This is a genomic window from Streptomyces sp. NPDC057307 (assembly GCF_042667665.1).
Lineage (GTDB): Bacteria > Actinomycetota > Actinomycetes > Streptomycetales > Streptomycetaceae > Streptomyces.
In genome coordinates, this window is sequence record NZ_JBHUZM010000004.1 from 1 (window position 1) to 56,962 (window position 56,962).

Consider the following 56,962-nt stretch of genomic DNA (forward strand, 5'->3'; position numbering starts at 1 on the left):
AGGCCGTCCCGCGGTGTTCGCGGGGCGGCCTGGCTGTCGCCGTTCACGTACCCGCGCGCTGAGGCCCCGGCCGGCCCGCCGGGCCGTCGATAGGGTGCCGGTATGACCGAGACGGAGAACCCCCGAGGCCCACTGAGACCGCTCGCCGAACTGCCGGACGTGTACGCCTTCTTGGAGGAGGTCCGACTGCGTCCGGACATGTGGGTGCGGGGTGGCTCACTGGCCCACCTGGACTCGATGCTGTCCGGGTACCGAGTGGCACTGACCATCCACGGCGTCGAAGAACCCCTCGACTTCTGGGGCCCCAGGGGCCAGGCACCCTTCGCCGACTGGCTGTTGACCCGCCCGGGTATGCCGGACGAAAGCTCCCTGACCTGGTCGGCGGAGATCGAACGGGCGGCGGAGCGGGTCGGCAGGCCCCCCATCGAGATGTTCTTCGACCTGCTGGACGACTTCCGCGCCAGGGGTGACGCCGACGGGGCGCGGTGAGTGGCGCCGACGGCGGGAACCGGTCGTCAGGGGGCCGTGAATCGGACGAATGCCGGGGATGACGGGGTACGGGACGCTCTTCGCCTTCCGTGACCGGTGCGGCCCGGGGACGATTGACGCTCGGCGTACTGCCCGCGATTCCGGGAGGACGTATGGGCAAGCAGGTCAAGTGCGGATCGACCCAGACCGTCAGCGGCAAGCCGTGCCAGAGGCCGGCGATGATCGGCTACCCACGCTGTCAGACACATCGGGGCGGATGGACGCCGCGGCAGAAGCGGAAGACCAAGAAGCGCTGACGTCCAACGCACTTGTGGTGGACGGTGATTGACGGGGCGTCAGTTCGTCACTTCCCGTACGTGTCCTTCCAGCGCCTGCGGTGCGCGCGGTCGCCCTGGCCGGTGCCGTTCAGTGGGAGCAGTTCCTGGAGCGGCGTGCCGGTGTTCCACTGGCCCAGCAGGTCGCGGTGGACGGCGAGGATGCCGTGGCGGACGGCGAGGGCGAGGGCGGCCCTGCTGAACGGGCAGGTCGCCGCGAACACCGCCACATCCGCCTCGTGGTGGAGCCACGCCGTGCCGACGAACTTCTGCATGTCGCCGCTCGGTACGGAGCGGTGCGGGGCGTAGTGCTTGCACTGGACGACCAGCCGGCGGCCGTCGGGCAGCCTCCCGATCACGTCCGCGCCCAGATCGCCGGAGCGGCCGCTGACCTCGACGTCCGTACAGCCGTCGCGCCGGCAGAGTTCGGCGACGTACCGCTCGAACTCCTGCCAGCTCATCGCGTCCACCTCCGCCAGCGACCGCCGGCCGGCCCTGATCGCGTCCTGCTCCCGCCACCGCCGGTCCCGGCCGCGCACCAGCCGGTCCGTGCGGCGCAGCCACCAGGCCACGCCGCCGGCTCCACCGAGGACGGCGGCGCCGACGACGTACGGCCAGATGTCCGACCAGAACGTCACGAGTACGAGGAGTCCCACGCCTCCGGCCCCCAACAGGCCGTTCCGCCGGGCCTCGTAGCGCCTCCGTGCGGCCGACAGGCGCTTGCGCTTGCGCATGTGCTTGCTCCGGCGTTTCCTCGCCATACGTCCCCCGGTCTCCGCCCGTGTCCGCCCGCCCGTGTCCCCCGAGGAAGTCTGGGCGGGGCGTACGCGGAGCGAAAGAGGCCCCTCTCGGCCACAGCGGGCGGGCGTCGTCAGCGCGGGGACCGGAGCGACTCGATCGCCCGGGAGAGGCTCGCCGCCCCGTGACCCTCGGCGATCTGCCGCTCGAAGAGGGCCTGGAGGGGGGTCAGCAGGTCCACCCCGACGCCCTGGGCCTTGGTGGCCGTCAGCATGTTGGCCAGGCCCACCGCGTTGATGTCGAGGTTGGACGTCGCCGTCGTGTAGTCGCCGGAGTCGATCTCGGCCGCGAAACCGGGCAGCGCCGCGGCGGCCGCGTTCAGCCAGGGGACCAGGAGGCCGGTGATGTCCGTGGCCTTGATCTGGGCCGAGTCGGCGATCGCGACCGACTGGAAGAAGCCCGCGAACATCCCGTACATGCCGCTGAGCAGCGCGATGTCGTAGAGCGACGCCTGGCCCGGGTCGGTGCCGACGAAGGTGGGGGCGCCCAGGAGGTTCAGTTGCTCGCGGTACGTCTCGAAGACGGCCGACGAGCCGCTGTAGAGGACGAACGCGTCTGACGTGCCGATCGTCTGCGGTACCGCGTAGACCGCCCCGTCCAGATACTCGGCGCCCTGCCCCGTCACCCATGCCGCCAACTCGCGGGCCGGCTCCGGGGTTCCGGAGGTGAGGTTGATCAGGGTCCGGCCCCGGAGCGCGTCGGCGGCGGGCGTCAGGACCTGTCGGACGTTGTCGTAGTCCAGCACGCAGACGATGACGAGTTCCCCCGCCGCGATGGCCTCGGCGGCCGTCGCCGCCCGGTTCGCGCCTCTGGCGACCAGGTCGTCGGCCTTGGCCGGGGAGCGGTTCCAGACCGTGGTGCGGTAGCCCTGTTCGAGGAAGGCCGCGGCCAGCGCGCGGCCCAGGTTACCGAGGCCGATGACGGAGACGGTGGGCTGTGTGGGCTCGGTGGGCTCGGTGGTCATGGGGTCCTCCTGTGGTGTTCCGCCGCGATGGGTGCGATGGGTGCGGTCGGTGCGATGGGAGGAACTCTGTCGAGTCGCGCTGTCGATCGACTGCCGGTCCGCTGTCGGCCGGTCGCCCGTAGGGTGGCCCGTATGCGATTCGGGGTGCTCGGTCCGCTGGCCGTGTGGACGGCGGACGGCGACTCCGTTCAGATCCCCGGCGCGAAAGTCCGCGCGCTGCTCGCCCACCTGCTGGTCGATCCGGGGCGTGCCGTGTCCGTCGGCCGGCTGGTGGACGGGCTGTGGGGGTCCGCGTTGCCGGACGACCCCGCCAACACGTTGCAGGGAAAGGTCTCGCAGCTGCGCCGCGCGCTGGAGCGGGCCGAGCCGGGCGGGCGGGGTCTGGTGATCTCCGGGGCCGGGGCTTCGGGTTATCTCCTGCGGACCGGCCCCGACGCCGTCGACGCGGGCAGGTTCACCGCCCTGCTGGACCGGGCGCGGGCCGAGGCCGTACCTCGTACGAAGGCGGAGCTGCTGTCCGAGGCGCTGGGGCTCTGGCGGGGAGAGGCGTACGCGGACTTCGCGGGTGAGCCGTTCGCCCTCGCGGAGATCAACCGGCTGACGGAAGCGCGGCTGACGGCGCTGGAGGAACAGGCCGAAGTGGGGCTGGAGTTGGGCCGGCACGCCGAACTGGCCGGTGAACTCGGCGGCCTGGTCGCCGCGCATCCGCTGCGCGAACGGCTGCGCGCCGCATACGTGCGCGCGCTGTACGGCGCGGGGCGCCAGACCGAGGCGCTGGAGAGTTTCGAGGACCTCCGGCGGCGGCTCTCCGACGAGCTGGGCCTGGAGCCCGGCCGCGAACTGTTCTCCCTCCAACAGGCCGTGCTGCGACAGGACTTGGCCATACCCGATGCTCGCCCTTCCCGCGCCGGTGTCTCCGTTCGCTCCGTCCGTACGAACCTGCCCACCCCCCTCACCGAGATCGTCGGCCGGGACGAGGCCGCCGCCGGCGTGCGCGACCTGCTCGGCGCCTCCCGGCTGGTCACCCTCACCGGCCCCGGCGGGGTCGGCAAGACCCGGCTGGCCGTGGAGGTCGCCCGGCGGGCCTCCGACGGCGCGTACGCCGACGGTGCTTACCCCGACGACGCGTACCCCCACGGTGTGTGGCTCGTGGAACTGGCCGCGTTCGCGCCGTCGCCGGGTCCCGCGGCCGATCCCGACGTGGTGAACGCGGTGGCCGAGGCCGTCATGAGGGTCCTGGACATCCAGGAGGGAGACGGAGCGGGCGGGGCGCTGTCGCCGGCCCGTCGGCTGGCCGGTGCGCTGCGCGACCGGCGGTTGCTGCTCGTCCTGGACAACTGCGAGCACATCGTGGATCCGGTCGCCGAGCTGACCGCCACCCTGCTCCCGGACGCGCCCGGCCTGACCGTCCTGACGACCAGTCAGGAACCGCTCTCCATCAGCGGCGAACAGGTATGGCCGGTACCGCCGCTCCCTCTCCCGAGCGCGGTCGCGCTGTTCACCGCCCGCGCCGGGACCAGGGCCGGGGCGAAGAGCGAGGACGACACGCGCGCCGTCGCCGAGCTGTGCCGCCGCCTCGACGGCATCCCGCTGGCACTGGAACTCGCCGCGTCGCGCGTACGCACCATAGGCGTGCACGGTCTTGTCGCCCGGCTGGACGACCGGTTCGAACTCCTGGCGGTCGGGCCACGCGACGCGCCCGACCGGCAGCGGACCCTGCGCGCGGTGATCGACTGGAGTTGGGGTCTGCTGACGGCGGCCGAGCGCGTCGTGCTGCGCAGACTGGCGGTCCACAGCGGGAGTTGCGCCCTGGCGGCGGCCGAGGCGGTCTGCGCGGGGGATGACGTGCGGTCCACCGACGTCTTCGAACTGCTCGCCCGCCTGGTGGAACGGTCCCTGGTCGTGCTGTCCGACCAGCCGGAAGGCTCCCGCTACCGGCTGCTGGAGTCGGTCAAGGAGTACTGCGTCGAACAGCTCCGGGCGGCGGGCGAGTTCGACGCTGTACGGGAGCGGCACAGCCGTTACTACGCCGAACTGGCCTGCCACGCGGGGCCGTTGCTTCGGGGGCCGGAGCAACGGCGCTGGCTGGAGCGGCTGGACGCGGAGGCGGCCAACCTGCGGGGCGCGCTCGATTTCGCCGTACGGCACGGGGCGGGCGAACGGGCGTTGCGTACGGTCAACGCGCTGGCCTGGTACTGGGTGCTGCGCGGCCGGCCGGCGGAGGCCAGGCGGTTCCTGGACGCGGCGCTCGCGGCCGTACCCGCACCCACACCCGTACCCACACCCGTACTCACAGCTGATCGCGCCCTGGCGACGGCATGGCGGGCGGGCATCGGCCTGCTGCAGGGCGATGCCAACGGCCCCGGAGGCGTCACGGACAGCGCGGACAGCACGGACGGCGCGGAGGGGATCAACGGGATCGGTGGGATCGACGACCCGCTCGACCGGGCAATCGCCCTGTGGTTCCTCGGCTTCGCGCAGATGGGATCCGGTGACGTGACCACCGGGGAGAGCCTGGTGAACCGGTCCCTGGACGCGTTCCACGCCATCGGCGACACCTGGGGGACGGCGGCGGCCCTGAGCGTACGGGCCCGGCACGCGATGGCCCGTGGCGATCTCGACGCCGTCCGGCGCGACGGCGAACGGAGCGCACGCCTCTTCGAGGAGACCGGTGACCGCTGGGGGCGGCTCCAGACCGTGTTCCCGCTGGCGGCGCTGAGCCAGATCACCGGCGACTACGAGCATGCCGCCCGCCTCCAGCGCGACGGGCTGGCCATCGCCGAACAGCTCGGCCTGTGGACCGAGGCCGCCAAGCGGCTGTGCGGTCTGGGCAGGATCCATCTCCTCACGGGCGATCACGCGCGGGCCCGCGCGTTCCACGAGCGCGCCCTCAAGCTGGCGCGTGAGCAGAACTCCCGGTCCGGAGAGGTCGACGCCGAACTGGGGCTCGGACTCGGCGCCCGCCAGGAGGGCGACTACGACCGGGCGGAGCGCCATATGCGCGGGCTGCTCGTCTGGTTCCGCGAAGTGGGTTACGGCCCCGGCAGCACGCTGGCGCTGGCGGAACTCGGCTTCGTCGCCGAACTGCGCGGCGACGCGAAGACCGCCCTGGCCCTGCACCTGGAGGGCTTCGACGCCGCGTACGAACTCGGCGACCCCCGCGCCATGGCCCTGGCGGTGGAGGGCCTGGCCGGCGCGCGGGCAGCGGCCGGCCGGTACGGGGACGCCGCGAGGCTGCTGGGCGCGGCGGCGGCCGCCCGCGACTCCGTCGGCGCCCCGCTGCCGCCCGCCGAACGCCGGGACGTGGACCGCGTCACGGCCGTGGCGCGCGAGGCGCTGGGGGCGGCGGGCCTCGACGCGGAGTTCGAGCACGGCACGCTGCTGGACCTGGCCGCCGCCCGGGCTCTGGCGACGACGTGACAGAGACCATGGACAAGGCCGAGACCGAGTCGTGGGCGTTCACGGACGGCTCCGGAGGGCGGCCGGTAACGCCCCACGCGGCGGTCGATCTGCTCCGGCGCAGGATCGCGAGCGGGGTTCTTGAGTCGTGGCTGGCCGCTTCGGACGGCCGGTTGCTCGCCGTCGTCAGCAACACCGAGCGCGCGATGGTCAGGCTCCTCGACGGCGAGGGGGATCCGGGCGGGCACGCCACGGATCCGGGCGCCGGGACGGAGAGCGACGGGTTCGTCCTGGCGAACGGGCAGAGCGACACGTACCCCGACGAGGACACCGTGCCCCTCGGTGAGGCGCTTCGGATCGTCCGCCATGTCATCGCCACGGGCGGGCCGCCGACCGACGCGACGTGGACGATCGACCGCTGACCGAACTGGTCCGGTCTGGTCCGGTCTGGTCCGGTCTGGTCCGCGCTCAAGGGAGCAACCGCTGCTCCTTCGCCAGCGCCACCGCCCCCGACCGCGTGTCGACCCCCAACTTGCCGTAGATACGGCCCAGATGGGTCTTCACCGTCGCCTCGCTGATGAACAGCGCGCGGGCGATGTCGCGGTTGCCCAGGCCACGCGCCAACTGCTGGAGTATGTCCAGTTCCCGTTCGGACAAGGTGGGTCGCGGGCTGCGCAGTTGGGCCAGGACGCGATCCGCGATCGGGGCCGAGAGCGCGGTGCGGCCGGCTGCCGCGCCGCGGATGGCGGCGAAGAGTTCGTCCGGCTGCTCCGCCTTGAGCAGGTATCCCGTGGCGCCCGCCTCGACGGCGCGGGTGATGTCGGCGTCCGTGTCGAACATCGTGAGCACCAGCACACGCGGCCGACCCCCGGCCGGGGGCCCGTACGCCTCGTCCGCGAGCAGTCGTCTGGTGGCCGCCACACCGTCCATGCCGTCGCCGAGCTGGAGGTCCATCAGCACGACGTCGGGCCGTACGCGCGCCGCCACCGCCAGTGCCTCCTCGCCGCTGCCCGCCTCGCCGACCACCTCGATGCCGTCGGTGCTGGACAACAGCGCCCGCAGGCCGGCACGTACGACCGCGTGGTCGTCACAGAGCAGGAGCCGTACGGGAGTTGTCATGACGCGCCCTTTCCCGATGTGCCGAGTGCGAGAGGTACGGCCGCCGACACCACCGTGCCCTCGCCGGGCTCGGACTCCACGGTGAGCGTGCCGCCCAACTGCCGTGCCCGCACACGCATGGCGGGCAGCCCGTGCCCGCGCCCCGGCAGGGCCGCCACGGGAGCGGAAGCGGTCGTGGACGTGGACGTGGGCGTGGACGTGGGCGTGAAGCCGCGGCCGTCGTCGGCGACGTCCAACGAGATCTGGTCGTCCAGACAGGTCAGGGTCAGCGCGGCCCGCGTCGCCCCGGCGTGCTCTCGTACGTTGGCCAACGCGCCCTGCGCGATACGCAGCAGCGCCGCCTCCACCCGCTCCGGCAGCGGCCCCGGAGTGCCGTCCAGCCGGAAGACCACGGTCAGTTCCGCGCCGCTCTCGCGCTCGGCGAGCGCGCCCAGCGCCGGGGCGAGCGTGCGCTCGGCGAGGTCGGCCGGGCCCAGGTCGTGCACGAACCGGCGCGCCTCGGCGAGGCTGCGGGACGCGATCTCCCCCGCGTCGCGCACATGTCCACGCGCCGCGTCCGGGTCGGCGTGCCAGACCCGTTCGGCGGCCTGGAGGAGCATCTGCTGACTGGACAGGCCCTGTGCGAGGGTGTCGTGGATCTCCGTGGAGAGCCGCTGCCGCTCCGCCAGGATCCCGGCCCGGCGCTCGGTGGCGGCGAGATCGCGGCGCGTACGGACCAGGTCGTCGATCAGCGTGCGCTGCCGGGCGGCCTGGCGTTTGAGGTGGATCAGTACGGCGGTCCCGACCGCCGCGACGGCCGGCGGGGCGAGCACCGCGTTGGGGTCGAACTCCCCTTGGGTGAAACGCAGTTTGGACGCCACGACCAGCAGGGTCAGTACGGAGGCGAGCGACACCGCGGTCCGTGTCGACAGGGTGTGCAGACCGGTGAAGAAGAGCGGCATCGCGCACCACGCGGCGCTGGGCGCGAGCGCGAGCAGCACCGCCCAGACCGCCAGCACGGCCCCCACCCAGGTCACATAGCGCGCGCCGGGCCGCGTACCGGAGAGCGGCGCGGGCGCCAGGAACCGTCCGAGGAGATAGAGCCCCCCGAACACCACGAACAGCCCGACGACCCAGCCGACGTGCGTCTCGCCCTCGTGCCGGATCAGATAGCGGGCCAGCGAGGCGCCCAGGAGCAGCACGAACGCGGCGTCCATGACGGCCGTGAGCCACCGCCGGTCGGGATCCGCACTCGTCGTCGTCACTGTCACTCGCTCCCCCACACGGTCCCGTCACACGGCTCCGTCACCGGTCCCGGTCACCCCTCTCCGTCCCCCGCCTCCGTCCCCCGCCTCCGTCGCCCGCCTCCGTTCGCGGTCACCACCACCAGTCCTAACGTGCCCGCCACCGTCCCGCATCAGCCGATCGGTTGACACGGCTGTCGCCCGTACCGCTCGCGAACCGGGGCCGGTTCGCCGTACCCCGGCGCCCCGCCCGCCCCGAGGCTGATGAGAACACCCCGACCCGCCAGCCGCCACCGCCACCTCCACGTCCACCTCCGTACAAGGGACCCGAGCCATGCCCGCCAAGAACCTCACCGTCAACCGCGCCGCCCTCGGCCACCGCGTCGCCTACGCGCTCCGCCACCCCGACCGGGCGCCCCGCTATCTGGCCCGCGCGGCCCGCGACACCTGGCTGCGCCACCGCTGGCCGGACCACATCGCGTACTACCGCGCGGTGATGCGATCCGACACCCGCGCCGACCCGGACGCGGCGGTCGGCAGCCGCAGCCACGAACGGTGGCTGGCCCTCGGATCGATGCAGTTCGACTACCTCGTCGGCCACGGCCTGCGCCCCGGCCACCGGATGCTGGAGATCGGCTGCGGCAACCTCCGCGCGGGCTGGCGGTTCATCGGCCATCTGGAGCCGGGCCACTACTACGGCATCGACATCTCCCCCGACATACTCGCCGCCGCCCAGGACACCCTGGTCCGCCACGGACTCCAGGCCCGCCTCCCCACCCTCACCCCGGTCCGCGACCTGAAGCTGAGCTTCCTCCCCGACGCCCACTTCGACGTGATCCACGCGCACAGCGTCTTCTCCCACTCACCGCTCCCGGTGATCGACGAGTGCCTGGCGCATGTCGGCCGGGTGCTGGCGCCGGGCGGCTGGTTCGACTTCACCTTCGACCGCACGGAGGGCAAGGAACACCAGGTACTGCGGGAGGACTTCTACTACCGCACGGAGACGCTGATCTCACTCGCGGAACAACACGGCCTGACGGCCCGCTTCATGGCCGACTGGGAGGACCTGCCCCACGGCCAGTCGAAGATCCGCGTCACCCACGGCCGCCATGAAAGCCCGGAGAGCCCGGAGAGCACGGCAGGACCGGAGCCGGGCGACGACCGCTGACAGCCCCGCGTACCCCTTGACCTCGGTTGTCAGCGGCTGTCAGCGCCCCGTCCGTCTCCTGTCAGCGCCTCTCGGCATCGTCGTGTTCATCGAGAACGAGCACGGCGAACAACCAAGAGGAACCGAGGAGACGCAGATGTCGTACGCCATCCGGGCCGAAGGGCTCATCAAGCGGTACGGGGACATGGTCGCCCTGGACGGGGTCGACCTCGAAGTGCCCGCCGGGAAGGTCATCGGGGTGCTCGGGCCCAACGGGGCCGGGAAGACCACCACCGTACGGATCCTGGCCACGCTCCTGCGGCCGGACGGCGGGCATGCCAGTGTCGGTGGGTACGACGTGGTGAAGGACCAGGTGCGGGTGCGGGGGCTGATCGGGCTCACCGGGCAGTACGCCTCCGTGGACGAGGACCTGTCCGGTGCCGAGAATCTGGTGCTCCTCGGGCGGCTGCTGGATCTGTCCAGGCGTGAAGCCAGGGCGCGGGCCCGTGAGTTGCTGGAGCGGTTCGAGCTGACGGAGGCCGCCGAGCGGCCGATCAGCACCTTCTCCGGGGGCATGCGCCGCAGGCTGGATCTGGCCGCGAGTCTCGTCGGCCGGCCGCAGGTGCTGTATCTGGACGAGCCGACCACCGGGCTCGATCCGCACGCCCGGCAGGAGGTCTGGGAGGTGGTGCGGCGGCTGGTGGCGGACGGGGTCACCGTGCTGCTCACCACGCAGTATCTGGAGGAGGCCGATCAACTGGCCCACGGCATCACCGTGTTCGACCACGGGCGGGTCGTCGCCGAGGGCCGGCCCGACGAGTTGAAGCGGCGGGTCGGCGGTCAGACGCTCCAGGTACGGCCGACCGTCCTCACCGACGGGGACGAAGTGGCCGGGATTCTGGCCGAGTTGACCGGAGTCACCCCCTCGCACAACCGCGACACCGGTCTGCTCACGGCGCCGACCGACGACCCGCTGCTGATCTCCGCACTGGTCAGGCGGTTGGACGGGGCGGGTATCACCGCCGCCGAACTGGGCATGCGCCTGCCCAGCCTGGACGAGGTCTTCCTGGCGCTCACCGGCCGGTCGGCGGATTCAGCAGTCACCGAGGAGTCCCTGTCGGGCACCCTCGCCGAGAGGAGCATGGCATGAGCACGGCTACGCCTACGAGCGCCACGACGACCCTTGCCCCGCTGCGTATCGGGCCCGCCAAGGCCACCCGGCACGGGCTCTCCCTCGCCTGGCGTGGCATCGTCAAGATCCGCAAGTCGCCCGCCCAACTCGTGGATGTCATCCTCACGCCGATCGTCTTCCTGCTGATGTTCGTCTACCTCTTCGGCGGCGCCATCGGCGGCGGTGACGTCGACGGATACCTGCGGACGATCACCCCCGGCATCATGGTCATGACCATCTTCCAGGCCAGCATCGTCGTCGGTGTCGCCCTCAACGCCGACGCGAGCACGGGCGTCTTCGACCGGTTCCGCAGCATGCCGATCGCCCGGTCCGCGCCGCTGGTCGGAGCCGTACTCGCCGACGTCGTCCGCTACGTGGTCTGCCTCACCGTGCTGCTCGTCGTCGCGACCGTCATGGGCTACCGGATCGGGACCAACCCGCTCGCCGCGCTGGCCGCCGTCGCGCTGCTGATCGCCTTCGGGCTGAGCTTCTGCTGGATGTCCGTCTACGTCGGCATGCTGGTCAAGACACCCGGTTCGGTGCAGGGCCTGATGACGGTCCTGGTCATCCCGCTCACCTTCGCCAGCAACGTGTTCGTCCCCTCGGGCACGATGCCGGGCTGGCTGCGGGCCTGGTCGGACATCAACCCCGTGAGCCTGATGGCCGACACCCTGCGCGGGCTGCTGAACGGCGGCGAGGTCGCCGGGCCGCTGCTCGGCAGCCTCGCCTGGATGGCCGGGGTGATCGCGGTGTTCTTCCCGCTCGCGATGCTCGCCTACCGCAAGCGGGCCGCGTAGCGGACCGGATGAACCACGTACGACGCTATGACGCCACCGGCTGACCGGACTCCTCGGTCAGCCGGTTCAGCGCGTCCTCCCTCGGCAGCCCCGCACCCCTGCCGTACGCCTCCTCGTACGCCGCCCCGCCCAATCGCTCGCGCAACTCACCCACGAGCGAGCGAAGTTGGCCGTCGCCCTCGTCGAACAGTCCGCGAATCACCTGGCTCATGCCGAGAGCTGTGGCCGCCTCGCTCGGGGCGTCCTCCAACAGCCGCAGCCACGCCAGCAGTTCGGCGGCCCGCGCGATGTCGGCGATCTCGTCGCGGGCGAACGCGCCGCTCACCACGCGCGGCAGCAGGGCCCGTGCCTCCGCCGCCTCTCCCGCCACGAGCCGGTGGGCCATCCGGGCGCCCGCGATCCGGTCCCGCGCCATGTCCTCGGGAAGGGACAGCCGGTGTACGAGAGCTGTCCCCAGCCGGTCGAGGATCCGGTCGGCCTCGGCCAAGTCGCCCGAGCGCAGGCGCAGTTCGGCGAGGCTGAACTCGATCTCGGCCTCCATACGCCGGTAGCCCCGCTCCTTGGCCTGCCGCTGTGCGGCCCGGATGTCCCGCAGGGCGCCGGCCAGGTCGCCGCCACGCATCCGCTCCGTCGCGAGCCTGCCCCGGCTCACGAACATGTCGTCCTCCGCGCCGAGTTCGGAGCTGATCACGACCGCCCGCTCGAAGGCGGCGACCGCCTCGGCGTGCTCCCCGCGCAGGGAGTGGTCCCGGCCGGCGGAGAGCAGGGCCATGCCCATGCCCCAACGGTCGCCCAACGCCTCGAAGCCGCGCAGCGCCTCGCGCCGCGAGTCCGCGCCGGCCCGCTGCTCGCCGCGCCGGGCGAGGACGAAGTCCCGCGCCGTGTGCGCGGCGGCCCGCTCCCACGCGTCCGGGCGCTCCAACGACCGGCGGAGTTCGCGTTCCCCGAGGCCGGCGTCGCCCGTGGAGAACGCCAGCATCGGTATCCACAGCGACAGCGACGGATGGAACTCCACCGCGCCGGCCGCCTCGCACTCCTCGATCAGCGAACGCACGCGTACGGGCTCGGCGGGCGAGCTGCCCGCCATCAGCTGTACGACCTGGAAGGCGGCGCGCAGGCGGGCGGGCAGGGCGTCGCCGAAGCGGAGCACGTCGGCGAGGTACGTCTCGAACTGGGTGCTCATGCCCCTGATTCCCCAGTACCAGAACATCGCGCCGACGAAGCGGGACGCCAGGACGGCGCGCTCCTCGACCGCGTCGTCGCCACCGTCGCGGTCGTCGCGTCCGTCCACGATCTTCCGCAGCGCGGCGACCAGGTTGTCGTGCTCGGTGTCGAAGAGCGCGACGGCCCGGAGCTGTTCGCCGGTACGCAGCAGGGGCTCGTACTCCTCGGCCAGCGCCAGGTAGTACGCCGCGAAGCGCGCCCGCGCCCGGTCCGGGGCGTCCGCGCCTTCCGCCCTGCCCGATTCCCTGCGCGATTCCCTGTCCGATTCCGCGCCCGATTCCGCGCCCGATTCCGCGCCCGCCTCCGCGAACTTCGACGCCGCGTACGCGCGGACCGTCTCCAGCATCCGGTACCGCGGTTCGCCGCCCGTGCCCGCCGAGTCCTCCGTACCCACCAGGGACTTCTCGACCAGGGACCCGAGCACGTACAGCACATCGTCCGCCGGAAGCGACGACGACGCGTCGTCCGGGCAGACCGCCTCCAGTGCGGCGAGGGTCGCGCCGCCGGGGAACATCGACAGCAGCCGGGCCAGCACGCGTTCCGGTTCGTCCAGCAGATCCCAGCTCCACTCCACCACCGCGAGCAGCGTGCGCTGGCGCGGCAGCGCGGTCCGGCTCCCCGACGTCAACAGCCTGAACCGGTCGTCCAGTCGGCGCGCGATCTGGTCGACGCTCATCGAGCGCAGCTTGGCCGCCGCCAGTTCCAGGGCGAGCGGCAGCCCGTCCAGGCGTCGGCAGATCTCGACCACCGCGTGGAGCGTGGACGCGTCGAGCACGAAGCCCGGCCGGACCCCGGCGGCCCGGTCGACGAAGAGCCGTACGGCCGGCGAACCGGCCGCGTCGGCGAGGTCCGGCGTGCCCGTCGGTACGTCGAGCGGGCCGAGGTGGCAGAGCGACTCGCCGGTGATCGCGAGGGCTTCGCGGCTGGTGGCGAGGATCCTCAAGTGCGGCAGCCGGTCGAGGAGTTCGTACGCCAGCTCCGCCGCGGCCTCGACCAGATGCTCGCAGTTGTCCAGCACCAGTACGGCTTCGCCGACGTCCAGCGCCTCGGTCACGCGGTCGACCGGCGTGGCCGCCCCACGGGTGCGTGGCGCCTCCCCCAGATCCCGGGAGCTGAGCGCGCCGTGCACGGCGTCGGCGAGCTGGTCCGGCGTCACCACCCCGGCCAAGGACACGAACCACACCCGGCCACGCTCGTACGCCCGATGGCGGCTCGCGGCCTCCAGGGACAGCCGGGTCTTGCCCGCGCCTCCGGGACCCACCAGCGTGACGAGCCGGGAGACCTCCATCAGCCCGGAGAGCCGCTCCAGCTCGCCGTCGCGGCCGACGAAGCTGGTCAGCCGCGCGGGAAGCCTGCTCGGCGTGGGCCGCCGACCGGGCTCCGCACCTTCCGCCGACGCGTCGCGGGCGCCCAACTCCCCCCGCAGCAGCGCGAGATGGATCTCCCGCAGCTCGGCCGACGGATCGACGCCCAGCTCCTCGTCCAGCCTGCCGCGCGTCTCCGCGTACACCGCGAGCGCGTCGGACTGGCGCCCGGCGGCCGACAGCGCGCGGATCCGCAGCCCGGCGAGCCGCTCGCTCAGGGGGCGTTCGGCGCCCGCCGACTCCAGGTCGGCCAGCACCTCGGTGTGCCGGCCGAGCCGCAGCTCGGCGTCGAAGCGGTCCTCGGCCGCCGTGTCACGTATCTCCTCCAGCCTCGCGGCGGACGTACGGGCGAACGGGGCGTCCCGTACGTCGGCGAGCGCCGCGCCGCCCCGGCCCGGCCACAGGCCCAGCGCCGTACCGAGCACGGTCGACGCCTCTTCGAGCCGGCCAGCCGCCAGGTCGCGCCTGCCCCGGCCGGCCAGCTCCTCGAACCGGTACGCGTCCACGTCCTCGGCCCGCACCGACAGCCGGTAACCGCCCGCGACGGAATCGAGCAGGGCGGCACTGCCTGAACCGCCCGAACCGCCCGCGCTGCCCGAACCGCCCGCGCCCCGCAAGGCCTTGCGCAGCCGCGACACCAGCGCCTGGAGCGCGTTGGCGGCCTCCGCCGGCGGGTCCTCGCCCCACAGCCCGTCCACGAGCGCGTCGACCGACACCGGACGGCCCGCCTCCAGCGCGAGCCTGGCCAGCAGCATGCGCAGCCGGACGCCGCCCACATCGATCGGCGTCGCGTCGTCCGCGCGGGCCCGCACCGGCCCCAGCAGAAAGATCCTCACAGCACCTCAGCCTCCCCCAGGACCTGTTCCCACCCCCCTCGGTGAGATCCACGGGACACCTCACCACACCGATCACCGCACCGGCTCGGCCAGCACCTCCCGCAGCACCTCGCGCAGGAGCCGGCCGAAGTCGTCCGGCCACTTCGCGTAACCGACGTGGCCGCCGGGGAACATCACCAGCTTCTTGCCGAGGCGCTCCGCGAGCGCGACGGCCGGGCGGTGCACGTCGTACGTACGCGAGACCTCGCCGCCGGCCACGACGACGCGCCCGGTCAGCGGGGCGAGCGCGGCGAAGTCGGGTACGAAACGCGTGAACGGCCGCATCACGTGGGCGAGGAAGAACTCGGTGTTGTCGTTCGCCTCGGGCAGCACCGGCGCGGGGCTGCCGCCGAAGACCGCGCTGAACTGCTCCATCGCCGCCGGAACCCCCGCACGGCGGTACGTGGCGTGGACGGCGTCGATGAAGGCCAGCCGCTCCACGGCGTCCGGCAACAGCCCGAAGGCGGGCGGCTCGTGCACGACCAGCGCGGCGATCCGGTCCGGTCGCCGGTCGGCGAGGCGCAGCGCGAGCTGGAGGGCGATAAGCCCGCCCGAGCAGCTGCCGAAGACCTGGACCGGCTCGTCGGGGGCGGCCACCAGGTCGAGCAGGCGTTCCGCGTCTTCGGCGTGGATCTCGACGCGCTGGTCGACCGGGGGGCCGTCGAGCGGGCTGCGGGAGTTGCCGCGCGGGTCGAGGGTGAGGACGCGGTGGTCGACGGCGAGGTGGGCGGCGAGGCGGTCGAAGACGGCGGCGTCGGAGGCACCGCCGCACAGGAGCAGCAGGAGCGGTCCGCTGCCGCGTACCTCGTAGCGCAGAACGGCGCCGGGCACGTCCAGCGTGCCGACCACGGTCTCAGCGGTCGCGGTTTCGGTCGCGGTCTCGGTGTTCACGGTGTCCATCGCGCTCCAGACCAGAAGCGGCTCAACGCCGCAGTGTCATCGATTTTTCACCCAGAGTAGCCAGGTCCAGTATCGTGCGCCGGGAGCGACAACCGCGCTGATCGCACCGATCCGTTCCCCAGGGAGTGGCCGACATGGCAGACGACACCGGCGGCGCGGCCAGGCCGCGCCTCCTGCTGAACGCCCAGCCCTTCGGCTTCGGGCCACCGGCCGCGACGGCGATCCTCGCCCGCGAACTGGCCCCGTTCTGCGAGGAGTTGGCGTACTTCGGCGGCGGGCACACGCTCGACCTCCAGCACCGGCCGCCGTATCACGCGGTGTACGGGACCACCGGCCTGTCCAACGACGAACGGCTGGCGTCGCTGCGCCGGCTGGCGCCCCGCTACGACCTGTTCGTCACGGCCATGGACTTCGCCGAGGCCGAACTGGCCCGCCGCGCCGGGCTGGAGGTGGCGGTGTACGACGCGCTCACCTGGTTCTGGCCCGAGATCCCGGCGGTCGCCGGGGACGCCGCGCTGTACATCGCGCAGGACTTCTTCGGGGTCCGGGAGCGGATCGCGGCGGACGCGGCGCTCCGGCGGAACGCCGTGATCGTGCCGCCGATCATCCCGCTCCTGCCGTCCCGGCGGATCTGGCGGCCCGAGCGGCCGGGGACCGGCCGGGGCCGGCACGTCCTGCTCAACCTGGGCGGGCTGCAGAACCCGTACTGGCAGCCGTCCGACGCCGCCGCGTACGCGCGGCTGATGCTGGACGCCGTACGGTCCGCGCAGCCCGCCGGCCGGCCGGTCGTCGTCACGACGAGCCGCGGCGTCGCCGAGGCCCTCGGCGACCCCGACGTCCGCACCGCCGACCGCGACACGGTGCTCGACCTGATGAGCGGCGCCGCGTACGCGTGCATGACGCCGGGCCTCGGCAACATCTACGACGCGGCGGCGACCGGCGTACCGACGCTGTGGCTGCCGTCCGCCAACGAGACCCACCACCTCCAGGCCCGCCTCCTCACCGAACACGGCTGCTGCGACGCCCGGCTGGACTGGCCGGACGTGGGCGGCCCCGCCGACTACGACACACCGCGGCCGGCCACCCCGGAGGCGCTGACGAAGGCGATCGTGGACGTCGTCCGCCACCTCTCGTCGGCCGGTTCCCTGCCGGCCCTGCGGGACCGGCTGGCGGACCAGGTGGCCAAGTCCGCGGCCGGCCTCGGCCTCGTCCCCGGCAGCGCCCGATCCCTGACGGAGCGCTTCGGCCACGGCGGCACGGAGGCGACGGCGAGGGCGCTGGTGCGGTGGGCGGGGGAGAACTCCGTACGCCCGGGACGCTGACCCGTATCGGAACCGCCCCCGGTGGGTGAGGATGGCCGGGACCGGCACGCGCGGCCGGTCCCGGGAGCCGGAGGGAGCGGGTCGTCGTGCTGCTGCGACAGCTGGAGTACCTGGTCGCGCTCGCCCGCGAACGGCACTTCGCGCGGGCCGCCGACGCCTGCTTCGTGTCGCAGCCCTCGCTCTCCGCCGCGATACGCAAGCTGGAGCACGAACTGGGCGTGCCCATCGTGCGCCGCGGCCGGCGCTTCGAGGGGCTGACCCCCGAGGGCGAGCGGGTACTCCTCTGGGCGCACCGGATCCTCGCCGAACGCGACGCGCTGCACCACGAGTTGTCCGTCATGCGCGGCGGCCTCACCGGCACGCTGCGCCTCGGCGCCATCCCCACCGCCCTGACCGCCGCGTCCCTCCTGACCACGCCCTTCTGCGAGCAACACCCGCTCGTCCGCGTCTCGCTGGAGACACTGTCGTCGCGCGACATCACACGGCGGCTGACCTCGTTCGAGCTGGACATCGCGCTCACGTATCTCGACGACGAGAGCCTGCGCCACGTACGCAGAACGCCGCTGTACGAGGAGCGGTACCTGCTCCTCACGCCCCACGACAGCCCGCTCGCCCAGCAGCGGTCGGTGCGCTGGGCCGAGGTCGCCGGACTGGCCCTGTGCCTGTTGTCGCCGCAGATGCGCAACCGCCGGATCATGGACGAGTACTTCGCCGCCGAGGGCGCGAGCGTCACCCCGGCCATCGAGACCGACACCGTCGCGGGTCTCTACACGCACATGGCGGCGGGCCGGTGGTCGAGCGTGATCTCGCACGCCTGGCTGCATATGTTCGGCGTCCCCGACGCGATGCGGGTGGTCCCGCTGGTGCATCCGACGCACGGCCCGCGCGTGGGCCTGGTCATCGCCGACCGCAGCCCCGAACCGGTCCTCGCGAAGGCGCTGTTGGAGACCGCGCGGCGGGTGAGCGTACGGGAGGTGCTGAACGGCCTCCTCGACGCGCACCTCGCGCCGACAGCCAGAACGGCGAAGCCGCGGCGATAGCGCCTGAGCGACAGAGCCCCAGCGATGGAACCGGAGCGATGGAACCGGAGCGATAGAACCGGAGCGATGAAGCCCGAGCGATAGCCGGTGCCTATCCCGGCATAGAGAAGTTCGCTTTGCCAGGGCCGATGCCAGGACCCACCGTAAGAGGCACCTTCCGAAGCACTCCCGCAGCAACGGACGAGGAGCCGCAAGTCATGGCAAAGATCCTGTGTGTGCTGTACGACGACCCGACCGACGGCCAGCCCACCACGTACGCCCGTGACGACCTCCCGGTCATCGACCACTACCCCGGCGGCCAGACCACCCCCACCCCCGAGGGCACCGACTTCACCCCCGGCCATCTGCTGGGCAGCGTCTCCGGTGAACTCGGTCTGCGTTCCTTCCTGGAGAGCCGCGGCCACACCCTCGTCGTCACGTCCGACAAGGAAGGCGCGGGATCGGTCTTCGACCGCGAGCTGGTCGACGCGGACATCGTCATCTCCCAGCCGTTCTGGCCGGCCTATCTGACGGCGGAGCGCATCGCCACCGCCAAGAACCTGAAGCTCGCCGTCACCGCCGGCATCGGCTCCGACCATGTCGACCTGGACGCCGCCATCTCGCACGGCGTCACCGTCGCCGAGGTGACGTACTGCAACAGCATCAGCGTCGCCGAGCACGTGGTGATGACCATCCTCGGCCTCGTACGCAACTTCATCCCCTCGCACCAGATCGTGCTCGACGGCGGCTGGAACATCGCGGACGCCGTCAAGCGCTCGTACGACCTGGAGGGCATGCAGGTCGGCACCGTCGCGGCGGGCCGCATCGGGCTCGGCGTGCTGCGCCGGCTCGCCCCCTTCGACGTGGGGCTGCACTACACCGACCGCCACCGCCTGCCGGAGTCCGTCGAGCAGGAGCTGAACCTCACCTGGCACGAGTCGACCGCCGCCATGGTGCCGCACGTCGACGTCGTCACCATCAACGCGCCCCTGCACCCGGAGACCGAGGGCCTGTTCGACGACAAGCTCATCGGCACCATGAAGCGGGGCGCGTACCTCATCAACACCGCGCGCGCGAAGATCGTCGACCGCGACGCCGTGGACCGCGCGCTGCGCAGCGGACAGCTCGCCGGTTACGGCGGCGACGTCTGGTACCCGCAGCCGGCGCCGGCCGACCACCCGTGGCGCACCATGCCGCACCACGCGATGACGCCGCACATCTCGGGCTCGTCGCTCTCGGCGCAGGCGCGGTACGCGGCGGGCACTCGGGAGATCCTGGAGTCGTACTTCGCCGGGAACCCGATCCGGGACGAGTACCTGATCGTGGAGGGCGGGGCGCTGGCCGGCACGGGCGCGCACTCGTACTCCACGAAGGAGAGCTGAGAACCTCGTCCGACCCGTCTGACCCGTGTGAGCCCGTCTGACCTCGGCGCCGGAGGCGCTTCCGGCGCCGGTCAGGCGGTCAGGCGATCAGGCGGTGCCGAAGGAGGACGACTTCACCCCGCGCGCCCGCAACTCGGCCACCACCTCAGGGCCGTCGGGAACATGCCTGGCCTCGTGGCCGCTGAGAACGAGATGCGTGAGCCCGCCGATCTCCAACAGTGGTGCCAGCGTGGGGATTTGGAGGGTGTACGTGCCCCGGAAGTCCAGCTTGCTCAGGGCGGGAAGCTTCGCGAGCGCGGAGACGTCGCACAGCCCGAGCGAGTAACCCTTGATCGACTCCACCGACATGCTGCCGATCAGGAAGTCGTAGTCCGGCCACGGCTGATACCTGAACTCCAGTGCGCGAAGCGCCGTCATCCCTCCCAGCGGCGGCGCCTTCAGCCGGTCGCAGGACTCGATCCTGAGCTTGCGCAGGGTGGGCGAGTCGACGAGGGCGCCCAGCGACTCCAGTTGGCCGAGGTGCTCCAGCCGCAGTTCGGTCAGCGGAGCCCGGCCGGCCAGACCGGCCAGGTCGTGCAGGACCTCGCACCCGTAGATCTGCACCTGCCGCAGCTCCGGCAGCTCCCCGACCCGGCCGAGACCGGCCAGTGCGGGACAGTTGCGTACGTCGAGAAAGCGCAGGTCAGGCAGGTCGGGCGCGCCGTCGAGGGTAAGCAGGGCCGGGATCCGGTCGAGCAACAGCATCCGCACACCTGGCAGTTCGGGCAGGAATCCGAGGTCGGATCCGCCGGCGACATTCGTCAGGAAGAGGCGGCGCGGTGCGGGTGCGCCGGCCAGCGACGTGAAGTCGGACAGCGCCATGCAGTCGCGCACCCTGAGCAGGTCGAGTCGGGTCAGTGCCTCGACCCCGGCGACGGAGGTGAGCCGTTCGCAGCGGGCGAGTTCGAGGGTGCCCAGTCCGGGCAGGCCCGCTATCGCCCGCAGGTCGGTGAGTTCGTCGCATTCGGTGAGGATCAGTTCGGTGACGTCCGGGTGGTGGCCGAGGCCGTCGAGTGACCTGAGGCGGCGGACCTTGTCCATGCGCAGCACGCGCAGGCGGGGCATCGCGTCGATGCCCTTGAGGGTGGTGAGGTGGGTGCAACTGGTGAGGTCCAGCTCGGTGACCGCGCCGACGTCCGTCAGTGCGGACAGATCCTTGATACCGGTCCAGCCCAGGTCGAGCGCGGCGAGCCGGCGCAGCCCGCCGAGCGGGCGGATGTCGCGCAGTCCCCGGCATCCCTGAAGGCTGAGGGATTCCAGGTCGGGCAGCGCGGCGCCGAGTCCGGAGACGGACGCGACGCCCGTCATGCTGAGGTCGAGCCGGCGCAGCGCGCGCAGCTTCAGCAGCGGGCCGATGTCCTTGACCTTGCGGCAGCGGTGCAGGCGCAGACTCTCCAGCGCGGTGAGGGCGGTGAGCGGCGTGAGATCGTCGACGCCCGAACAGCCGCCCAGATCAAGGCTGTTGAGCTGCGTGTACTCGGCGAGCGGCGTCAGGTCGGTGAGCCCGGTGCAACGGTCCAGCTGGAGCGCGCGCAGGACGGGGGCGAGATGCCGCAGCCCCGCCGGGAGGATCTTGCTCACCTTGAGATCGGTGCGGTTCTCGCGCGCGTAGGCGGGGACGAGGAGTTGTTCGGCGAAGCCGTCGGGGTCGGCGACCTTGGGCCACATCTTCAGGAGCACGTCGGTGCTCGGCTCCCCGACGGCGGCGAACCGCGCGGCGAGCGCGAGAGCCTGGGCGGGGTCGACGTCCGGGGCACCGGCGCCCCGGACGAGCAGTTCGCGTACGGCCTTACGGGCGCGCGGGGCCTTCGCGGTGGCCAGCAGCCCACGCAGGGAGTCGAGTTCAGTCATGCGACCGCACGATAGGCGCAGGGTCCGACAGTGCCGCCGGGAAGGGGTGGCCGAAGGGCCGGCCGGCCGAGGGGACCACTACGTCACCTCGCCCATACGGCCGAGGAAATGTGCCGCGCCATTCTCCACCCGGTGCAGGAAGAGACCGTTGGCGAGGACGAACGCACGCGCCGCGTCATCGAATTCGATGGTCCTGGACAGGCCCTTGAAGGTGAGGTCGCGCAGCCTGGTCACCATCGCGCCCCGCTCCGCGCCGGTGGCGAGCAGTTCCCGCATCCCCTGGGCGACGAAGTTCAGCGCGTCGTACGCCTCCACGGCGAACGGCTCGACCGCGAACAGCCTTTCCGCACGCGCCTGTTCACCGCCGCGCGGACCGTAGCGCTTCTCGTACGACGCCACGAACCCTTTCGCGGCGGGCAGTTCGGCCGGGTCGACGTATGTCGTGACGAACACCCAGCCGTCGGCCGCCGCGCCCGCCACGGCGGTGAACTCGGCCCGGAGCGCCGACTCCCGTGCCATCCGTACGCCCCGGAAGCCCGCGTCCGCCAGCGCGCGGGCGAAGAGGGCCGCCCGCCGTGGCGACGTCCCGCCGTACGCCACCGAGTCGGCACCGAAATCGCTCACGGCGGCGGCCACCGGGCCGAAGTCGTCGCTGTCGGCGGGCACGGTGCGGGTGGTGGTCGTGCCGCGACCGTTCTCCAGCAAGTCGGTCAGTTCCAGGGCCAGTCGCTCGCTGACCGAGCCCGCCGCCCGGTCGTCGACGAGCACGGTCCTGCGGACGTCCCGGGCGCGGACGAGGTAGTCGACGAATCCCACACTCAGGGAGTTCCGGTCCGGTCTGAGTTCGAAGAACGCCCGCTCGCTCGCCGAGCTGAACGCGTCGGAGTCGCAGGAGACCGTGACCAGGGAGAGCAGGGCCTGCTGGTAACGGGCGACGACCGCCTCGACTCCCGCGGTCCCGGTCGGGCCGATCACCGCGCGCACGTCACGGTCGGCGGCGAAGGTACCCGCCACCTGCACGGCCCGCTTCGCCTCCCCGCCGTCGTCCAGCACCCGCAGCGCCAGGTCGAAGGGGCGGTCCGCACGGGAGTTGTGGTCGGCGACGGCCAGCCGCGCGCCGCGCTCCTGCGCGCGGCCCGCCGCCTTGTCCCGGCCGGAGAGATCGGCCTGGAGCCCGACGGTGTAGCGCGGCAGGGAGCCGTTGCCCGCAGATCCGGCGGAGTCCGAGGGGTCCGAGGAGTCGTCCGGTGGGCGGGACGCCGCCCAGGCCGCCAGACCGCCGCCGACGGCGACGACCCCGGCCGCCGAGCCGAGGGTGAGCAGCCGGCGGCGCGAGAGCCGCCCGGACGGGGGAGGCTCTTGAGGGGTGGGGGCGGCTGTGACCGTCCGCGCTTTCGGGTCCGCGCCGGCGTCCGCGACCAGGGTGGGCGTCGCGTCCGCAGCCGGGTCGGGCAGGGCCAGTACGGCGGCGGAGCGTTCGGCGACCAGCCGGGTCAGCGCGGCCGGCAGCCAGCCGTTCGCCGCCCCCGCCAGGTCCCCCAGCGCCTCCCGTACCTCCTCCGAACTCGGCCTGTCCCGGGGGTCCTTGGCGAGGCAGGCCGTGAGCGGTCCGAGCAGTTCGCGCGGTACGCCGTCGAGGTCCGGGTCCTCGTGGACCGTACGGAACAGGACCGCCGGCGACGAACCCGTACCGAACGGTCTGCGGCCCGTCGCCGCGTACGCCAGCACGCATCCCAGCGAGAACACGTCGCTCGGCGGGCCGAGTTCACCGGCGCGCGCCTGCGCCTGCTCGGGCGACAGATAGCCGGGCGAGCCGATCACCACATCGCTCGCGGTGAGGGCGGTGGCACCGGTGGCCCGTGCGATCCCGAAGTCGATGAGCCGGGGGCCGTCCAGGGCCAGCAGGACATTGCCCGGCTTGACGTCACGGTGCACCAGCCCCGCCGCGTGCACCTCGGTGAGCGCCTCGGCCAGCCGGGCGCCGAGGACACCTACGGTCTCCGCCGCCAGCGGCCCGTGCGACGTGACGGCCTCCGCCAGTGCGGGTCCGGGCACGAAGGCCGTGGCCAGCCACGGTTCGCGTGCCTCGGCGGCCGACGCGACGACCGGCACCACCCAGCGCCCGGTGAGCCGCCCCGCCGCCTCCGCCTCGCGCCGGAAGCGGACGCGGAAGCCGTGGTCGGCGGCGTACTCGGCGCGGATCACCTTCAGCGCGACCAGCGCGCCACCCGGCGAACGCGCCAGATACACCACGCCCATGCCGCCCGCGCCGAGCCTGCCGAGCAGCCGGTAGCCGCCGACGGCGGGCGGGTCGGCCGTCTTCAGTGGCCGGAACGGCCCGTTCCCGGGCATGCGTTACGCGCCGGTGGGGGCAGGGCCGAGGAAGCGGAACGCCCCGTCCTTGACCTCGTAGAGGAACACGCCCCGACCGGCGAAGGTGCCCTCCTTCGGATCGAACGCGAACGTCTTCGTGATCCCCTCGTACGTGCTCTCGCGCAGCAGACCCACCAACTCGGCCCGCTTCGGCGGAGTCCGCACGCCCCGCACGCTTTTCGCGCCCTTCACCAGTTCCCGGACGACGAGGTTGACGGCGTCGTACGCCTCGGCCGCGTAGTACGGCGGGGCGGTGCCGAAGCGCGCGCGGAAGGCGGCGCTGAAGTCCGCCGCCTTCGGGGTGTCGGCGGCGGAGACGAAGGAGGAGGTCAGCAGCCAGCCCTCGGCCGCGTCGCCCGCCAGCTCCAGGAACTCGGGAGTGAGCACGGCCTGCGGCGCGAGTCTGGGCCCGTCGAAGCCGGCCGCCGTCAATTCCCGCGCCACCTTCGCCGCGCCCGGCGCGTACCCGGCGTAGACGAAGGAGCCCGTACCGGCCTTCAGGATGTCGGTGACGACGGGCTTCAGGTCCTCGACGTTCGCCGGGATCACGCGCGGGTAGGCCGGCGTGCCGGAGTCGCGCAACAGGAGGGAGGTGATGGTGGCGGACTCCCAGGCGTACGTCTGCGCCGTACGGTCCTGAAGCAGTCCGGGCCGCCCCATCTCCTTGTCCTTCGCGGCCAGTTGGGCGAGGTGGACGGCGATCGGGATGGACAGCGCGGCGTCGCCCGGCCGGCAGTGCACGAGCGACCGGGGCTTCCCTGACGTCATCATCATGCCGCCGGCCGAGAGGGTCAGCAGCGGCAGCAGGCTCTCGTCGTACGCGCCGACGACCTGCTCCGCCGTCACGTCGGTGGTGGGGCCGAGCACGGCCAGTACGTCGGGGTCCTCGATCAGCTTCTTGGCTGCGGCGGGGGCCCGTTGGGCGCTGCCGCCGTCGTCGGCGGTCTTCAGCGCGAGCGCGAAGGGTCTGCCCTGGCCGGGATCGCTGTCCTTGCCGGGCTTTCGGGCGTTGTACTGCTCGATCGCCAGCCGCGCGCCCTGCTCCTGCGCCCGGCCGGCCGCCTTGCCCGCGCCCGAGAGGTCCGCCTGGATGCCGATGGTCCAGCGCGGGCCGGAGTCCTCGTCCGTACGGGAGTCGTCGTCCCGCAGGACGGCCCAGGCCCCGCCGCCGCCCGCGACGGCGACGAGCGCGGCGCCGGAGAGCACCAACAGGCGTCGGCGGGAGGGTGGTTGACGCTCCTCACGGCCGGCCGTCTCCGGCTCTTGGTCCGGCTCCTGGTCCCGCTCCTGGCCCGGCTCGCCGGTGTCCGGGGTCGTCCCGTCCGCGACCGTCGGCTCGATGTCGGGCAGCGCCAGCATCTCCGCCGCGCGGTCGGCGATGCCCCGTACGACGTCCTCGGGCAGCCAGTCGGCCGGATCGCCGGCCAGGGCGCCGACGGGCCCCGCGCCCTCGACAAGCCGCGCGCCGATCCGCTCGGCGGTGGGCCGGTCCGCCGGGTCCTTCGCCAGGCAGGAGAGCAGGAGTTGGCGCAGCCCGGGGTCGCCGTCCCCCCACGCTCCCCCGATGTCCGGCTCGTCGTGCACCGTGCGGTAGAGCAGCACGTCCGCCGTACCGCCGCCGAACGGGGGCCGACCCGTCAGCGCGTACGCCAGCAGACAGCCCAGCGAGAACACGTCGCTCGCGGGCCCCACCTCCGCGCCCCGCGCCTCGGCCTGCTCGGGCGCGAGGAAGCCGGGCGTGCCGACGACCAGGCCGGGTGAGGTGAGCGCGGTCTCGTCGGTGGCGCGCGCGATGCCGAAGTCGATCAGGCGCGGACCGTCCACGGCGAGCAGGACATTGCCCGGCTTGACGTCACGGTGCACCAGTCCCGCGCCGTGGACCGCGCCCAGTGCCCCGGCGAGCATCCTGGCGAGGGCCCGCACACTGCGCACGGGAAGCGGTCCGTGCGCGGTGACCGCCTCGCCCAGCGACGGGCCGGGCACGAACGCGGTGGCCAGCCAGGGCTCCGCCGCGGCCGTCGCCGCGCCGGTGACCGGCACCGCCCACGGGCTGGACACCCGGCGGGCCAGGTCGACCTCGCGGCGGAAGCGGGCGCGGAAGCCGGGGTCGTCCGCGTACTCGGCCTGGATGACCTTGACGGCGGCCAGCGCCCCCGTCTCCGTACGGCCCAGATAGACCACACCCATGCCACCGGCGCCGAGGCGGGCCAGCAACCGGTGGCCGCCGATCGACGCGGGGTCGGTGGGCAGCAGGGGCTCGCTCATTCCGAAGCCTCCAGTTCGGCCTGGACGTCGACGAGCATGGCGCCCGTTCCCTCGAAGACGGCGGTGTCGATCTCGTCCCGCGTCCGGCCCTCGGAGCCCTTGCCGACCACCGAGACCGTGATCCGGCTGAGGCGGTTCTGGCCCCATACGTAGTAGTGCGGGCCGCCGAGTTCGTCGCTGCGGTACTCGCCGTGCTCGGAGATCACGTCGTCGCTGGAGAGATTCCCGGCACCGAGCGGCAGACCCGCCGACAGCAGTCCGGTGATCCGCTCGTCGTTGCTGAGCCGCTGCTCGGGGCAGCGCAGCGCCTCTTCGAGCGTGCGGGCCATCTCCCACTCCGCGTCGGCGGCTTCGCGGTGCACGACGACGGTGGCGGCCATCCGGATCGGGCCCTTGCCGCCCTTCGCGGGCAGTTCGCTGTAGCGGGTGAAGCTGGTCAGTACGGAGGGCGGCAGCGGCTCGCGCTGCCAGACACAGTCCCCGTCGAGGACGGCCAGGGAGTCGGGGTCGCTCTCGTACGGGCTCCGCTTGACGTAACCGCTCCCCCAACGGCCGGGCTCGGCTGCGACCTCGCGGGCCAGCCGCAGGGCCTGGGCGCGGGTCCGGGGCAGCCGGTTCTCGTCGGGGACCCAGCCCAGCCCGCTGCCGGCCGACGGAGTCTGCGCCGGTCCCCCGTCGCCCCTGGCCTCCGCGCCCGGCCCGGTCGACCCGGCCTTGCTCGACCCGGCCTTGCTCGGCCCGGCCTTGCTCGGCCCGGGCTTCGTCGCGCCGGGCTTCGTCGGGCCGGCTTTCGTCGGGTCCGGGTCGGCGGCGTCACCGCTCCCCGAGCACCCCGCCAGCAGCGCCCCCACCGCGAGAGCGGCGACACCGCCCCGTAACCGCCTGACTCCGTCACTCAACGTGAATTCCCCCGTCCATTTGCGAGCGTATCGAGTGGGACGCACGGGAGCCACGGCCCAGTTCTCGTCAGGAGAGATCTCTCAAGCCCCGACCGCGTGGCCGCTCGGGCCCCGACTCCCCGGCCGCTCAGGCCCCGACCTCGAACGAACGCAGCCACAGCTCCAACGTGAGGACCAGCCACAACTTGCCTCCCTGGCGCGGCAGCAGCGTCCCCTCCCTCCGTAGCCACGACCGGATCGTGTCCTCACGGAACAGGCCACGGGCCCGCGCCGAACTGCCGAGCAGCAGGTCGTGGCCCAGCTCGCGCAGCGGCCCGTCCAGCCACTGCTGGACCGGTACCCGCATTCCGCTCTTGGGCCGGTCCACGATCGTCGGCGGCAGCAGGTCCCGTACCGCCTCCTTGAGGATCCACTTCTCGCTCGTCCCGGCGAGCTTCAGCCGGGGCGGCACCCGGAACGCGTGGTCCACGACCGCGCGGTCGAACAGCGGGGCGCGGCCCTCCAGCCCCTGGGACGCGGTGATGCGCTCCACCTTGGTGAGGATGTGGTGGGCGCCCTTGGTGCGCAGATTGGTGTGGAGCAACTGGTTGAGCAGGCTCGTCATCCGCCCCTGACTCAGATACGGCGCCAGCAGCTCCGTCACGGGCGGCGCGTCCGCCAGTTCTGCCAGCACACCGGGCGTCAGCAGCACCGGCAGGTCGCCGTGGCACTTGCGGTACGAGTCGACGTAGGCCCGCGCCCGCGAGTCCACACCCGCCTCGTCGCGGTGCAGTTCGTGGATGAGCATCGGCAGGTTCTTGGGGCCGCCGAAGACCGGGTCGCCGCCCTCCCCGTTGAGCACCACGCTCATGCCGTCCGCCGCGACCGCCTCGGCGAGCATCAGGTTGGGCACGGTGAGCGGATCGCCGACCGGGCTGTCCAGCAGCGCGACGGTCTCCGGCAGCCGGGCCGCGACCGCCTCGCCGGGCACGGTGAGGACCTGGTGCTCGGTGTGGCAGTGGGCGGCGACCAGCCCGGAGTAGGCGAGTTCGTTCGGGGCGTCGCCGCCGAAGCTGATCGAGTACGACCGGACGGCCTGGTCGTGCAGCTTGGCGGCGAGCGCGGTGACCAGGCTGCTGTCCACACCGCCGGAGAGCAGGACGCCGACCGGTTCGGCCGTCGGCAGCCGCCGCGCCGTGGCGGACTCCAGCAACTCGCGCAGTTCCCGGGCGTGTTCGGCCGCCGGGCGCTCGTCGGTGACCTCGGCCGGCTCCCAGTACGTCTCCTCCACCGACGAGCCGTCCGGCTTCAGCCGTACGCACCGCCCCGGCCGCACCTCGTGGATGCCGCGCAACAGGGTCTCCCTGCCGGGCAGATACGCGAAGGTGAGGAACGACCGGACCGCCGGCAGATGCAGCCCGGTGGCCAGCGCGGGCCAGCGCTGGAGCGCCCGCAGCGAGGTCGAGGCGGCCCACGCGGCCCGGTCGCCCGTACCGGCGCGGGCGTGGAAGAGGGTGCGGGCGCCCATGTGGTCCCGTACGAGGACGAGTTCGTCCCGTTCGGCGATGGCGAGGGCGAACATGCCGTCGGCGGCGGCCAGCCCGGCGGTGCCGAACCTGACGTACGCGCGCAGGAGCAGTTCACCGTCGGAGCAGTCGGCCGGGGCGCCGCCCGTGCCGTCCGCGCCGAGCCGGGAGCGGAGTTCCGGCGCGTTGTGGAGCGTGACCTCGCCGATCGCGTACACGTCGCCCACCCGGTACGGCCCCGACGCCGCGCCGGGCCCGTCGAGCAGGCCGAGCGCATGACGGCCGTCCCGCGTCCGCACGGGACGGCCGCCCATGGCCGCCACCTGCCCGGCCGGGTCGTCGGCGGTCAGACACGCACACCAGCGGGACATCGCATCCCCCTTCTTCTCTTCTTTCTCTTCTTCTCTCTGCTTCTCAACTCCTGCGGCCTGTAGGCCCGTCGGCCCCGAGGGGCCGGCACACCCCCGGCTCAGCCGAAGTCGTCGTCGGTGTCACCGGAGCCGGAACCGTCGCCCCAGTCCCCGTAGCCGCCGTCGCCCCCTCCTCCGCCGCCACCGTCGCCGCCCGACGCGCTCGCCTCGGCCTGCCGGCGCAGTTCCTCCTCCTCTTCCGGGGAGAGGAAGGGGGGCGGCATGGTCAGCGCCGCGCCGACGACGGCGCCGGCGGTCACCGCTCCCAGGACGGTGCCCAGCCGGCCGCCGAACGACGTCCGGTTCACCGTCAGCACCCCGTCGCTCCACAGCGTCCGGCCGTAGCCGGCCTCCCTGCCGTAGAGGGGCCGGCGCCCGTCGGCGTACACGCGTTTGACGATGCGCCGTCCCAGCAGCTCGTCGGTGCCCGAGCCACCGCGCTCGTCCCGCCACCGCACGACGCGGCCGCCCCGAGCACCGTCCACCGCGCTGCGCCACTCCTGGCCGCCGTCCGAGTAGCGCCGGTGGACCGTGTGGTCGGCGAGCAGTTCGTCGGTGTAGGTGATCTCCCGCCTCTGCGGCTGCGGCACTGCGGTTCCTCTCATGCGGTGGGCCAGCTCAGGAAACCTGACCGACGTACCTGACGAAGCTCGGTCAACTGCGAACGCGGCGTGCGTACTTCCCGTACGAGACGGTGCACCGTACGGAGCAGTGACGCCGGGTTCACGGCGGCGACCTCCACGAATCTGCCGCGCCGCAGCCAGTCGCGCTCCCAACGACCGAGCTGGAACGCGAGCCCCTGATCGAGAACGGAACCTGCGCCCGGACCCTGACCGAGCCCCTGCCGGAGCACCTGACCGGGACCGGGATCGAGCCCCTGACCGGGACCGGTGACGGGAAAGGCCGTCGGAACGGCCGCGTACGCCGGGCCACGCCCGTGCACCAGATGCAGCGCCCCCGCCTGCCGGGGCCGCAGCCCCAGCGGGACGACCCGGACCCCGTCCGGTACCTCGACGGACCGGGCGAACCGCGCGGGAAAGGTGAGTCCCCGCGCGCTCGCGTCGTGCAGGAGATAGACGGTCGCCCGCTCCGCCAGCGCCAGCATCCTCAACACCCCCTGATCGAGGGGCAGTTCGGATGATCCGTACACCGGGCACGCCGACTCCATCGGCACCCCGTTGGCCCGCAGCATGGCCGCGATGTCGTCGGACTCGCACACCAGCACTCTCGGCAGCCCGTAGTCGAACAGGTCGGGCTCCGGGGTGTGCCGTCCGGCCGTCTGCCGGGGACTCGGCACTATGGGCGGCAGCAGGCCGTCCACCGGGCCGGGACCGTGGCGCCGCAGCGCGGTCAGGTACGCGTCGTACGTCAGCGCGGGGGCGGAGGTGAAGTGCGCCCGCCGGGGCGCCCGGTGCCACGGCATCAACACCCGGCACACCTCGTAGTACAACTGCCGCTCGGTGAAGCGGAGTCGACCGGGCGCGGCGGCGTTCTCCGCCGCCGTCCGGAGCACGCGGTCGAGGATCGCGTCCTTCATGACGCCGTCGGCCAGGTGAGGAATCCGACCTGCTGCGCCCGGCCCCGGTCCGGGTCGGCCAGCCCCTCCGCCCGGTCCACCGCCCGCGCGACCACGGCCAGCAGCTTCGCAGGCGGTACGGCCGCGAGCGGGGACCACCAGCCACGGGTCAGCCAGTCGGCCTCCTCGGCGGTCAGCGCCGAGGACGACGTACGTATCGCTTCCAGGTCCCCGGGATCCAGCGGCTTCCGCAGCCGTATGGCGTTCTTCTTGTCCATCACCGTGCGCGGCAGCATCCCGGCGACCACCACCCGGCCACCGAGCGCGGCCCTGGCCCTGGACGCGAAGGCGAGCCCCGCCGGGCTGGCGTCATGCAGCACGATCCCCACAACTCCCGCTTCACCGGGCCGGGTCGGGCCGGTGGATATGGTCCGGAGCTGGTCGACCGACTCCATCAGCGCGAGCGAGTGCGTCTTGTGTGCCCGGTTCAGCGTGAGGCAGGCGAGCACGGTGCGGTCGGGGCAGAGGAGGGCCAGCCTCGGTCCCTGCCCGCCGGCACCGGGGATCACCGGGTACTGGGCGTGTCCCTTGTCCGTCAGCCCGGTCGGCGGCCCGCCGTAGACGGCGACCCAGCGGTCGATGACCGTGGACCGGAAGACCTCGGTCGACATCGGCACCTCTACCGTGCCGGTCCGCTTCGCGCGACGGGAACCGCGAGCCGCCAGCAGGAGACCCAGCGTCAGGAACACCACGCCCACCACGACGACGGGGCGCACCACGTCCGGATCGAACCCGGAGCTGCCGCTGATCACCACCATGAGGAAAGCCGTCAGGACGACGAGGAAGGTGGCGATGCATCCGTACGCCACGACCTGGGTGGGTGTGTGGTTGCGCGCGGCGGCGTACCAGAGCTGGGTGGGTGTGTAGCGCAGGCCCTCGCCGTTGCCGAGTTTCTCGATGAGCTTGCGCATCCGGACGTCGTGCAGGCGGAACGTGTTGTCCTTCGGTTCGAGCGCGAAGGTGCGCTTGCAGACCGAGCAGGTCCTGCCCCCTCGCTCCCGGTGGCGAAGGCTCTTCTCACAGTGCGGGCAGATCACAGCGGCCCCCTCCAACTGCCCCGACAAGCGCGTGGTTTCGTTATGTCGACCGGACAGATCCTAGACGACGGAGCTTGATTCACATGTCCAATTCCCATACAAGAATGAAACACGAGGCGAACGCGGAGAACGAGGTCCACGACGTCGCCGAATTCACGGATGCGGCAAGGAATGTCGTCACGCCTGTCCTGCAACTCCCCGAAGACATCGCCCTGGCCGTGGTGAACGCCTTCACGAAGGTGGTGAGAGACGCGAAGAGAAGCGAATCAGCCACTACCCAGAACCAGGATGGGATAACCCGTTTCCAGACTTTCGAGGAGGGTGACGTCTATATGCTCGAAGCGCCCTTCGACGATTTCTTCGCCGATCGCTATCTGATGGATTTCTACAATGTGGAGGAGCGCGGCGTCTGCTCCCGTATGCATCTGCACACCGGTCTGCGATTCGTGCGGATGATGACGGGCCCGGACACGCGGATCCGGGTGAGCAGCCTCTCCCCGTTCGAGATCACCGGCGTCGCCGGGGTGACTCCCTTCTCCTTGCGGTCCTTCGAGGACGAACTGCCCGACACCCCGCCGGGTGTGGAGCGGACCCGCTACAACCTGGTGGTGCCGCCGTGCTCCTTCGTGGACATGCAGATCCCGCGCGGGGTGAGCCACCAGTTCAACGCCGTCGGCGAGCACGCGGTGATCGATTCCGTGCACCCCGAGGAGTCCGTCGAGACATTCCGCGAAAAGATGTCCGGATTCAGGATGATGGCCCAGACGGTATTCCTCGCGGACGAACTCCCCGCGTCGGACACCTGCGCGGATCTCCCCACCTGACAGCGGCTACGCGTCGTCCTCGGACGCCGTGGAGGTGTGGGATGCCGTAGACGTCGTGGACGTCGTGGAGAGCCGACGCAGCCATTCCGTCATCAGGGCCACTTCGGCCGTGCTGAGCCCCGACTCCGCGGACCGCCCCAGCAGGACGTTCAACTGGGCCGCCGCCGCGGGCAGTTGTGTCCTGGTCGCGGCCCGCGTGCCCGTACCGTCCTCCGCCGCCACGTCCGGGGTGAAGACGGTGGCATGCACGGCGTCGCGAACCCGCCGGGAGGTGTCCGTGTCGGTGAAGGTCGCGGGACGGGCGACGAGCATCAGCGCCACCCCGACGTTGGCCGACATGACGACCTGGGCAGCCGCCTCGGGCGCCAGCCGCAACTTGCCGTCCGCCGCGGCCCGCCGCAGATCCCTGGTGAGGATCTCGTGGGACTCCAGCGCCGCCGCCGGGGGCGTGCGCATCGCGGGGGAGTACATCAGCCGGTACAGATTCGGGTTGTCCAGCGCGAACTCCACATGGCTGTCCCAGCCCTTGCGCAGATCCTCTATCGGATCGTCCTCCGGAGCGCGCTGCCGCTTGGTCTCCAGGTACTTGTCGAAGCCGTAGTCCACGACGGCGGACAGCAGCCCCTCCTTGTCCCCGAAGTGCCGGTAGAGCGCCGGGGCACCCACCTGCGCGGCGTCGCACACGGCCCGGGTGGAGACGTCCCCGTTGGGCGACTCGGCGACCAGCCGGGCCGCGACTTCCAGGATCCGCGCGCGTGTGCTCATCGCGGACGACCGTATCAAGGGCCCCGTAGCGCTGTTACGCACGAGGAGCGGCCGGGGCAGCAGGACCAGTGGCCGAATCCGTGGCGGCACGAGGAGCGAGGAGATCGCCCAGGCCGATACGGGTGAGGAACTCGGCCCGTATTCGGTCCGCGACCCGGCTGACCTCTTCCGAGCCGTCGTTCGCGGGGTCCACATGGACCCGGAACGGCCGTCTGCCGTACGGGGCGTCCACCACGGCGACGACGGCGTCGGCGACCTGGGACACGTCTGCGTCGGCCGGCGCGAGGTCGGCCAGGCGCCGCGCGACCTGGTCCATGAGACCGGCGTACCGCTCCTCGTATGCGGGGACGACGTTCTGCTCGGCCGGGTGGCCGCCGGTGATGAAGTGGTTGGTGCCCGAGGTGAAGGAGCCGGGCACCACGATGCTGGTCTCGATGCCGAAGCGGGCCAGCTCGGCCGCGTACGAGACGGCGAGGGAGTCCATGGCGGCCTTCGCGGCGAAGTACGGCGCGAGATAGGGCGGGGTGCCGCCACGGCTGGACGTGGACCCTATCCACAGGACCAACCCGTGCCCCTGGGCGCGCAGATGGGGCAGCACGGCCCTGTTGACGCGCTGGGTGCCGAGCACGTTCGTGTCGTAGACGGCCATCAGCTCCTCCGGCGTGAACGCCTCGGTGGGCCCGGTGACCATGTGCCCCGCGTTGTGCACGATCACGTCGAGCCCGCCGGCCTCGGCCAGCACCGTGGCTGTGGCGGCGTCTGCCGACTCCTGGGACAGCACGTCCAGCTCCACCGTACGGAGGTCCACTCCGTGCTCGGTGGCGTACGCCCGCGCCTCGGCGACCCGGTCGGCGTTACGGCCCGTGGTGTCGCGCATCGCGGCGTAGACGGTGTGCCCCACGCGGGCGAGAGAACGTGCGGCGAGCGCCCCGAAGCCGGACCCGGCGCCCGTGATCACAATGGTTTTCGGGATGTCACCCATGACGGAACTCCACTTCTCGATCGATCGGAAGAATCAACGGAAGGATCAAAGGTTCAGCGGGCGGGGGCGTCAGATGATGCCGCCGTTGGCACGCAGGACCTGGCCGTTGACCCAGCGGGCCGGTCCGGCGAGGAAGGAGACGACCTCGGCGATGTCCTCGGGGCGGCCGAGCCGCTCCAGCGGGGCCTGGGCGGCCAGGTTCGAGATGGTCTCCTCGTCCTTGCCGTCCAGGAACAGGGCGGTGGCGGTCGGTCCGGGCGCCACCGCGTTGACCGTGATGTCCCGTCCGCGCAGCTCCCTCGCCAGGATCAGCGTCATCGCCTCGACCGCGCCCTTGCTGGCCGCGTACGCCGTGTATCCCGGGAAGGCCAGACCCAGCACCGAGCTGGAGAAGTTGATGATCGCCCCGCCGCTCCGCAACCTGCGCGCGGCCTGCTGGTCGACCACGAACGTGCCGCGGATGTTGGTGCGGTGCATACGGTCCAGCGCGTCCAGTTCGGTGTCGACCAGCGGCGTCACCGACATGACACCCGCCGCGTGCACGAGGACGTCCACCCCGCCGAAGGCTTCCTCCGTCGCGTCGAAGAGGGCCGACACCGCGACCTCGTCGGCGACATCGGCGCGGAAGGCCATGGCCGTCCCGCCCGCTTCGGTGATGGCGGCCACCGTCGCCTCCGCCTCGGTCCGATTGCCCGCGTAGTTGACGACGACGGCGTGCCCGTCCGCCGCCAGGCGCTCCGCGCTCTCCCGGCCGATCCCGCGGGACCCGCCGGTGACGATCACTGCTCGACGCGCTGTGCTCGGCTGCTCACTCATGACACTGCTCCCTGGATAGCGGTGTTCGCCTTCCCGACAACAACAACGCTAACATGTTCGAAGTAGCATCGCTACCCCTTTCCGTAACATCGCTACGCGCCCCACGCGTACGACCGCTACGATCACGACCGCTGCGCCGCTCCCCGGGGCCGACGGAGTGATTCGAAAGAAAAGTCCCGCGAGCTGTCGAGAAGCCGTCATCGGCTCCGACGTCCCCTGTGAGAGTTGCCCACGAGGGGTGACAGCACGGCACAGCAAAGGGAGCGACATCATGAAGTACCTGGTGATGGTTCAGGGTTCGCAGGCCGACTACGACGCGATGAACGGCAAGCCGTCCGAGCACAGCGCGGCCTGGAACGAGAAGGACATGCAAGCGATGTTCGCCTTCATGGGAGCGGTCAACGACGACCTCGCCGAGTCCGGTGAGCTGATCGACGCGCAGGGTCTGAGCGCGCCCTCGCAGACGCGCTTCGTCGGCGCGGACAAGGACGGCAAGCCGGTGATCACGGACGGCCCGTACGGTGAGACGAAGGAGCTGCTGGCCGGCTACTGGGTGCTCGACTGCGCGAGCCTGGAGCGGGTCACCGAGATCGCCGCACGCGTCGCGGCCTGCCCCCAGCCCGAGGGCGTCCCGTCCTACCCGGTCGTCATCCGGCCCATCCAGGAGGGCCCGGAGATCGACGCCTGAGACACCGTGCGCGCCCCGCTCCGACGGGGTGTAATACGCGGTGTGAAAGACGGCACGAACGACGGACCGAGTGACGCCACGGACGACGCCACGAACGACGCCGCGCACGAGGGCAGGGGCCGACCGACCGGCCCCACCACGACCGAGGACCTGCTGCGCCTGCACGCGCCGCAGGTCCTCGGCGCGCTCGTCCGCCGGTACGGCCACTTCGACCTCGCCGAGGACGCCGTACAGGAAGCGCTCATCGCCGCCGCCCAGCAGTGGCCGGCCGACGGCCCGCCCGACAACCCCCGCGGCTGGCTGATCCGAACCGCCTCCCGCCGGCTCGTCGACCAGTTCCGCAGCGAAGAGGCGCGGCGCAGACGCGAGGAGAGCGCCGCCGCGCTCACCCCCAGGGACGCCTTCACCGCGCCGCCGCCCGGTGAGAGCCGCGCCCCCTCGGAGGACGACACCCTCACCCTGCTCTTCCTCTGCTGCCACCCCGAACTGCCCGCCGCCGGGCGGACCGCGCTCACCCTGCGCGCCGTCGGCGGTCTGACCACCGCCGAGATCGCCCGCGCGCATCTGGTGCCCGAGGCGACGATGGCGCAGCGCATCAGCAGGGCGAAGCAGAAGGTCAAGGGCGTGCCCTTCCTGCAGCCGGGGCCCGAGGACCGCGACCGCAGGCTCGCCACCGTGCTCCAGGTGCTCTACCTGATCTTCAACGAGGGCTACACGGCCACGTCCGGCAGCGAGTTGCGGCGCGCGGACCTCGCGTACGAGGCGATCCGGCTGACCCGGGCCGTACGGCGGCTGCTGCCGACGGAGGGCGCCGTGACGGGTCTGCTCGCGCTGATGCTCCTCACGGAGGCGCGAAGCGCGGCCCGCACGGGACCGCACGGTGAACTCATCCCGCTGGACGAACAGGACCGCGCCCGCTGGGACCGCGCCGCGATCGACGAAGGTACGGCGCTGGTCGAGGAGGCGCTGTCCCAAGGACCCGCCGGTGCCTACCAGTTGCAGGCCGCGATCGCCGCGCTGCACGACGAGGCGGCGAGCGCCGAGGACACCGACTGGCTCCAGATCGTGGCTCTTTACGACGAGTTGCTACGCCGCGCTCCCGGGCCCGAGCCGATGGCCGAGCTGAGCAGGGCGGTGGCCGTGGCGATGGCGCACGGCCCGGAGGCCGGACTCGCGGAACTCGAAAGTCTGGAGAAGGAGTTGGCCGGGCACCACCGGCTCGACGCGGTGCGGGCCCATCTGCTGGAGAAGGCGGGTGACACCGAAGGCGCCCTGGCCGCATACCAGTTGGCGGCCGAACGGACACTCAGCGTGCCGGAGACCCGCTACTTGATGATGCGGGCGGCCCGCCTCCGCGCCTGACCCGCACCCGCGCCCGCCCCCGTCCCTACTACAGCGCTACAGCGGATCGCCGAGCGGCCCGAACTCCGCGACCAGCGACTTCGCCCAGTGCGCGGCGAAGTCCGGCCGCGTACCGTCCGCGTCCGTGAAGCCGTACTCCTCGTACAGCCCCCATGTGGCCAGCGCCCGCCCCGACTTGGCCATGATGTCCGGGTCGGCGGCCAGCGCGGCGACCGCGCGCCCCAGATACGCCGGGCTCTCGGAGTGGGCGAAGTTCGGGTCCTGGGCCACCGCGTCCCGCCAGGTCTCCTCGGTGACGCCGAAGCCCTCCAGCATCGCCTCGGAGCGCAGAAAGCCGGGCGTGATCGCGACGGCGGCGACGCCGTACGGCTTCAACTCGGCCGCCTGCGCGACCGCGAGGCGGATCACCGAGGACTTCACGAGGTCGTAGAAGAAGGTCCCCCGGTAGCGGGCGGTGTTCCCGTCCGTCACCTCCACGACCAGCCCGCTCCGGCGGGCGACCAGCAGCGGCAGCGCGTAACGGCTGGTGATCACATGCGTGTCGACCGCCTGCCGCAGCAGCCGGAACCCGGCGTCCAGGTCCTGCTCCCACAGCGGGTGCTCCCAGTCGGTCAACGGGTCCCCGCCCCAGACGGAGTTGACGAGGATGTCCAGCCGCCCGTCCTGCTCGGCGGCGATCCGGTCGACCAGGGCGCGTACGTCGTCGGGACTGCTGTGGTCCGTACGGACGGCGATGCCGTGCCCGCCGGCGGCGGTCACCAGATCGGCCGTCCCCTCGACGGTCTCGGGGCGGTCCAGGTCGGAGCGCCCGGCGGAGCTGCTGCGGCCGGTGACGTACACCGTCGCGCCGGCCGCGCCGAGTTCGACCGCGATGCCGCGCCCGCCGCCCCGGGTGCCGCCCGCGACGAGCGCGACCTTGCCGGCCAGCGGGCGGGACGCCTCAGCCGCCTCCTTCATGATTCCTCCTGATCAGCGGGTACGAGCACGCCAACGGGCACATCCGCGGGCAGGTCAACGGGCAGATCCGCGGGCAGTTCCACAGGCCGGACCAGGTGCCGGGCCAGCACCTCGCCGATCTCCTGCCGCATCCGCCGCGCGAGCGTGCCCTCACGGTCGAGTGCCCAGATCAGCCCGGCGCCGCCGGCCATCGCCTGTACGGAACGGGCCAGCGGCCCGACGTCCGTCCCGGCCCTCAGCTCCCCCGCCGCGACGGCGGCGGTCAGCAGTTCCTCGACGGCCCGCCGTTCGGCCCGGTGGACGGTGAGGGCATGCGCGTGGAACTCCGGCTCGCCGAGGTCCAGACAGAGGAACGCCAGATGGTTGGCGTACGTCTCCGGAGTCGTCATCGGCTCCATCGACTCCACCAGCAGCGCCGTCAGCGCGGCGAGCGCGGAACCGTGCGCGCGGCGCAGCCGCTCCGGCGCCGTACGGGCCTCGGCCTCCGCGCTCTCGGCGGCCCGCTCGGCGAACACCAGCAGCAGACCGCGCTTGGACCCGAAGCGCTGCATGAGCGTGCCCGGCACGAGGCCCACCTCGCGGGCCACCGCCGCGAGCGTGAGCCCGGCGGGTCCGACGCGTCCTACGACCTCGCCGGTCGCGCGCAGGATCGCGGCGTCGTCCACGCCACGGGGACGTCCGGCCACGGAGACTCCTCCCTCACTTAATAAATGCACGTTCATTCATTAAATAGGACACCGGCCGGAACAGCAACAGAACACCGCCCCGCCCCGGACCGGAATCCGAGGCGGGGCGGGTAGCGGTAACCGCGTCAGCGGTCACGGCCTCAGCGGTTACGGCGTCAGCGCCTGCGCCGGAAGCCGGATCCGGGTCGCCGAGGTGCCGGGACCCTTGGGGGCCGGGGGAAGCCAGCGGGTGATACCCGCCCGGTCGTGGAGCAGGTCCGACTCCTTGTAACGGTCGCAGCCGGCGTGCCAGACGAGGATGCCGGACAGCCAGTTCTCCAGCTCCTTCACATAGCCGTCGAGGACCGCGCGCGCCTCGACACTCAGGGCGAAGTCGTCGTACAGGACGGGGAGTTCATTGGCCGCGACATGCTGGAACTGGCGCATGCGGCCCTTCATCAGGTCATGGACGATCGCGACGCCCGTCGGGTAGTCGCAGTTGAAGAAGGACTGCACCACCAGTACGCCGTTGTGGATCTCGCCCTCGAACTCGATCTCCTTCTGGTACGAGAAGAGGTCGTTCATCAGGCACGCGTAGTCCTGGGCCGCGTTCTCCAGGGACCTCATCGGGCCGCTGCGGTAAATCTCCGGCGGCACCACCTGGCCGTGGCCGATGCGGGACAGGCTCATCGTCATGTTGGAGCCGAAGGTCTGGCGGCGCATCTCGATGTAGTCGACGGGGTCCGGGATGCGGTTCTGGATCTGGTTGACCAGCTCCCAGACCCAGCTGGCCGTCATCTCCTCGACGGACGCGCGGAAGGCCCGCCGGGCGTCCGCGTCCATCGGGCCCGCCGTACGGATCCACAGGTCGGCCAGTCCGCGCTCCAGCCCGCTGAGCGGTGGCGGGGTGTCCAGCGTCTCGATCGGCATGAAGAGGGACAGCCGTTCGTTGCAGACCTTCGCCGCCGCCAGATTGCGGGTGTTGCCGTACACGACGGGGAAGTAGTCGTCCCCGTACGTCCCCCAGGCCAGCCAGTCCGAGGTCAGGTCGAGCCCCTCGGGGGTGGCGTCGGGGTGGATGCCGGCCGCGCAGAGCGGGAGGTCGATACGGCGGATCCGGTCCTCGTCCCAGACGTCCGAGCCGGGGACGCCCGGCTGGCCCTCCAGGATGCCCATCCGGCCCGCCCACTCCACGACGTGCTCCCGCGACGCCTCCAGATACGGACTGAGCCTCGCCGTGAAAGGCATCTCGAACTCGGGCAGGATCGAGGGCCCCACCCGCTGGTACGGCACATGGCTGTGGCCGCGCACCCTGGCGGGCGCGCCGTTGCCGAGGCTCTTGAGATAGTCCGACGCCGCCGTCCAGCGGCCGACCGGGGTCAGTGAGAACAGCGGCCCCGCCGTCTCCCCCGCCCCGGCGCCCCCGCCCGCCCCCGCACCGTTCATGTACCGGCTGGAGCGCATGTGCCACTCGTGGCCGCCGGACTGCCAGTCCTGGAGGCCCTTCACATACGCCAGGGTCCCCGCCGCCGCGACCGGATCGACGCCCTTCTCCACGAAGAGCGGGCCCAGCTCGGTCAGGGCCGTGTTCTCGAACTGGTGGAGGCGCGACGTCAGCAGGTCGTTGACCGCGTCGGCCGCCTCCTGTGTCGTGCAGCCCAGGAACGTCTCCAGGACCAGCACCCCGTTGCTCAGCTCGCCCTCCTCCTCGATCTCCCGCTGGTACGAGAAGAGGTCGTTGCGCAGATGGACCCCGTCGGAGAAGGAGTCCCGCAGGACCCGCATCGGACGGGACTCGGCGATCTCGGCCGGCACCTCCGCCCCCGCCGCGTACTCGATGAGCCCTGCCGACCAGGGCGCCCCGCCGACCTTGCGGCGCATCTCGATGTACTCGACGGGATTCGCGATCCGCCCGGCGTTGATGTTGGCGAGCTCCCAGAGGGATTCGTTGAGCAGATTCTCCGTGCTCTCGGCGAACCGCGCCCGCCAGTCCAGGGACATCGACGGGACCGTGCGCTCCCAGAGATCGGCGAGACCCGCCTCCACCGGATTGGTCGCCTCGGGGAATCCGTCGGCGAGATCCATCGGCATGAAGGCGGCGAGCCGGTCGAGATACGCCTTGCCGCCCGCACGGTCCTGCGTTCTCTTGAAGATCTCCAGGAAGTGGTCGTCGAAGAAGAAGACCCACACATACCAGTCCGTGACCAGCGACAACTGCGGCCCTGTGCAGTCGGGATGGGTGTACGAGCACAGCAGCGCGTAGTCGTGGGCGTCGAGATCGCTCTGCTCCCAGATTCCCGAGCCCTCCAGCATCCCCATGTCCCGTGCCCACGCCCGGGAGTGCTCCCTGGCCTCCTCCAGACGTGGATTGATACGCGCCGGATAAGGCATGTAGAAATCCGGCAGTTCAAAGGGCTGTGTCACTGATGCGCGGCCTTTCCCGAGGATTCCGGAGGATTCCGGCAGCTGTCCGTGTCCAGCCCTACCCCTCGCCCCGTACCGCCATCCGCGCCACAAAACAGTCATATGAACACACCGTCAGGGCGTGGCCTCCCGGAAATTTTCCGCGGCCCGGTCCACCATCGGCCCATGAGCACGACGATTCGCATCGCACAGCAGCCCGAGGCCGACGAACTCCTCGGCCGCAGCCCGTTGGCCGCGCTGGTCGGCATGCTGCTGGACCAGCAGGTGCCCATGGAGTGGGCCTTCTCGGGGCCGTACACCATCGCCGTACGCATGGGGGGTGACGATCTGGACGCGCACGCGATCGCCGCGTACGACCCCGAGGCGTTCGCCGCGCTGCTCTCGGAGAAGCCCGCCGTGCACCGCTACCCGGGGTCCATGGCCAAGCGCGTGCAGCAGCTGTGCCAGTTCCTGGTCGCGCACTACGACGGCGACGCCTCCGGGGTGTGGCGAGATGCCGCCACCGGCGCCGAACTGTTCAAGCGGCTGACCGAACTCCCCGGCTACGGCAAGCAGAAGTCGCAGATCTTCCTCGCGCTGCTCGGCAAGCAGTACGGCGTACGGCCCGAGGGCTGGCGCGCGGCGGCCGGCGCGTACGGCGACGAGGGGTCGTTCCGCTCGGCGGCGGACATCACGGGGCCCGAGACCCTGGCGAAGGTCCGCGCGCACAAGCAGGAGGCCAAGCGCGCCGCCAAGGCGGCGAAGCCGGCGACACCGGCCAAGTCGGCGAAGTCCGCGGAGAGCTGAACGGGCGCCGACGAGCACGCGGCCGACGAGCATGATTTGTGGCACATCTGTTCCCCTACAACGCCCCAGGTCGCTAACTTTCGGTAGCTCACTTCGCAACGCTCCTGCTCGTCCGCACCCGTTCGCATCGGAAGGACCCCTGTGAACGCAACGTCCCGCAGACTCATGGCAGTCGCAGCCGCCACCGCGCTCGCCGCCCCGCTTCTGCTGTCCGCATCCTCCGCCTCGGCGCACAACCGGCCCGACCCGGCGAGGGACGCGGCGAAGCTCTCCAAGAAGCTCGTCAAAGAGGCGTCCGGCAAGGACGCGTACAAGCATCTGAAGAAGTTCCAGGACATCGCCGACTCCGCGGGCGGCCACCGCGCCGCGGGCTCGCTCGGCCACGACGCCTCCGGCGCGTACGTGTACAGCCTTCTCAAGAAGGCCGGCTACAACGTCTCGTACGACACCTTCGAGTTCACGTACATCGAGACGCAGGCCCAGACGCTCAAGGTCACCGCGCCCACGCCGCGCGACTCCGAGATCACGGCCATGTCGTACACGAAGTCCACGCCCAAGGGCGGGATCGAGGCCGCCCTCGCCGTCGTACCGGTCGACGCGACCACCGGCTGCGAGGCCGGCGACTACGCCGCCGGTGCCTTCACCGGCAAGATCGCGCTCATCCAGCGCGGCGGCTGCGACTTCGCGGTGAAGCAGCAGACGGCGGCCGCCGCGGGCGCGGTCGCCGCGATCGTCTCGAACAACACCGAAGGCGCCCTCAGCGGCACCCTGGGCGACCCGGCGGCGGCCAGGATCCCCACCGGCGGTGTCACCCAGGCCGAGGGCGCGAAGCTCGCCGCCGAGGCGGCAGCGGGCCCCGTGACGGTCTCCCTGGACATCCGTCAGCTCCAGCAGAAGCGCACCACGCGCAACGTCATCGCCGAGACCAAGGGCGGCAACGCGGCCAACACCGTGATGCTCGGCTCCCACCTGGACTCCGTCACCGCGGGCGCGGGCATCAACGACAACGCGTCGGGCTCCGCCGGTCTGCTCGAAGTCGCCCTGGATCTCGCCAAGTCGCGCGAGAAGCCCGCCAACAAGGTGCGCTTCGCCTGGTGGTCGGCCGAGGAGCTGGGACTGCTCGGCGCCGAGGACTACGTGCAGGGCCTCAGCCCCGAGCAGGCCGAACAGATCAAGCTCTACCTGAACTTCGACATGATCGCCTCGCCGAACTTCGGCCAGTTCGTATACGACGGCGACGACTCGGACGGCGAGGGCGCCGGCGCGGGACCGGAGGGCTCGGCGCAGTTGGAGAAGGGCATCACCGACTTCCTCGACAGCAAGGACTACCCGCACGAGGGCACGGACTTCTCCGGCCGCTCCGACTACGGGCCGTTCATCGAGGTCGGCATCCCCTCCGGGGGAACCTTCACCGGCGCCGAGGGCATAAAGACCGCGGACCAGGCGGCGAAGTTCGGCGGCGAGGCCGGGGTCGCGTACGACCCCTGCTACCACGCGGCCTGTGACGACCTCGACAACATCAACAAGGAGGCGTTCGACGTCAACATCGACGTCATCGCCGACGCCGTGGGCCACTACGCCCACGACCTGAGCCCGCTCACCGCGACAGCCGAGGCGGATGCCTCCGCCAAGCTCAAGCGCGGCGCGGCCGACGGCGACACCGGTGTCGGTGCGTCGAACGCCCACGAGCACGAGTCCCGGGCCTGACCGACCGACGGCCTGACGGCCCGACCGACTGACAGGCACTCATCGCGGGCGCCGGGGGAGCGAGTTCCCTCGGCGCCCGTCGTGCGTCGCGGCTTCGTGGCTTCGTGGAGCCTCCCCAGGAGGCGATCAGGAGCCGATCGGGAAGCGATTTGGACGGCGACGTCACCGGACGGGATGGTTCCACTCATACGTCGCTCATACTTTGAACCATATGCATCCTTTTGCACCACCGCGCCATGGCTGCGCCCGGAGGCGCTCGCCCGGTAGGCTTTCCGTGTGATCTTCAAGCGCATCGGTAACGGGCGGCCGTATCCCGACCACGGCCGGGAAAGCACCCGGCAGTGGGCGGACGTAGCGCCGCGCCCGGTCCGCCTCGATCAGCTCGTCACCACCAAGGGCCAACTGGATCTGGAGACGCTGCTCGCCGAGGACTCGACCTTCTACGGAGACCTCTTCGCGCACGTCGTGAAGTGGCAGGGCGACCTCTATCTGGAGGACGGACTGCACCGCGCCGTCCGCGCGGCACTCCAGCAGCGGCAGGTACTGCATGCGCGCGTGCTCGAACTGGATCTGGGCTGACCCGACCACCGGAACCGCCCGAGTCGTCCGAGTCGTCCGAACCGCCTGAACGCGCGCCGAACGGTCTGACGAGCACTCAACCTGCTCGGGACTGAGCCTTTCGGGGCCATTCCGGCCTCTACGGGCCCAACCTATTGATCATTTAGTAGGAATCACTACCGCCGCGCACTACGCTGCGGCCATGAGCATGCTCACCCCCCCAGGTATGGGCGGCAAATATCGCATTACGGGTGCCAAGTACCCCCGCATGCGCCGCCCCCGTCACCGCCGCAGGATCGTGCTCGCGGCCATCGCCGCCGTCGTCGCCCTCGGCCTCGTCGGCTGGGGGACCGTACAGCTCGTCGACGTGTTCACGGCGGACGACGGTACGAAGACGAAGACCACGACCGCCTCGGACCGGAACCGCAAGCCCGGCTGCAAGCCGTCCCAGTCGGCCGTGGCCGCCAAGACGCTCCCCAAGCCGGCCCAGATCAAGGTCAACGTCTACAACGCGACGCCGCGCGCGGGACTCGCCAAGACCACCGCCGACGAGCTGAAGAAGCGCGGCTTCGTCATCGGCAAGGTCGGCAACGCGCCGGCGGCGTTCGACAAGAAGATCCCCGGCACGGGAATACTGCTCGGCGCCCCGGCCGCCGCGGACGGGTCCTTCACGGTGCTCGGCGCCCAGCTGAAGGGCGCGAAGCCCCAGCACGACGCCCGGCAGACCAAGGACGTGGATCTGCTGCTCGGCACGGCCTTCAAGACCCTGAACGTGCGGAAGGACGCCGACCGGACCCTGGCCACCCTGACCAGGCCCGCGACCGGCGGCCCCTGCTGAACCGCACCGGAGACTGAGGGCTAGTCGACCGTCCCGTACAGGCGGTCACCCGCGTCGCCCAGGCCCGGAACGATGTAGCCGCGGTCGTTCAGCCGCTCGTCGACCGCCGCCGTGACGACCGTGACCGGCGTGCCCGCCAGCTCGCGCTCCATCACCTCGACGCCCTCGGGCGCCGCGAGGAGCACCACGGCCGTCACGTCGTCCGCGCCGCGCTTGATCAGCTCACGGATCGCCGCGACCAGCGTGCCGCCGGTGGCCAGCATCGGGTCCAGGACGTACACCTGCCGCCCCGAGAGGTCCTCGGGCATCCGGCTCGCGTACGTGGACGCCTGAAGCGTCTCCTCGTTACGGATCATCCCGAGGAAACCGACCTCGGCGGTCGGCAGCAGCCGCACCATGCCGTCGAGCATGCCGAGGCCGGCCCGGAGGATCGGCACCACGAGAGGCCGCGGGTAGGACAGCTTCACACCCGTGGTCGCCGTCACCGGAGTCTCGATGTCGACCTGCTCGGTGCGCACGTCCCTGGTGGCCTCGTACGCGAGCAGCGTGACCAGCTCGTCGGCGAGGCGTCGGAAGGTAGGGGAGTCGGTGCGCTTGTCGCGCAGCGTGGTGAGTTTGTGCGCGACCAACGGGTGGTCGACGACATGAATCCGCATGCCTCCACAGTAACCGCGGCCCGGCGGGCGGCCCCCGCTGGCATCAATCCCCCGCTCGCAGGGAAGGTGATGGGGCACGCCTACAGGGGTGACAGTCAACCGAGTCGTGGGGTGGTGAGGCGGCGATGCCGGACCGGCAGCGGCGGAATCCGCAGGAGCGCGACGGCGACCGGCGGGCCGCCCGCGAGCCGGACGCCACGCCCGGCACCCAGCCCGACGCCCCGTCCGACACCTCGCCCGACAGCGCCTCCGATGCCGTGTCCGACACCGCCTCCGACGGGAGCGACGCGGCCCGCCGGCGGCGCCGTGCGCAGTTCCTGCGGGAGTTGAACGAGGCCAAGGCCCTGCGCGAGCGGGTGAAACCTCGGCAGGCCCGCGCGGCCAGGATGCGCCAGCAGATGCGGATGCGGACCTTCCGCTGGTAGCCGCGCGGGGGCCGCCCGGCGGCCCTCCGACCGTCGCGGGAAGGCCACTTGGGCATCGGCCGACGCCCGCCCCACGGCCCTCCCGCACCCCCGCCGCACGCCGTCCCCGGCGCCCGGCCACCCCGGTCCAAAAAAATGCCTGCACGACGCAACGGCGGAAGACCTCTCGCAATCGCCGGGTTTCTGCCACGATTCCGAGTAGTGGGCGGGGCAGAGCGCAGCGCACCGCCGAATCGTCACCTCTGACCAGTGGGAGAGTCACGGTGTACTTCGCCGCACTGCTCGCGCGCACCGAAGACGGGTGGGAAGCGAGCGACACAGAGCTCGACGACGTGGAGACCTTGTCGGATCTGACCGATCTGGCCCGCGAAGCCTCGGTGGACGAGGACACGGTGCTCGTCTTCATCGAGCAGGAGGACGCCTGGTTCGGCGTGCTCCGCGTGGAGGGCGAGGAGGATCCTCGCATCTACGTCTCCGACGCGGCCATGGCCGCACGCTCCTCTTACGGGGAGATCCTCACGGACGAATTGCTCGGCGGGGACGATGACGACCTCGCCGACGCCTTGGACACGCTGGACCTCGACGGTACCGAGGACGGCGAGACTGAAGAGCAGGAGGACACGGAGCACTCGGACGGGGGCACCGGCCCCGCCGACGCGGCCGGACCCGGAACGGTACCGGCGGGACCGGCGGGCGACCGCGCGATCCTCGCCGACCTGGGCCTCTCGGAGGCGGAGTTGCTGGCGCTGGAGACGGACGCCATGTCCGAGATCGCGGACGCGCTCGGCGCCTCCGAGGTGCTGGAGACCGCGCGCTAGTGACGGAGCACGACCCGCTGCGTGAGCCGTGGCGGGCGCCGATGCGCCTCGCCCTGGAACAGGCCGCACGCACGGCACCGGCCGGCGATGTGCCGGTCGGCGCCGTGGTGCTGTCCCCGGACGGCTCGGTCCTCGCCACCGGCCACAACGAACGCGAGCTGACGGGCGACCCCACCGCGCACGCGGAGGTCCTGGCGCTCCGCCGCGCGGCGGCGAAGCTCGGCGCCTGGCGGCTGACCGGCTGCACGCTCGTGGTGACCCTGGAGCCGTGCACGATGTGCGCGGGCGCGCTCGTACAGTCGCGGGTGGCCCGCGTCGTGTACGGGGCGCTCGACGAGAAGGCGGGCGCGGCGGGCTCGCTCTGGGACGTCGTACGGGACCGCCGCCTCAACCACCGCCCGGAAGTGATCCAGGGGGTGCTCGCCGACGAGTGCTCCGAGCTGCTCACGGCCTTCTTCCGGGACCGCCGCATTATCGATTTCTGAGCATGGGCCACCTTGGGCTAAGCTCTCTCTCGGTAGCGTGTCCGAGCGGCCGAAGGAGCTCGCCTCGAAAGCGAGTGTGGCGTAACCCGTCACCGTGGGTTCAAATCCCACCGCTACCGCCAGTACGAGACGAAGGGCCCGGTTCAATGAACCGGGCCCTTCGCGTTGCCGCGGGCACCGCGCGGTGGTCAGCGAAGGCGGGTGATGACCTTCGCGAAGTCCGTCAGGTGCGGTTCGAGTACGGAGAAGTAGGTCAGGCCGTACGTCTCCCGGTAGCGGTGCAGCGTCTCGGCGATCTCGTCGGGCGAGCCCGCCAGCACGTTGGGGAGCCGGCGGATCTGGTCCTCGGTCAGGTCCGGGGCCAGGCGGCGGGCGGCTGTCAGGTCCGGGGCGCCGGCGGACGGGCCGGTGAGGGCCACCGTGGAGACGAACAGGTTCAGCTCCAGGTGCCCGAAGCGGGCGCCCGCCTCGGCGCGGACGTGGTCGACGCGCTCGGCCAGGACCTGCTGCGGGTCCCCGCCCGGCGGTGTCCTGAGCGACATGACCGGGAAGCCGACGATGTCCGCCTCGCGGGCGGCCAGCCGCAGCACGCGGTCGCCGATACCGGCCACCAGCAGCGGTGGGGCGGGGCTCTGGCGGACCGCGGGCACCTGGTCCGGGGTGGCGAAGAGCCGGTGCAGTTCGGCGACGGTGTGCGCCAGGTGGTCGACGCGTTCCGCGGGGGCGGGGTACGGCAGCTCCGCCGTACGGAACTCGGCCTCCGCGTAGCCCGCGCCGAGGCCGACCTCCAGGCGGCCGTCGGTGAGCTGGTCGGTGTCGGCGATGTCCCTGGCCAGCAGCGCGGGCCGGTAGAAGCCGGCGTTGAGGACGAGGGTGCCGAGGCGCAGGGTGGTGGTCGCGTCGGCGGCGGACACCAGTGCGGGGAACGGGGCGGGCATCCCCATGTGGTCGGGGACCTGGAGCACGTCGTAGCCGAGGTCCTCGGCCTGTCGGGCCTTGGCCTGCCAGGCCGAGCGCGATCCGGTGGCCAGCATGCTGACGCCGAAACGGAAGGGGCGGGTGGGCATAAGGCTTCCTGGCTTCCTTTCGATGGGACCGATGTCCCGGGAAGCTCCCTTTGTGGAGCTTTTGGAGCTTCTGCCCATAATAGTCACCCACGCGACAGGGCCCGGCCTCCTTGGGAGGAGGCCGGGCCCCGCTGTCCTGCTCGTCTACTCCCCTACGGGAAGTTCACGATGTTCGACGGGATCGTCGACGTACCCGACGTCGGCGCTCCGGTGCTGTTGATCACGTGGTTGTACTGGCCCATGCCGCCGAGTGAGACGACCAGGATGTTGTGGAACTTCACCCCTGGCTTCACCGGTGCCTGGAATCCGTGCTCCTGACGGATGTTCGGGTCCGAGGTGTAGTTGCAGTAGCTGCCCATCGCCCAGCCCTCATGGGTGACGACCGAGTCGTCCACCTTGTAGCCGGCGTAGCCCTGGATGCCGCCGTTCTGGATGGCGGCCTGGTTCGGGGCGTCGTACGCCTTCTCGTTCTGGAAGAAGATCGTCCGGCCGCGTTCTCCGCTCCATCGCACGTCGTACTTGTTGAAGTGCTCGACGAACAGACCGGTCGCCAGGACGTCGTCGCCGTTCACCTGGAGTCCGTAGTCGGCGCGGTTGGTCTCCCAGCCCACGCCCTCGCCGTGGTCGGCCCGCCAGATCCAGGTGTGGTCGATGATCGTGTCGTCGCTGTTGATGACCATGCTGGTGGTGGCCTTGCCCGCGCCCGCGCCGCCGATGCGGATGAAGACGTCCTGGACGGTCGTCGGGTTGGCGGAGTGGTCGGCCGACGCGTTCTGGGGGCCGACCTCCAGCAGCGTCGGGGAGTTGACCGGTCCGGCGTCGATCAGGAAGCCGGCCAGCTTCACGCCGTCCACGTCGGCGACCTTCATCGCCGTCACCCCGTTGTCCGGGATGATCGTGGCGTAGCCGAGGCCGAGGACCACGGTGTTCGCCCGGTTGACGTTGATGGTCTGGTCGACGTGGTAGATGCCCGGGGTGAAGAGCAGGTGCAGGCCCTGGGCGAGCGCCGCGTTGATCGTGGCCGCCGAGGCGCCCGGCTTCACCACGTAGAACTGGTCGAGCGGCAGGGACTCGCCCTGCGGGGTGCCGTTCCAGGAGACGCCGCGCGCGTTGGTGCGCTTGGCCGGGACGAAGACCTTGTACGTGTTGCCGTCCAGGTAGAGGAACGGCTTCTCGCGGGAGGTCGGGGTGTTGTTCAGCGTCGTGTACGGCGGGTTCGGGAAGGACTGCGCGGGCGCGCCCTCGACCCCGGAGAAGGCCATGTTCCAGACGCCGTTGCCCCAGCCGCCGATGGCGCTGTCGCGGGTGTACCACTGCTGCTGGGAGTAGGGCGTGATCTGGCCGTCGATCTTGCTGTCGGCGATGTAGCCGCCGCTGGCCCAGCCGTAGCTGGCCGGCGCCAGGTTGAGCCCGCCCTTGACGTGCATACGGCGGAACGGGGCCGCCTGCGCGACCGCCCAGCGGTTGCTGCCACTGACGGGGGTGACGGCGAGGTTCTCGGCGGAGCGCCAGAAGTTCTGGGTCGCGTTGCCGTTGAACCAGCCGGCGTCGACGGTGATGTCACCGTTGATGTTCGTGTCGTCGGGCTTCAGGCCGAGACCGGAGATCGAGGTGTAGAAGCCGAGTTGGGCGTTGAGGTTGTTGTACGTGCCCGGCTTGAAGAGGAGTTGGTAGCGGCCCGTGCCGAACTGGGCCGACTCCTGCTGCCGGAAGATCGTGTCGAGCGTGCCCTGGATGTTGGGCGTCGAGGGGTCGAAGACCTTGACGTTGGGGCCGAGGTCACCGCCGCCCTGGATCGGGCCGCCGGGACCGGTGCCGCTCTCGCCGTACACCTGGAACTCCCAGAGGGAGTAGCCGTACTGGGTGGCGCGGGTGGTGCCGGTCAGCTTCACGTAGCGGGCGGTGCCGGAGACGTTCAGCGTCTCGTTGCCGCCGGGGCCCGTGGTGGTGGAGTACGCGCTCGTCCAACTGGTGCCGTTCGTGGACAGCTCGATCTTGTACGCCTTGGCGTACGCGGCCTCCCAGCGCAGTACGACCTGGCTGACCGCGACCGAGGAGCCGAGGTCGATCTGGATCCACTGCGGGTCGGCGGCGGCGCTCGACCAGCGGGTGCCGTTGTCACCGTCGACGGCGGCGCCGGCGGGGGTGCCGCCGTTCTCCGTGCTCGAGACCGTCACCGGCTTGCCCTGGGAGAGCAGGGTCGGTGCGGCGCTCGCGGCGGTGGTGGTGGGGATGAGCATCAGCAGGGAGGCGACCAGGGTCGCGGCGATGGACGCGGCTATGCCGCGGCGGCGCACCGACGCGGGTCTCCGGAACACCGGAAGAACGGACAGCGGAGCGTGCATGGGCAGGTCTCCTGAAGTCTCGGACGACGAGGGGGAGTTCGGGACGCGCAGCGGAGAGATCCGGCGGAAAGCCGGAGAGCGCTCTCTCGTTACGGCAGATGGTTCTCCCGTGTTTCGTACACGTCAAGAGTTGTGCACGCACCGGCCCTCATCGGATGCCGTCCGATCAACAACTAACCGACTCTGCGGGGCTTTTGCTCCGGTTCGCGCTGTGTCTTGCGGAGTGTGCGTTCAGATCCTGACGGCTCGGGCCGGGCGGTCGTCGCGTACGACGTTGCGCTCCGACGGCGGCGACCGGGCGACGACCGGGCCGCGAGACGACATGACCAGAAGCGGTCACAAGGGCGATCGAAATCGGCCCCCGAACGGGCCCATTCGTACGGTTAGACTCACGCGATCACACCGGGGACAGCAGGGGAGGCAGCGCCGATGGCGCAAACAAAGAAGATCGTGCTCTATGTGCTGGCCGTCTTCGTGCTGTACACGATCATCACCTCGCCCAAAAAGGCGGCGGACCTCGTCGAGGTGGGCTTCGAGGGCATATCGAGCGCCGCCGAGGGTGTCGGCGAGTTCATGACCGAGCTCGTACAGTAGCCGCGGACAGCGGCCGCGGCCGACGACGCCGCACACCGGCGTCCCGTACCGCCGTGACAGCCGTGACCGCGCCGCACACCAAGCCCGCCTCCGCCGCACCTGGGAGAAGCCCGTGATCCGCCACCTGGTCCTCTTCAAGCTCGACGAGGGCGTCTCGCGCGACGAGCCCCGGGTCGTCGCCGGCGCGCGGGCCTTCACCGAGCTGGGCGGCAAGATCCCGGAGCTGGAGTTCTGGGAGTGCGCGTGGAACATCAGCGACCGGCCGATCGCCTACGACTTCGCCATCAACGCGGCGGTCGCCGACGCGGACGCGCTGACCCGGTATCTGGAGCACCCCGACCATCAGGCGGGCGTCGGCCTGTGGCGCGAATTCGCCACCTGGGTGATCGCCGACTACGAGTTCTGATCGGTTCCGACCGGCTCCCGTCGTCACTTCCGACCGGGTATTCCCACCCTTGGTCCTCCTGGCCCCATGCCTCACCGGCATGGGGCTTTTCGAGTTTGAACAGCTGATTCCTCGTCAACACGGAGTTTTCTGGTGCTTGCACACAGTGGGCATGTCTTGTGATGCTATGACCGCTTTTGACGGATGAGTTGACCGTAGTTGACCGCAAAGGGGTGGCGTGACCGTGCCGGCCAGTACAACGCCTCAAATGCCGCCCCAGATCGAACCCCGAGCTGAGGCCCCCCTCGTCGAGACCCCGAGCGAGACCGAACCCCGGCCGTCGACACCGGGGACCCGCGGCGCCGACACCAGGGCGCTGACACAGCTGCTCTTCGCGCAGATCAAGGATCTGGAGCGCGGCAGCCCCGAGCACACCCGGCTGCGCAGCGCGCTGATCGAGGCGAACCTGCCGCTCGTGCGGTACGCGGCGGCCCGCTTCCGCAGCCGTAACGAGCCGATGGAGGACGTCGTCCAGGTCGGCACGATCGGGCTGATCAACGCGATCGACCGGTTCGACCCGGACCGCGGTGTGCAGTTCCCGACCTTCGCGATGCCGACCGTCGTCGGCGAGATCAAACGGTACTTCCGCGACAACGTGCGCACCGTCCACGTACCGCGCCGGCTGCACGAGCTGTGGGTCCAGGTCACGGGCGCCACCGAGGATCTGACGACGGCTCACGGCCGCTCCCCCACCACCGCCGAGATCGCCACCCGGCTGAAGATCTCCGAGGAGGAGGTCCTCGCCTGCATCGAGGCGGGCCGCTCGTACCACGCGACGTCGCTGGAGGCGGCCCAGGAGGGCGACGGGCTGCCGGGCCTGCTCGACCGGCTCGGCTACGAGGACCCGGCGCTGGCCGGCGTCGAGCACCGCGATCTGGTCCGGCATCTGCTCGTCCAACTGCCCGAGCGGGAACAGCGCATCCTGATGCTGCGCTACTACAACAACCTGACGCAGTCGCAGATCAGCCAGGAACTCGGCGTCTCGCAGATGCATGTGTCACGGCTTCTGGCGCGAAGCTTCGCGCGTTTGCGATCCGCAAACAGGATCGAGGCGTAGCTCTTCCGGGTAGTAACCCCGCAGCGCCTCCACCGGCAGCAAATTCGCATACCCCCTTATTCCGGTGCAGATATGTCGACTTGGCGCTACAGCGTGTTGACGACATGTGACATTCTGCTGGAACCGCGTTTGCCGCAGTCCCACCGCCGGTATTCAGGTGGAGGCTGCGTTCCTTCGACGGGAGCGGCCACCGCGACCGTCAGCGACCTCAAGGGGGTGGCATGTCCGTAGAACAGGGCAGCTCGAAGGTGCTCACGCTCAACAAGAGCGACCAGGCACCGCCGGCACCGGACGCACCGGATGCTCTCGACCGTGTGGCCGAACCACCGCGCGTGTCCCAGCCGGAAGCCATCGACACCCGCACTCTGTCCCGCTCCCTGTTCCTGCGGCTCGCCGTGCTCGCCCAGGACAGCCCGGAGCGCACCTACGTACGTGACACCCTCATCGAGCTGAATCTGCCACTGGTGCGTTACGCGGCGGCCCGGTTCCGCAGCCGTAACGAGCCGATGGAGGACATCGTCCAGGTCGGCACGATCGGCCTCATCAAGGCGATCGACCGGTTCGACTGCGAACGGGGCGTGGAATTCCCCACGTTCGCGATGCCGACCGTCGTCGGCGAGATCAAGCGCTTCTTCCGCGACACGTCGTGGTCCGTGCGCGTGCCCCGCCGGCTCCAGGAGCTGCGCCTGGCGCTCACGAAGGCCAGCGACGAGCTGGCGCAGAAGCTCGACCGCTCGCCGACCGTCCCCGAACTCGCCCTGGTGCTGGGGGTGTCGGAGGAGGACGTGGTCGACGGCCTCGCGGTCGGGAACGCGTACACGGCCTCCTCGCTGGACTCCCCGTCACCCGAGGACGACGGCGGCGAGGGCTCGCTGGCGGACCGTCTGGGGTACGAGGACACGGCCCTGGAGGGGGTGGAGTACCGCGAGTCGCTGAAGCCGCTGCTGGCCAAACTCCCGCCCCGCGAACGGCAGATCATCATGCTGCGCTTCTTCGCAAACATGACGCAGTCCCAGATCGGCGAGGAGGTCGGCATCTCGCAGATGCACGTCTCCCGCCTGTTGACCCGCACGCTCGCGCAGCTGCGGGAAGGGCTGATCGCGGACTGAGAGAGGGCGTCACCGTGAGCGCGACCCCCGGTCGGGGTTGTCGACGCAGCGGTGGCGCCCCGCATGGAGCGGGGCGCCACCGTCACACGTGAAGGCCCGCCGTCAGGCGTGCGGGCCCGCTGTCAGCCGAGCGCGAGCCAGGCGACCGCGCCCAGGACCACGATCACGGCCACGACGCCGACGATCAGTCCCGTCTTCGATCCGCTCTTCTGTGGCGCCTGCCGACGCGTCGGCTCACCCTCGTCGACGAAGGCGCGGAACATCTGGGTGTTGCCCGCGGGGTCGGGATTTCCCTCGGGGCCCTGCGGGGCATGGGGGTTGTGTGCCATGAGCCAGGACCCTAGCGAACGACGCACCGCCACCCAACCCCCGGGGCCGCTCCAAGCCCGACTCCGGCCTCTCGGTGCCCTCCCGTCACGTGTTCGCCATTGACCTCGCACATGCGAAGCCTTTTGGGTTCCTTTACTCCTGATGCCCACTTTTAGTTTGCCTTCAGCAACCAACTGCTTCTATGGTTGCCCTAAGCAACAACATAAGTGTGACAGGTGCGCGAGGGGTCCTCGGAGGGGTCATGGCCGCCAAGAGTCAGTACGCGGAACTGGCCCGCCAGCTCAGCGCCATCGGCGCCGTGAAACGGGGACTCTCGCGCGTCCTGCCGCCCGACTGCCCGGGCGGCTCCGCCGCCGTACTGACCCTGCTGGAGCGGCACGGGGAGATGCGGATGAGCCGCCTCGCCGAGCTGCTGGCCGTGGACATGTCCGTGACCAGCAGGCATGTGGCCCACGCGGTGGAGCGCGACTGGATCGAGCGCGCACCCGACCTCGCCGACCGGCGGTCCCGCATCCTGCGGCTCACACCGGCGGGCCGCGAGCTGCTCGACGAACTCGCGCGCCGGACGACGGACGTGTTCGCCCGCGCGCTGTCCGACTGGACCGACGACGAGGTCGGACAGCTGAACACCATGCTGGCCCGCCTGCGGGAGAACTTCGGCGACTGCCGGCCCGGCCGTTAGCGCCCGCGCGACAACAGACGTAACAGACACCCGCGACAGCAGACACAACAGAAGTAACCGCGGCAACAGACGTAGGACGAAGGAATTCAATGGCTACGACCACCACACCAACGGGTGTACGGGGCGGCCACGCCAAGCACGGCGGCGGCTCCCCCGCCCCCGCAGCACCCGGCACGCCGATGACACACCGTCAGATCATGGAGGCGCTCTCCGGGCTGCTGCTCGGCATGTTCGTGGCGATCCTCTCCTCGACGGTCGTCACCAACGCCCTGCCCGAGATCATCTCCGACCTCGGCGGCGGACAGAGCGCGTACACCTGGGTGGTGACCGCGTCACTGCTGGCGATGACGGCCACCACTCCCCTGTGGGGCAAGCTCGCCGACCTGTTCAGCAAGAAGCTGCTGGTCCAGATAGCACTGACCCTCTATGTGGTCGCCTCGGCGGCGGCCGGACTGTCCCAGAGCGCGGGAACGCTGATCGTCTTCCGCGTCATCCAGGGCATCGGCGTCGGCGGTCTCACCGCTCTCGCCCAGATCATCATGGCCGCGATGATCGCCCCGCGTGAGCGCGGGCGCTACAGCGGCTACCTCGGCGCGACCTTCGCCGTCGCCACCGTCGGCGGGCCGCTCATCGGCGGAGTCATCACCGACACGTCGTGGCTCGGCTGGCGCTGGTGCTTCTACGTCGGCGTCCCGTTCGCCGTCATCGCGGTGATCGTGCTGCAGAAGACCCTCAACCTCCCGGTGGTCAAGCGCAAGGTCAAGATCGACTGGACCGGCGCGTTCCTCATCAGCGCGGCCGTCTCGCTGCTGCTGCTCTGGGTCACCTTCGCCGGTGACAAGTACGACTGGGTCTCCTGGCAGACGTACACGATGCTCGCCGGCACGGTCGTGCTCGGCGCGCTCTTCCTCCTCACCGAGTCGCGGGCCAGCGAGCCGATCATCCCGCTGCGTCTCTTCCGCAACCGCACGATCACCCTGGCCTCGCTGGCCTCCCTGTTCGTCGGTATCGCGATGTTCGCGGGCACGGTCTTCTTCAGCCAGTACTTCCAGCTCGCGCGCGACAAGTCGCCCACGATGTCCGGCGTGATGACCATCCCGATGATCGGCGGTCTCTTCCTCTCGTCGACGGTCTCGGGCCTCGTCATCACCAAGACGGGCCGCTGGAAGGCGTGGCTGGTCACCGGTGGTGTGCTGGTGACGGCCGGTCTCGGACTGCTGGGCACCATCCGGTACGACACCGAGTACTGGCACATCGCGATCTTCATGGCGATCATGGGCCTCGGCATCGGCATGATGATGCAGAACCTCGTCCTGTGCACGCAGAACCAGGTCTCCCCTCAAGACCTCGGCGCCGCGAGTTCCGTCGTCACCTTCTTCCGCTCACTCGGTGGCGCGATCGGCGTCTCGGCGCTGGGCGCGGTGCTGGGCAACCGGGTCGCCGGTTACGTCAAGGACGGTCTCGCCGACCTCGGCCCGGAGGCCGCGGCGGCCGGTCACGCCGGTACGGGCGGCGGGGGCATCCCGAATCTGGACACGCTGCCCGGCCCGATGCGGACCGTCGTGGAGGCGGCGTACGGGCACGGTGTCGCCGATGTCTTCCTCTTCTCGGCGCCGGCCGCGCTGCTCGCCTTCTTCGTGACGCTGTTCATCAAGGAGGTCGCGTTGAAGACGCGTGCCGCGGGTGACGCGGTGGAGAGCCTGGAGAGCGCGCCGGCCGTTCCGGCGGGTGTTCCGGTGGAGTCGGCCGCTCCGGTGGCCGCTCCGGTGGCCGTCGGTGCCGAGGCACCTGTCACCCTCGCCGCCGAGGGCACCACCACCGTCCTCACGGCCGGTGTCCCGGGCAGCACCGGCATCCCCGTCCACGGCGTCGTACGCGGCGGCGAGGGCGGGACCGTGCCACGGGCGGCCGTCACCCTCATCTCCCCGGCCGGGCGCCAGTTGGGCCGCGCGGTCGCCGGTGACGACGGCGGCTACACGGTGGACGCGCCCGAGTCCGGCCCGTACGTCCTGATCGCCTCGGCCGACGGCTTCCAGCCGCAGGCCGCGACGGTGACCGTCGGCGCCGAGCCGCTGGCGTACGACATCCTGCTCGCCGGTACGAGCGGCCTCACCG

48 protein-coding genes, 1 tRNA gene and 1 pseudogene (1 of these 50 cut by a window edge) are annotated in these 56,962 nt (G+C 71.3%); 26 read left to right on the plus strand and 24 right to left on the minus strand.

Annotated elements, in window-relative coordinates; genetic code table 11:
• The first annotated feature begins 102 nt into the window (after window positions 1–102).
• Window positions 103–489: a hypothetical protein gene (locus ACFUN8_RS02450; RefSeq protein WP_383630325.1), complete on the plus strand. Its 387-nt coding sequence runs from the start codon at window positions 103–105 to the stop codon at window positions 487–489.
• 343 nt (window positions 490–832) lie between these two features.
• Here the strand turns inward: ACFUN8_RS02450 and ACFUN8_RS02455 are convergent, their stop codons facing one another.
• Together ACFUN8_RS02455 and ACFUN8_RS02460 are read right to left on the minus strand one after the other, a co-directional pair.
• The gene (locus ACFUN8_RS02455; RefSeq protein WP_383630327.1) at window positions 833–1,537 is read right to left on the minus strand and encodes a restriction endonuclease; all 705 of its coding nucleotides are present in this window, start codon (window positions 1,535–1,537) and stop codon (window positions 833–835) included.
• Window positions 1,538–1,674: 137 nt separating this feature from the next.
• Window positions 1,675–2,565, minus strand: coding sequence for an NAD(P)-dependent oxidoreductase (locus ACFUN8_RS02460; RefSeq protein ID WP_383630328.1), 891 nt, complete (start codon window positions 2,563–2,565; stop codon window positions 1,675–1,677).
• A gap of 132 nt (window positions 2,566–2,697) precedes the next feature.
• On the opposite strand from ACFUN8_RS02460, the gene ACFUN8_RS02465 reads away from it, so the two are divergent.
• Both ACFUN8_RS02465 and ACFUN8_RS02470 read left to right on the plus strand, forming a co-directional pair.
• The gene (locus ACFUN8_RS02465; RefSeq protein ID WP_383630330.1) at window positions 2,698–5,985 is read left to right on the plus strand and encodes a BTAD domain-containing putative transcriptional regulator; all 3,288 of its coding nucleotides are present in this window, start codon (window positions 2,698–2,700) and stop codon (window positions 5,983–5,985) included.
• A complete protein-coding gene (locus tag ACFUN8_RS02470) occupies window positions 5,982–6,386 on the plus strand; it encodes a hypothetical protein (protein ID WP_383630332.1) in 405 nt (134 codons plus the stop codon). The genes ACFUN8_RS02465 and ACFUN8_RS02470 overlap by 4 nt, the downstream gene beginning before the upstream one ends.
• A gap of 46 nt (window positions 6,387–6,432) precedes the next feature.
• Here the strand turns inward: ACFUN8_RS02470 and ACFUN8_RS02475 are convergent, their stop codons facing one another.
• Window positions 6,433–7,083 carry a response regulator gene (locus ACFUN8_RS02475; protein ID WP_383630334.1) on the minus strand — a complete coding sequence of 217 codons (651 nt, stop codon included), beginning with the start codon at window positions 7,081–7,083 and terminating at the stop codon, window positions 6,433–6,435.
• Window positions 7,080–8,279: a sensor histidine kinase gene (locus ACFUN8_RS02480; protein ID WP_383630552.1), complete on the minus strand. Its 1,200-nt coding sequence runs from the start codon at window positions 8,277–8,279 to the stop codon at window positions 7,080–7,082. The genes ACFUN8_RS02475 and ACFUN8_RS02480 overlap by 4 nt, the downstream gene beginning before the upstream one ends.
• Window positions 8,280–8,640: 361 nt before the next feature.
• Here ACFUN8_RS02480 and ACFUN8_RS02485 point away from each other — a divergent pair, with 361 nt between their 5' ends.
• The 3 genes from ACFUN8_RS02485 (at window position 8,641) to ACFUN8_RS02495 (ending at window position 11,421) form a co-directional block, all read left to right on the plus strand.
• The gene (locus ACFUN8_RS02485) at window positions 8,641–9,474 is read left to right on the plus strand and encodes a class I SAM-dependent methyltransferase (RefSeq protein ID WP_383630336.1); all 834 of its coding nucleotides are present in this window, start codon (window positions 8,641–8,643) and stop codon (window positions 9,472–9,474) included.
• Window positions 9,475–9,610: 136 nt separating this feature from the next.
• Window positions 9,611–10,603 carry an ATP-binding cassette domain-containing protein gene (locus tag ACFUN8_RS02490; RefSeq protein WP_383630338.1) on the plus strand — a complete coding sequence of 331 codons (993 nt, stop codon included), beginning with the start codon at window positions 9,611–9,613 and terminating at the stop codon, window positions 10,601–10,603.
• Window positions 10,600–11,421, plus strand: coding sequence for an ABC transporter permease (locus tag ACFUN8_RS02495; protein ID WP_383630340.1), 822 nt, complete (start codon window positions 10,600–10,602; stop codon window positions 11,419–11,421). Before ACFUN8_RS02490 ends, ACFUN8_RS02495 begins: the two co-directional genes overlap by 4 nt.
• A gap of 25 nt (window positions 11,422–11,446) precedes the next feature.
• Here ACFUN8_RS02495 and ACFUN8_RS02500 read toward each other — a convergent pair whose 3' ends face one another.
• Entirely contained in the window at window positions 11,447–14,845 is a 3,399-nt protein-coding gene (locus ACFUN8_RS02500; RefSeq protein WP_383630342.1) for a BTAD domain-containing putative transcriptional regulator, read from the minus strand.
• A gap of 72 nt (window positions 14,846–14,917) precedes the next feature.
• Window positions 14,918–15,784 (minus strand): alpha/beta fold hydrolase, encoded by an 867-nt coding sequence (locus ACFUN8_RS02505; RefSeq protein ID WP_383630344.1) that lies wholly within the window; start codon window positions 15,782–15,784, stop codon window positions 14,918–14,920.
• Window positions 15,785–15,918: 134 nt separating this feature from the next.
• Between ACFUN8_RS02505 and ACFUN8_RS02510 the strand changes: the two genes are divergently transcribed.
• From ACFUN8_RS02510 to ACFUN8_RS02520, 3 genes are all read left to right on the plus strand, one after another.
• Window positions 15,919–17,106, plus strand: coding sequence for a hypothetical protein (locus tag ACFUN8_RS02510; protein WP_383630346.1), 1,188 nt, complete (start codon window positions 15,919–15,921; stop codon window positions 17,104–17,106).
• Between the two features lie 86 nt (window positions 17,107–17,192).
• A complete protein-coding gene (locus ACFUN8_RS02515) occupies window positions 17,193–18,146 on the plus strand; it encodes a LysR substrate-binding domain-containing protein (protein WP_383630348.1) in 954 nt (317 codons plus the stop codon).
• Window positions 18,147–18,343: 197 nt separating this feature from the next.
• Window positions 18,344–19,507, plus strand: coding sequence for an NAD-dependent formate dehydrogenase (locus ACFUN8_RS02520; RefSeq protein WP_382563665.1), 1,164 nt, complete (start codon window positions 18,344–18,346; stop codon window positions 19,505–19,507).
• A gap of 87 nt (window positions 19,508–19,594) precedes the next feature.
• On the opposite strand, the gene ACFUN8_RS02525 is transcribed toward ACFUN8_RS02520, so the two are convergent.
• The 8 genes from ACFUN8_RS02525 to ACFUN8_RS02560 form a co-directional block, all read right to left on the minus strand.
• Window positions 19,595–21,397, minus strand: a complete 1,803-nt coding sequence (locus ACFUN8_RS02525; protein WP_383630350.1) for a leucine-rich repeat domain-containing protein — start codon at window positions 21,395–21,397, stop codon at window positions 19,595–19,597.
• Window positions 21,398–21,475: 78 nt separating this feature from the next.
• Window positions 21,476–23,749: a bifunctional serine/threonine-protein kinase/ABC transporter substrate-binding protein gene (locus ACFUN8_RS02530; protein ID WP_383630352.1), complete on the minus strand. Its 2,274-nt coding sequence runs from the start codon at window positions 23,747–23,749 to the stop codon at window positions 21,476–21,478.
• A gap of 3 nt (window positions 23,750–23,752) precedes the next feature.
• Complete coding sequence (locus tag ACFUN8_RS02535; protein ID WP_383630354.1) at window positions 23,753–26,035, minus strand: bifunctional serine/threonine-protein kinase/ABC transporter substrate-binding protein; 2,283 nt, start codon at window positions 26,033–26,035, stop codon at window positions 23,753–23,755.
• Window positions 26,032–26,934 carry a hypothetical protein gene (locus ACFUN8_RS02540; protein WP_383630356.1) on the minus strand — a complete coding sequence of 301 codons (903 nt, stop codon included), beginning with the start codon at window positions 26,932–26,934 and terminating at the stop codon, window positions 26,032–26,034. Before ACFUN8_RS02540 ends, ACFUN8_RS02535 begins: the two co-directional genes overlap by 4 nt.
• 127 nt (window positions 26,935–27,061) lie before the next feature.
• Complete coding sequence (locus ACFUN8_RS02545) at window positions 27,062–28,810, minus strand: asparagine synthetase B family protein (protein ID WP_383630358.1); 1,749 nt, start codon at window positions 28,808–28,810, stop codon at window positions 27,062–27,064.
• Window positions 28,811–28,908: 98 nt separating this feature from the next.
• Window positions 28,909–29,439 carry a hypothetical protein gene (locus ACFUN8_RS02550; protein WP_383630360.1) on the minus strand — a complete coding sequence of 177 codons (531 nt, stop codon included), beginning with the start codon at window positions 29,437–29,439 and terminating at the stop codon, window positions 28,909–28,911.
• A gap of 11 nt (window positions 29,440–29,450) precedes the next feature.
• A complete protein-coding gene (locus ACFUN8_RS02555) occupies window positions 29,451–30,386 on the minus strand; it encodes a hypothetical protein (RefSeq protein ID WP_383630362.1) in 936 nt (311 codons plus the stop codon).
• On the minus strand, window positions 30,383–31,462 hold the full coding sequence (locus tag ACFUN8_RS02560; protein ID WP_383630364.1) for a hypothetical protein: 1,080 nt from the start codon (window positions 31,460–31,462) through the stop codon (window positions 30,383–30,385). The genes ACFUN8_RS02555 and ACFUN8_RS02560 overlap by 4 nt, the downstream gene beginning before the upstream one ends.
• Window positions 31,463–31,566: 104 nt before the next feature.
• Here ACFUN8_RS02560 and ACFUN8_RS02565 point away from each other — a divergent pair, with 104 nt between their 5' ends.
• On the plus strand, window positions 31,567–32,286 hold the full coding sequence (locus tag ACFUN8_RS02565) for a hypothetical protein (protein WP_383630366.1): 720 nt from the start codon (window positions 31,567–31,569) through the stop codon (window positions 32,284–32,286).
• 6 nt (window positions 32,287–32,292) lie between these two features.
• Here ACFUN8_RS02565 and ACFUN8_RS02570 read toward each other — a convergent pair whose 3' ends face one another.
• The 3 genes from ACFUN8_RS02570 to ACFUN8_RS02580 all read right to left on the minus strand — a co-directional run bounded on the left by ACFUN8_RS02570 (window position 32,293) and on the right by ACFUN8_RS02580 (window position 34,849).
• Window positions 32,293–33,051 (minus strand): TetR/AcrR family transcriptional regulator, encoded by a 759-nt coding sequence (locus tag ACFUN8_RS02570; RefSeq protein ID WP_383630368.1) that lies wholly within the window; start codon window positions 33,049–33,051, stop codon window positions 32,293–32,295.
• 34 nt (window positions 33,052–33,085) lie between these two features.
• Window positions 33,086–34,033 carry an SDR family oxidoreductase gene (locus ACFUN8_RS02575; protein WP_383630370.1) on the minus strand — a complete coding sequence of 316 codons (948 nt, stop codon included), beginning with the start codon at window positions 34,031–34,033 and terminating at the stop codon, window positions 33,086–33,088.
• Window positions 34,034–34,102: 69 nt separating this feature from the next.
• The gene (locus ACFUN8_RS02580) at window positions 34,103–34,849 is read right to left on the minus strand and encodes an SDR family oxidoreductase (protein WP_383630372.1); all 747 of its coding nucleotides are present in this window, start codon (window positions 34,847–34,849) and stop codon (window positions 34,103–34,105) included.
• 271 nt (window positions 34,850–35,120) lie between these two features.
• Between ACFUN8_RS02580 and ACFUN8_RS02585 the strand changes: the two genes are divergently transcribed.
• Together ACFUN8_RS02585 and ACFUN8_RS02590 are read left to right on the plus strand one after the other, a co-directional pair.
• Window positions 35,121–35,537, plus strand: coding sequence for a YciI family protein (locus ACFUN8_RS02585; RefSeq protein WP_383630374.1), 417 nt, complete (start codon window positions 35,121–35,123; stop codon window positions 35,535–35,537).
• 150 nt (window positions 35,538–35,687) lie between these two features.
• A complete protein-coding gene (locus tag ACFUN8_RS02590) occupies window positions 35,688–36,899 on the plus strand; it encodes an RNA polymerase sigma factor (protein ID WP_383630554.1) in 1,212 nt (403 codons plus the stop codon).
• Window positions 36,900–36,935: 36 nt separating this feature from the next.
• On the opposite strand, the gene ACFUN8_RS02595 is transcribed toward ACFUN8_RS02590, so the two are convergent.
• The 3 genes from ACFUN8_RS02595 to ACFUN8_RS02605 all read right to left on the minus strand — a co-directional run bounded on the left by ACFUN8_RS02595 (window position 36,936) and on the right by ACFUN8_RS02605 (window position 40,945).
• A complete protein-coding gene (locus tag ACFUN8_RS02595) occupies window positions 36,936–37,856 on the minus strand; it encodes an SDR family oxidoreductase (RefSeq protein ID WP_383630376.1) in 921 nt (306 codons plus the stop codon).
• On the minus strand, window positions 37,853–38,542 hold the full coding sequence (locus tag ACFUN8_RS02600; RefSeq protein ID WP_383630378.1) for a TetR/AcrR family transcriptional regulator: 690 nt from the start codon (window positions 38,540–38,542) through the stop codon (window positions 37,853–37,855). The genes ACFUN8_RS02595 and ACFUN8_RS02600 overlap by 4 nt, the downstream gene beginning before the upstream one ends.
• A gap of 147 nt (window positions 38,543–38,689) precedes the next feature.
• Window positions 38,690–40,945, minus strand: coding sequence for a germacradienol/geosmin synthase (locus ACFUN8_RS02605; RefSeq protein WP_383630380.1), 2,256 nt, complete (start codon window positions 40,943–40,945; stop codon window positions 38,690–38,692).
• A gap of 165 nt (window positions 40,946–41,110) precedes the next feature.
• On the opposite strand from ACFUN8_RS02605, the gene ACFUN8_RS02610 reads away from it, so the two are divergent.
• The 4 genes and pseudogenes from ACFUN8_RS02610 (at window position 41,111) to ACFUN8_RS02625 (ending at window position 44,834) form a co-directional block, all read left to right on the plus strand.
• Complete coding sequence (locus tag ACFUN8_RS02610) at window positions 41,111–41,731, plus strand: HhH-GPD-type base excision DNA repair protein (protein ID WP_383630382.1); 621 nt, start codon at window positions 41,111–41,113, stop codon at window positions 41,729–41,731.
• Window positions 41,732–42,262: 531 nt separating this feature from the next.
• A pseudogene (locus tag ACFUN8_RS02615) lies at window positions 42,263–43,363 on the plus strand (M28 family metallopeptidase); the annotation flags it as partial.
• 351 nt (window positions 43,364–43,714) lie between these two features.
• Window positions 43,715–44,017 carry a type II toxin-antitoxin system VapB family antitoxin gene (locus ACFUN8_RS02620; protein WP_023540426.1) on the plus strand — a complete coding sequence of 101 codons (303 nt, stop codon included), beginning with the start codon at window positions 43,715–43,717 and terminating at the stop codon, window positions 44,015–44,017.
• Between the two features lie 181 nt (window positions 44,018–44,198).
• Complete coding sequence (locus ACFUN8_RS02625) at window positions 44,199–44,834, plus strand: LytR C-terminal domain-containing protein (protein ID WP_383630384.1); 636 nt, start codon at window positions 44,199–44,201, stop codon at window positions 44,832–44,834.
• Window positions 44,835–44,854: 20 nt separating this feature from the next.
• Here ACFUN8_RS02625 and upp read toward each other — a convergent pair whose 3' ends face one another.
• Window positions 44,855–45,490: a uracil phosphoribosyltransferase gene (upp, locus tag ACFUN8_RS02630; protein WP_382563634.1), complete on the minus strand. Its 636-nt coding sequence runs from the start codon at window positions 45,488–45,490 to the stop codon at window positions 44,855–44,857.
• A gap of 125 nt (window positions 45,491–45,615) precedes the next feature.
• On the opposite strand from upp, the gene ACFUN8_RS02635 reads away from it, so the two are divergent.
• From ACFUN8_RS02635 to ACFUN8_RS02650, 4 genes are all read left to right on the plus strand, one after another.
• A complete protein-coding gene (locus ACFUN8_RS02635) occupies window positions 45,616–45,915 on the plus strand; it encodes a hypothetical protein (protein ID WP_383630387.1) in 300 nt (99 codons plus the stop codon).
• A gap of 263 nt (window positions 45,916–46,178) precedes the next feature.
• Window positions 46,179–46,733 carry a hypothetical protein gene (locus tag ACFUN8_RS02640; protein WP_383630389.1) on the plus strand — a complete coding sequence of 185 codons (555 nt, stop codon included), beginning with the start codon at window positions 46,179–46,181 and terminating at the stop codon, window positions 46,731–46,733.
• A 41-nt stretch (window positions 46,734–46,774) separates the two neighbouring features.
• Window positions 46,775–47,218: a tRNA adenosine(34) deaminase TadA gene (gene tadA / locus ACFUN8_RS02645; protein ID WP_383630556.1), complete on the plus strand. Its 444-nt coding sequence runs from the start codon at window positions 46,775–46,777 to the stop codon at window positions 47,216–47,218.
• Window positions 47,219–47,249: 31 nt separating this feature from the next.
• Window positions 47,250–47,340: transfer RNA gene (locus tag ACFUN8_RS02650), tRNA-Ser, on the plus strand.
• 66 nt (window positions 47,341–47,406) lie between these two features.
• Here ACFUN8_RS02650 and ACFUN8_RS02655 read toward each other — a convergent pair.
• Both ACFUN8_RS02655 and ACFUN8_RS02660 read right to left on the minus strand, forming a co-directional pair.
• Entirely contained in the window at window positions 47,407–48,285 is an 879-nt protein-coding gene (locus ACFUN8_RS02655) for a TIGR03621 family F420-dependent LLM class oxidoreductase (RefSeq protein ID WP_383630391.1), read from the minus strand.
• 152 nt (window positions 48,286–48,437) lie between these two features.
• On the minus strand, window positions 48,438–50,525 hold the full coding sequence (locus tag ACFUN8_RS02660; RefSeq protein WP_383630558.1) for a discoidin domain-containing protein: 2,088 nt from the start codon (window positions 50,523–50,525) through the stop codon (window positions 48,438–48,440).
• A 534-nt stretch (window positions 50,526–51,059) separates the two neighbouring features.
• On the opposite strand from ACFUN8_RS02660, the gene ACFUN8_RS02665 reads away from it, so the two are divergent.
• The 4 genes from ACFUN8_RS02665 to ACFUN8_RS02680 all read left to right on the plus strand — a co-directional run bounded on the left by ACFUN8_RS02665 (window position 51,060) and on the right by ACFUN8_RS02680 (window position 53,835).
• Window positions 51,060–51,224 (plus strand): hypothetical protein, encoded by a 165-nt coding sequence (locus tag ACFUN8_RS02665; RefSeq protein ID WP_382563626.1) that lies wholly within the window; start codon window positions 51,060–51,062, stop codon window positions 51,222–51,224.
• Between the two features lie 112 nt (window positions 51,225–51,336).
• Window positions 51,337–51,630 (plus strand): Dabb family protein, encoded by a 294-nt coding sequence (locus tag ACFUN8_RS02670; RefSeq protein WP_383630393.1) that lies wholly within the window; start codon window positions 51,337–51,339, stop codon window positions 51,628–51,630.
• 223 nt (window positions 51,631–51,853) lie between these two features.
• Window positions 51,854–52,726, plus strand: coding sequence for an RNA polymerase sigma factor SigF (locus tag ACFUN8_RS02675; RefSeq protein WP_383630395.1), 873 nt, complete (start codon window positions 51,854–51,856; stop codon window positions 52,724–52,726).
• A gap of 221 nt (window positions 52,727–52,947) precedes the next feature.
• Window positions 52,948–53,835 carry an RNA polymerase sigma factor SigF gene (locus tag ACFUN8_RS02680; protein WP_382563622.1) on the plus strand — a complete coding sequence of 296 codons (888 nt, stop codon included), beginning with the start codon at window positions 52,948–52,950 and terminating at the stop codon, window positions 53,833–53,835.
• 122 nt (window positions 53,836–53,957) lie between these two features.
• Here ACFUN8_RS02680 and ACFUN8_RS02685 read toward each other — a convergent pair whose 3' ends face one another.
• Window positions 53,958–54,164, minus strand: coding sequence for a hypothetical protein (locus tag ACFUN8_RS02685; RefSeq protein WP_383630397.1), 207 nt, complete (start codon window positions 54,162–54,164; stop codon window positions 53,958–53,960).
• A 242-nt stretch (window positions 54,165–54,406) separates the two neighbouring features.
• Here ACFUN8_RS02685 and ACFUN8_RS02690 point away from each other — a divergent pair, with 242 nt between their 5' ends.
• Together ACFUN8_RS02690 and ACFUN8_RS02695 are read left to right on the plus strand one after the other, a co-directional pair.
• Entirely contained in the window at window positions 54,407–54,847 is a 441-nt protein-coding gene (locus ACFUN8_RS02690; protein ID WP_382563618.1) for a MarR family winged helix-turn-helix transcriptional regulator, read from the plus strand.
• Window positions 54,848–54,936: 89 nt separating this feature from the next.
• Window positions 54,937–56,962, plus strand: the 5' portion of a protein-coding gene (locus tag ACFUN8_RS02695) for an MFS transporter (protein WP_383630400.1). 509 nt of this gene lie beyond the right edge of the window; the window shows 2,026 of its 2,535 coding nt (coding positions 1–2,026); it begins with the start codon at window positions 54,937–54,939; its stop codon lies off the right edge, out of view.

Coding starts and splice junctions, on each gene's coding strand:
- ACFUN8_RS02450 (WP_383630325.1), top strand. CDS start 103: ATGACCGAGACGGAGAACCCCCGAGGCCCACTGAGACCGCTCGCCGAA.
- ACFUN8_RS02455 (WP_383630327.1), bottom strand. CDS start 1,537: ATGCGCAAGCGCAAGCGCCTGTCGGCCGCACGGAGGCGCTACGAGGCC.
- ACFUN8_RS02460 (WP_383630328.1), bottom strand. CDS start 2,565: ATGACCACCGAGCCCACCGAGCCCACACAGCCCACCGTCTCCGTCATC.
- ACFUN8_RS02465 (WP_383630330.1), top strand. CDS start 2,698: ATGCGATTCGGGGTGCTCGGTCCGCTGGCCGTGTGGACGGCGGACGGC.
- ACFUN8_RS02475 (WP_383630334.1), bottom strand. CDS start 7,083: ATGACAACTCCCGTACGGCTCCTGCTCTGTGACGACCACGCGGTCGTA.
- ACFUN8_RS02480 (WP_383630552.1), bottom strand. CDS start 8,279: ATGGACGCCGCGTTCGTGCTGCTCCTGGGCGCCTCGCTGGCCCGCTAT.
- ACFUN8_RS02485 (WP_383630336.1), top strand. CDS start 8,641: ATGCCCGCCAAGAACCTCACCGTCAACCGCGCCGCCCTCGGCCACCGC.
- ACFUN8_RS02490 (WP_383630338.1), top strand. CDS start 9,611: ATGTCGTACGCCATCCGGGCCGAAGGGCTCATCAAGCGGTACGGGGAC.
- ACFUN8_RS02495 (WP_383630340.1), top strand. CDS start 10,600: ATGAGCACGGCTACGCCTACGAGCGCCACGACGACCCTTGCCCCGCTG.
- ACFUN8_RS02505 (WP_383630344.1), bottom strand. CDS start 15,784: ATGGACACCGTGAACACCGAGACCGCGACCGAAACCGCGACCGCTGAG.
- ACFUN8_RS02510 (WP_383630346.1), top strand. CDS start 15,919: ATGGCAGACGACACCGGCGGCGCGGCCAGGCCGCGCCTCCTGCTGAAC.
- ACFUN8_RS02520 (WP_382563665.1), top strand. CDS start 18,344: ATGGCAAAGATCCTGTGTGTGCTGTACGACGACCCGACCGACGGCCAG.
- ACFUN8_RS02525 (WP_383630350.1), bottom strand. CDS start 21,397: ATGACTGAACTCGACTCCCTGCGTGGGCTGCTGGCCACCGCGAAGGCC.
- ACFUN8_RS02530 (WP_383630352.1), bottom strand. CDS start 23,749: ATGCCCGGGAACGGGCCGTTCCGGCCACTGAAGACGGCCGACCCGCCC.
- ACFUN8_RS02535 (WP_383630354.1), bottom strand. CDS start 26,035: ATGAGCGAGCCCCTGCTGCCCACCGACCCCGCGTCGATCGGCGGCCAC.
- ACFUN8_RS02545 (WP_383630358.1), bottom strand. CDS start 28,810: ATGTCCCGCTGGTGTGCGTGTCTGACCGCCGACGACCCGGCCGGGCAG.
- ACFUN8_RS02555 (WP_383630362.1), bottom strand. CDS start 30,386: ATGAAGGACGCGATCCTCGACCGCGTGCTCCGGACGGCGGCGGAGAAC.
- ACFUN8_RS02565 (WP_383630366.1), top strand. CDS start 31,567: ATGAAACACGAGGCGAACGCGGAGAACGAGGTCCACGACGTCGCCGAA.
- ACFUN8_RS02570 (WP_383630368.1), bottom strand. CDS start 33,051: ATGAGCACACGCGCGCGGATCCTGGAAGTCGCGGCCCGGCTGGTCGCC.
- ACFUN8_RS02575 (WP_383630370.1), bottom strand. CDS start 34,033: ATGGGTGACATCCCGAAAACCATTGTGATCACGGGCGCCGGGTCCGGC.
- ACFUN8_RS02580 (WP_383630372.1), bottom strand. CDS start 34,849: ATGAGTGAGCAGCCGAGCACAGCGCGTCGAGCAGTGATCGTCACCGGC.
- ACFUN8_RS02585 (WP_383630374.1), top strand. CDS start 35,121: ATGAAGTACCTGGTGATGGTTCAGGGTTCGCAGGCCGACTACGACGCG.
- ACFUN8_RS02595 (WP_383630376.1), bottom strand. CDS start 37,856: ATGAAGGAGGCGGCTGAGGCGTCCCGCCCGCTGGCCGGCAAGGTCGCG.
- ACFUN8_RS02610 (WP_383630382.1), top strand. CDS start 41,111: ATGAGCACGACGATTCGCATCGCACAGCAGCCCGAGGCCGACGAACTC.
- ACFUN8_RS02625 (WP_383630384.1), top strand. CDS start 44,199: ATGAGCATGCTCACCCCCCCAGGTATGGGCGGCAAATATCGCATTACG.
- upp (WP_382563634.1), bottom strand. CDS start 45,490: ATGCGGATTCATGTCGTCGACCACCCGTTGGTCGCGCACAAACTCACC.
- ACFUN8_RS02635 (WP_383630387.1), top strand. CDS start 45,616: ATGCCGGACCGGCAGCGGCGGAATCCGCAGGAGCGCGACGGCGACCGG.
- tadA (WP_383630556.1), top strand. CDS start 46,775: ATGCGCCTCGCCCTGGAACAGGCCGCACGCACGGCACCGGCCGGCGAT.
- ACFUN8_RS02655 (WP_383630391.1), bottom strand. CDS start 48,285: ATGCCCACCCGCCCCTTCCGTTTCGGCGTCAGCATGCTGGCCACCGGA.
- ACFUN8_RS02660 (WP_383630558.1), bottom strand. CDS start 50,525: ATGCTCATCCCCACCACCACCGCCGCGAGCGCCGCACCGACCCTGCTC.
- ACFUN8_RS02665 (WP_382563626.1), top strand. CDS start 51,060: ATGGCGCAAACAAAGAAGATCGTGCTCTATGTGCTGGCCGTCTTCGTG.
- ACFUN8_RS02680 (WP_382563622.1), top strand. CDS start 52,948: ATGTCCGTAGAACAGGGCAGCTCGAAGGTGCTCACGCTCAACAAGAGC.
- ACFUN8_RS02685 (WP_383630397.1), bottom strand. CDS start 54,164: ATGGCACACAACCCCCATGCCCCGCAGGGCCCCGAGGGAAATCCCGAC.
- ACFUN8_RS02690 (WP_382563618.1), top strand. CDS start 54,407: ATGGCCGCCAAGAGTCAGTACGCGGAACTGGCCCGCCAGCTCAGCGCC.